The 55,809-nt window shown below is 72.2% G+C and carries 53 protein-coding genes (2 of these 53 running past the window's edge); 25 read left to right on the top strand and 28 right to left on the bottom strand.

Annotation, left to right across the window (positions count from 1 at the left end):
* From SY2F82_RS25035 to SY2F82_RS25020, 4 genes are all read right to left on the bottom strand, one after another.
* Window positions 1-17, bottom strand: the 5' portion of a protein-coding gene (locus tag SY2F82_RS25035; RefSeq protein WP_200421416.1) for a serine/threonine-protein kinase. The gene continues 1,591 nt to the left of window position 1, outside the view; the window shows 17 of its 1,608 coding nt (coding positions 1-17); the start codon lies at window positions 15-17; its stop codon lies off the left edge, out of view.
* Between the two features lie 72 nt (window positions 18-89).
* Window positions 90-1,673: a sulfite exporter TauE/SafE family protein gene (locus tag SY2F82_RS25030; RefSeq protein ID WP_200421415.1), complete on the bottom strand. Its 1,584-nt coding sequence runs from the start codon at window positions 1,671-1,673 to the stop codon at window positions 90-92.
* Window positions 1,670-3,586 (bottom strand): lipopolysaccharide assembly protein LapB, encoded by a 1,917-nt coding sequence (locus tag SY2F82_RS25025; protein WP_200421414.1) that lies wholly within the window; start codon window positions 3,584-3,586, stop codon window positions 1,670-1,672. The genes SY2F82_RS25030 and SY2F82_RS25025 overlap by 4 nt, the downstream gene beginning before the upstream one ends.
* 103 nt (window positions 3,587-3,689) lie before the next feature.
* Entirely contained in the window at window positions 3,690-5,213 is a 1,524-nt protein-coding gene (locus SY2F82_RS25020) for a DUF4331 domain-containing protein (protein ID WP_200421413.1), read from the bottom strand.
* A gap of 205 nt (window positions 5,214-5,418) precedes the next feature.
* On the opposite strand from SY2F82_RS25020, the gene SY2F82_RS25015 reads away from it, so the two are divergent.
* From SY2F82_RS25015 to SY2F82_RS25005, 3 genes are all read left to right on the top strand, one after another.
* Window positions 5,419-5,961: a sigma-70 family RNA polymerase sigma factor gene (locus SY2F82_RS25015; RefSeq protein WP_200421508.1), complete on the top strand. Its 543-nt coding sequence runs from the start codon at window positions 5,419-5,421 to the stop codon at window positions 5,959-5,961.
* A complete protein-coding gene (locus SY2F82_RS25010; RefSeq protein ID WP_200421412.1) occupies window positions 5,958-6,782 on the top strand; it encodes an anti-sigma factor domain-containing protein in 825 nt (274 codons plus the stop codon). Before SY2F82_RS25015 ends, SY2F82_RS25010 begins: the two co-directional genes overlap by 4 nt.
* 126 nt (window positions 6,783-6,908) lie before the next feature.
* Window positions 6,909-7,178, top strand: coding sequence for a hypothetical protein (locus SY2F82_RS25005; protein WP_200421411.1), 270 nt, complete (start codon window positions 6,909-6,911; stop codon window positions 7,176-7,178).
* 30 nt (window positions 7,179-7,208) lie between these two features.
* On the opposite strand, the gene SY2F82_RS25000 is transcribed toward SY2F82_RS25005, so the two are convergent.
* The 3 genes from SY2F82_RS25000 to SY2F82_RS24990 are packed head-to-tail and all read right to left on the bottom strand — an operon-like array spanning window position 7,209 to window position 10,170.
* Window positions 7,209-8,405, bottom strand: a complete 1,197-nt coding sequence (locus SY2F82_RS25000; RefSeq protein ID WP_200421410.1) for a CaiB/BaiF CoA-transferase family protein — start codon at window positions 8,403-8,405, stop codon at window positions 7,209-7,211.
* Window positions 8,406-8,449: 44 nt separating this feature from the next.
* Window positions 8,450-9,229, bottom strand: coding sequence for an ABC transporter permease (locus tag SY2F82_RS24995; RefSeq protein WP_200421409.1), 780 nt, complete (start codon window positions 9,227-9,229; stop codon window positions 8,450-8,452).
* On the bottom strand, window positions 9,226-10,170 hold the full coding sequence (locus tag SY2F82_RS24990; RefSeq protein ID WP_200421408.1) for an ATP-binding cassette domain-containing protein: 945 nt from the start codon (window positions 10,168-10,170) through the stop codon (window positions 9,226-9,228). Before SY2F82_RS24990 ends, SY2F82_RS24995 begins: the two co-directional genes overlap by 4 nt.
* A 63-nt stretch (window positions 10,171-10,233) precedes the next feature.
* On the opposite strand from SY2F82_RS24990, the gene SY2F82_RS24985 reads away from it, so the two are divergent.
* Window positions 10,234-10,956, top strand: coding sequence for a TetR/AcrR family transcriptional regulator C-terminal domain-containing protein (locus SY2F82_RS24985; protein ID WP_200421407.1), 723 nt, complete (start codon window positions 10,234-10,236; stop codon window positions 10,954-10,956).
* Window positions 10,957-10,963: 7 nt separating this feature from the next.
* On the opposite strand, the gene SY2F82_RS24980 is transcribed toward SY2F82_RS24985, so the two are convergent.
* Genes SY2F82_RS24980 through hmgA form a run of 3 tightly spaced genes read right to left on the bottom strand, consistent with a single transcriptional unit; the run spans window position 10,964 to window position 14,232 of the window.
* Window positions 10,964-12,124, bottom strand: a complete 1,161-nt coding sequence (locus SY2F82_RS24980) for a type ISP restriction/modification enzyme (RefSeq protein ID WP_200421406.1) — start codon at window positions 12,122-12,124, stop codon at window positions 10,964-10,966.
* Between the two features lie 12 nt (window positions 12,125-12,136).
* On the bottom strand, window positions 12,137-12,886 hold the full coding sequence (locus SY2F82_RS24975) for a GntR family transcriptional regulator (protein ID WP_200421405.1): 750 nt from the start codon (window positions 12,884-12,886) through the stop codon (window positions 12,137-12,139).
* Window positions 12,887-12,912: 26 nt separating this feature from the next.
* Window positions 12,913-14,232 (bottom strand): homogentisate 1,2-dioxygenase, encoded by a 1,320-nt coding sequence (hmgA, locus tag SY2F82_RS24970; RefSeq protein WP_200421404.1) that lies wholly within the window; start codon window positions 14,230-14,232, stop codon window positions 12,913-12,915.
* Between the two features lie 183 nt (window positions 14,233-14,415).
* Here hmgA and SY2F82_RS24965 point away from each other — a divergent pair, with 183 nt between their 5' ends.
* The 7 genes from SY2F82_RS24965 to SY2F82_RS24935 all read left to right on the top strand — a co-directional run bounded on the left by SY2F82_RS24965 (window position 14,416) and on the right by SY2F82_RS24935 (window position 23,542).
* On the top strand, window positions 14,416-14,973 hold the full coding sequence (locus tag SY2F82_RS24965; protein ID WP_200421403.1) for a hypothetical protein: 558 nt from the start codon (window positions 14,416-14,418) through the stop codon (window positions 14,971-14,973).
* 84 nt (window positions 14,974-15,057) lie between these two features.
* On the top strand, window positions 15,058-15,678 hold the full coding sequence (locus tag SY2F82_RS24960) for a TetR/AcrR family transcriptional regulator (RefSeq protein ID WP_200421507.1): 621 nt from the start codon (window positions 15,058-15,060) through the stop codon (window positions 15,676-15,678).
* A 124-nt stretch (window positions 15,679-15,802) separates the two neighbouring features.
* Window positions 15,803-18,043, top strand: coding sequence for a molybdopterin oxidoreductase family protein (locus SY2F82_RS24955; protein WP_200421402.1), 2,241 nt, complete (start codon window positions 15,803-15,805; stop codon window positions 18,041-18,043).
* Window positions 18,044-18,166: 123 nt separating this feature from the next.
* On the top strand, window positions 18,167-19,579 hold the full coding sequence (locus SY2F82_RS24950) for a CitMHS family transporter (RefSeq protein WP_200421401.1): 1,413 nt from the start codon (window positions 18,167-18,169) through the stop codon (window positions 19,577-19,579).
* 113 nt (window positions 19,580-19,692) lie between these two features.
* Window positions 19,693-20,913: an MFS transporter gene (locus tag SY2F82_RS24945; protein WP_200421400.1), complete on the top strand. Its 1,221-nt coding sequence runs from the start codon at window positions 19,693-19,695 to the stop codon at window positions 20,911-20,913.
* Window positions 20,914-21,053: 140 nt separating this feature from the next.
* Window positions 21,054-22,451, top strand: coding sequence for an aldehyde dehydrogenase family protein (locus SY2F82_RS24940; RefSeq protein WP_200421399.1), 1,398 nt, complete (start codon window positions 21,054-21,056; stop codon window positions 22,449-22,451).
* A gap of 5 nt (window positions 22,452-22,456) precedes the next feature.
* Entirely contained in the window at window positions 22,457-23,542 is a 1,086-nt protein-coding gene (locus SY2F82_RS24935; RefSeq protein WP_200421506.1) for a Zn-dependent alcohol dehydrogenase, read from the top strand.
* Window positions 23,543-23,563: 21 nt separating this feature from the next.
* Here the strand turns inward: SY2F82_RS24935 and SY2F82_RS24930 are convergent, their stop codons facing one another.
* From SY2F82_RS24930 to SY2F82_RS24920, 3 genes are all read right to left on the bottom strand, one after another.
* The gene (locus SY2F82_RS24930) at window positions 23,564-24,496 is read right to left on the bottom strand and encodes a DMT family transporter (RefSeq protein ID WP_200421505.1); all 933 of its coding nucleotides are present in this window, start codon (window positions 24,494-24,496) and stop codon (window positions 23,564-23,566) included.
* 62 nt (window positions 24,497-24,558) lie between these two features.
* Entirely contained in the window at window positions 24,559-25,428 is an 870-nt protein-coding gene (locus SY2F82_RS24925; protein ID WP_200421398.1) for a helix-turn-helix transcriptional regulator, read from the bottom strand.
* A gap of 56 nt (window positions 25,429-25,484) precedes the next feature.
* Entirely contained in the window at window positions 25,485-26,126 is a 642-nt protein-coding gene (locus SY2F82_RS24920) for a TetR/AcrR family transcriptional regulator (RefSeq protein ID WP_103839146.1), read from the bottom strand.
* An 87-nt stretch (window positions 26,127-26,213) separates the two neighbouring features.
* Here SY2F82_RS24920 and SY2F82_RS24915 point away from each other — a divergent pair, with 87 nt between their 5' ends.
* The 3 genes from SY2F82_RS24915 to SY2F82_RS24905 all read left to right on the top strand — a co-directional run bounded on the left by SY2F82_RS24915 (window position 26,214) and on the right by SY2F82_RS24905 (window position 28,409).
* Window positions 26,214-27,365 (top strand): acyl-CoA dehydrogenase family protein, encoded by a 1,152-nt coding sequence (locus tag SY2F82_RS24915; protein WP_200421397.1) that lies wholly within the window; start codon window positions 26,214-26,216, stop codon window positions 27,363-27,365.
* 60 nt (window positions 27,366-27,425) lie between these two features.
* On the top strand, window positions 27,426-27,713 hold the full coding sequence (locus tag SY2F82_RS24910; protein ID WP_200421396.1) for a YiaA/YiaB family inner membrane protein: 288 nt from the start codon (window positions 27,426-27,428) through the stop codon (window positions 27,711-27,713).
* Window positions 27,714-27,782: 69 nt separating this feature from the next.
* Window positions 27,783-28,409, top strand: coding sequence for a TetR/AcrR family transcriptional regulator (locus tag SY2F82_RS24905; protein ID WP_200421395.1), 627 nt, complete (start codon window positions 27,783-27,785; stop codon window positions 28,407-28,409).
* Between the two features lie 20 nt (window positions 28,410-28,429).
* Here the strand turns inward: SY2F82_RS24905 and SY2F82_RS24900 are convergent, their stop codons facing one another.
* Window positions 28,430-28,891 carry a MaoC family dehydratase gene (locus SY2F82_RS24900; protein ID WP_200421394.1) on the bottom strand — a complete coding sequence of 154 codons (462 nt, stop codon included), beginning with the start codon at window positions 28,889-28,891 and terminating at the stop codon, window positions 28,430-28,432.
* A gap of 115 nt (window positions 28,892-29,006) precedes the next feature.
* Here SY2F82_RS24900 and soxR point away from each other — a divergent pair, with 115 nt between their 5' ends.
* Window positions 29,007-29,471, top strand: a complete 465-nt coding sequence (soxR, locus tag SY2F82_RS24895; RefSeq protein WP_200421393.1) for a redox-sensitive transcriptional activator SoxR — start codon at window positions 29,007-29,009, stop codon at window positions 29,469-29,471.
* Between the two features lie 270 nt (window positions 29,472-29,741).
* Here the strand turns inward: soxR and SY2F82_RS24890 are convergent, their stop codons facing one another.
* Complete coding sequence (locus SY2F82_RS24890; protein WP_200421392.1) at window positions 29,742-30,344, bottom strand: hypothetical protein; 603 nt, start codon at window positions 30,342-30,344, stop codon at window positions 29,742-29,744.
* A 263-nt stretch (window positions 30,345-30,607) separates the two neighbouring features.
* Between SY2F82_RS24890 and SY2F82_RS24885 the strand changes: the two genes are divergently transcribed.
* On the top strand, window positions 30,608-33,409 hold the full coding sequence (locus tag SY2F82_RS24885) for a penicillin acylase family protein (protein WP_200421391.1): 2,802 nt from the start codon (window positions 30,608-30,610) through the stop codon (window positions 33,407-33,409).
* A 26-nt stretch (window positions 33,410-33,435) separates the two neighbouring features.
* Here SY2F82_RS24885 and SY2F82_RS24880 read toward each other — a convergent pair whose 3' ends face one another.
* Together SY2F82_RS24880 and SY2F82_RS24875 are read right to left on the bottom strand one after the other, a co-directional pair.
* The gene (locus SY2F82_RS24880) at window positions 33,436-34,779 is read right to left on the bottom strand and encodes a serine-threonine protein kinase (RefSeq protein ID WP_200421390.1); all 1,344 of its coding nucleotides are present in this window, start codon (window positions 34,777-34,779) and stop codon (window positions 33,436-33,438) included.
* Between the two features lie 87 nt (window positions 34,780-34,866).
* Entirely contained in the window at window positions 34,867-36,096 is a 1,230-nt protein-coding gene (locus tag SY2F82_RS24875; RefSeq protein ID WP_200421389.1) for an exo-beta-N-acetylmuramidase NamZ domain-containing protein, read from the bottom strand.
* A 149-nt stretch (window positions 36,097-36,245) separates the two neighbouring features.
* Between SY2F82_RS24875 and SY2F82_RS24870 the strand changes: the two genes are divergently transcribed.
* From SY2F82_RS24870 to SY2F82_RS24860, 3 genes are all read left to right on the top strand, one after another.
* Window positions 36,246-37,010 (top strand): SDR family oxidoreductase, encoded by a 765-nt coding sequence (locus SY2F82_RS24870; protein WP_200421388.1) that lies wholly within the window; start codon window positions 36,246-36,248, stop codon window positions 37,008-37,010.
* Window positions 37,007-38,656 (top strand): class I adenylate-forming enzyme family protein, encoded by a 1,650-nt coding sequence (locus SY2F82_RS24865; RefSeq protein WP_200421387.1) that lies wholly within the window; start codon window positions 37,007-37,009, stop codon window positions 38,654-38,656. Before SY2F82_RS24870 ends, SY2F82_RS24865 begins: the two co-directional genes overlap by 4 nt.
* A 62-nt stretch (window positions 38,657-38,718) precedes the next feature.
* On the top strand, window positions 38,719-39,312 hold the full coding sequence (locus SY2F82_RS24860) for a TetR/AcrR family transcriptional regulator (RefSeq protein ID WP_200421386.1): 594 nt from the start codon (window positions 38,719-38,721) through the stop codon (window positions 39,310-39,312).
* A 114-nt stretch (window positions 39,313-39,426) separates the two neighbouring features.
* Here the strand turns inward: SY2F82_RS24860 and SY2F82_RS24855 are convergent, their stop codons facing one another.
* The 7 genes from SY2F82_RS24855 to SY2F82_RS24825 form a co-directional block, all read right to left on the bottom strand.
* Window positions 39,427-40,641: an acyl-CoA dehydrogenase gene (locus SY2F82_RS24855; protein ID WP_200421385.1), complete on the bottom strand. Its 1,215-nt coding sequence runs from the start codon at window positions 40,639-40,641 to the stop codon at window positions 39,427-39,429.
* A 6-nt stretch (window positions 40,642-40,647) separates the two neighbouring features.
* A complete protein-coding gene (locus SY2F82_RS24850) occupies window positions 40,648-41,670 on the bottom strand; it encodes a phosphotransferase family protein (protein WP_200421384.1) in 1,023 nt (340 codons plus the stop codon).
* A 171-nt stretch (window positions 41,671-41,841) separates the two neighbouring features.
* Window positions 41,842-42,753 carry an MBL fold metallo-hydrolase gene (locus SY2F82_RS24845; protein ID WP_200421383.1) on the bottom strand — a complete coding sequence of 304 codons (912 nt, stop codon included), beginning with the start codon at window positions 42,751-42,753 and terminating at the stop codon, window positions 41,842-41,844.
* A gap of 116 nt (window positions 42,754-42,869) precedes the next feature.
* Window positions 42,870-43,193, bottom strand: coding sequence for a DUF202 domain-containing protein (locus SY2F82_RS24840; protein ID WP_200421382.1), 324 nt, complete (start codon window positions 43,191-43,193; stop codon window positions 42,870-42,872).
* Window positions 43,190-43,582, bottom strand: coding sequence for a YidH family protein (locus tag SY2F82_RS24835; protein WP_200421381.1), 393 nt, complete (start codon window positions 43,580-43,582; stop codon window positions 43,190-43,192). Before SY2F82_RS24835 ends, SY2F82_RS24840 begins: the two co-directional genes overlap by 4 nt.
* Before the next feature lie 37 nt (window positions 43,583-43,619).
* Window positions 43,620-44,138 (bottom strand): NUDIX hydrolase, encoded by a 519-nt coding sequence (locus SY2F82_RS24830; RefSeq protein WP_200421380.1) that lies wholly within the window; start codon window positions 44,136-44,138, stop codon window positions 43,620-43,622.
* 77 nt (window positions 44,139-44,215) lie between these two features.
* Window positions 44,216-45,109: a DMT family transporter gene (locus SY2F82_RS24825; protein WP_200421379.1), complete on the bottom strand. Its 894-nt coding sequence runs from the start codon at window positions 45,107-45,109 to the stop codon at window positions 44,216-44,218.
* Between the two features lie 366 nt (window positions 45,110-45,475).
* Here SY2F82_RS24825 and SY2F82_RS24820 point away from each other — a divergent pair, with 366 nt between their 5' ends.
* From SY2F82_RS24820 to SY2F82_RS24800, 5 genes are all read left to right on the top strand, one after another.
* Window positions 45,476-47,131, top strand: a complete 1,656-nt coding sequence (locus SY2F82_RS24820; protein ID WP_200421378.1) for an FAD-binding dehydrogenase — start codon at window positions 45,476-45,478, stop codon at window positions 47,129-47,131.
* Window positions 47,132-47,345: 214 nt separating this feature from the next.
* Entirely contained in the window at window positions 47,346-48,299 is a 954-nt protein-coding gene (locus SY2F82_RS24815; protein ID WP_200421377.1) for a hypothetical protein, read from the top strand.
* A gap of 91 nt (window positions 48,300-48,390) precedes the next feature.
* Window positions 48,391-49,941: an APC family permease gene (locus SY2F82_RS24810; protein ID WP_200421376.1), complete on the top strand. Its 1,551-nt coding sequence runs from the start codon at window positions 48,391-48,393 to the stop codon at window positions 49,939-49,941.
* Between the two features lie 127 nt (window positions 49,942-50,068).
* The gene (locus SY2F82_RS24805; RefSeq protein WP_200421375.1) at window positions 50,069-50,818 is read left to right on the top strand and encodes a molybdopterin-dependent oxidoreductase; all 750 of its coding nucleotides are present in this window, start codon (window positions 50,069-50,071) and stop codon (window positions 50,816-50,818) included.
* On the top strand, window positions 50,802-51,437 hold the full coding sequence (locus SY2F82_RS24800) for a cytochrome b/b6 domain-containing protein (protein ID WP_200421374.1): 636 nt from the start codon (window positions 50,802-50,804) through the stop codon (window positions 51,435-51,437). Before SY2F82_RS24805 ends, SY2F82_RS24800 begins: the two co-directional genes overlap by 17 nt.
* 106 nt (window positions 51,438-51,543) lie before the next feature.
* Here SY2F82_RS24800 and SY2F82_RS24795 read toward each other — a convergent pair whose 3' ends face one another.
* The 4 genes from SY2F82_RS24795 to SY2F82_RS24780 form a co-directional block, all read right to left on the bottom strand.
* Entirely contained in the window at window positions 51,544-52,575 is a 1,032-nt protein-coding gene (locus SY2F82_RS24795) for an L-idonate 5-dehydrogenase (protein WP_200421504.1), read from the bottom strand.
* A 23-nt stretch (window positions 52,576-52,598) separates the two neighbouring features.
* Window positions 52,599-53,360 (bottom strand): SDR family oxidoreductase, encoded by a 762-nt coding sequence (locus SY2F82_RS24790; protein ID WP_200421373.1) that lies wholly within the window; start codon window positions 53,358-53,360, stop codon window positions 52,599-52,601.
* A 13-nt stretch (window positions 53,361-53,373) separates the two neighbouring features.
* Window positions 53,374-54,771, bottom strand: a complete 1,398-nt coding sequence (locus SY2F82_RS24785; RefSeq protein ID WP_200421372.1) for a GntP family permease — start codon at window positions 54,769-54,771, stop codon at window positions 53,374-53,376.
* Window positions 54,772-54,904: 133 nt separating this feature from the next.
* Window positions 54,905-55,444 (bottom strand): gluconokinase, encoded by a 540-nt coding sequence (locus SY2F82_RS24780; RefSeq protein WP_200421371.1) that lies wholly within the window; start codon window positions 55,442-55,444, stop codon window positions 54,905-54,907.
* 130 nt (window positions 55,445-55,574) lie between these two features.
* On the opposite strand from SY2F82_RS24780, the gene SY2F82_RS24775 reads away from it, so the two are divergent.
* Window positions 55,575-55,809, top strand: the start of a protein-coding gene (locus tag SY2F82_RS24775; RefSeq protein ID WP_200421370.1) for a FadR/GntR family transcriptional regulator. Its footprint extends 467 nt past the window's final position; 235 of the gene's 702 nt are visible here — the first part of the coding sequence; its start codon is at window positions 55,575-55,577; the stop codon falls past the right edge of the window.

Raw genomic sequence — 55,809 nt, 5'->3', positions numbered from 1 at the left:
CCCGGCTCTTCGGACACGGGCCGTCCCCCATTCGCATCCGCGCGATGTATCCACGTATCCACTCCGCGTGATTTCTCCCCAAAAGTAGCTCAACCGAGTGCGGATGCCGCCCCCTTGAACACCAGTCCGGCGCCCAGCGCGAGGACCACGAAGGCGGATCCGAGAGGTGCGGTCCTGCGCACCAGGGCGGCCGCCGGGTTCTGGGTCCAGCGCGGGCGCCGGTCCAGGAGGCGGTTCATCCCGCTGCCCAGCTTGACCACGGCGAACCCTGCCGCGGTCAAGGTCAGGGCGAGCCCGACGCCGTACGCGACGACGAGCAGCAGCCCGAACCAGGCCTGGCCGAGCGCGGCTGCACCGACGAGGACGACGACGGCGGAGGGACTGGGGACCAGCCCGCCGGCGAAGCCGAGGAGGATCGTGCCGCGGAGGGTGGGGGCGGTGGGGTGGGTGTGGGGGATACCGCCGTGGGAGTGGGTGTGGCTGTGTCCGTGACCGTGGGCATGACCGTGGGCGTGATGTTCCTGCTCGTGGTCGTGCTCATCGGGGTGCCCGTCGCCGTGTGCGTGTGCGTGGTCGTGCGCATGCCCGTGTCCGTGGTCGTGCGCATGCCCGTGTCCGTGTCCGTGGTCGTGCCCGTGGCCCCGGTTGCGCCAGGCCCGGCGTACGAGGGACGCGCCCGCCAGGGTGACAAGCGCGCCGCTGGCCATCCCCAGCCAGGCGATCACCGACGGCGCCGCCGCCGAACCGGCCGTGACCAGCAGACCGAGGGCGACCACGCCCAGGGTGTGGGTGACCGTCACCGACGCGGCCAGCGGAAGCACGTCCCGGAGCCCGGCCCGCCCCCCGCGGGCGGCCGCCGTCGCCGCCATCAGGGTCTTGCCGTGGCCCGGCGCGAGTGCGTGCATCGCGCCGAGGCCGACGGCGACGAGCAGGGCGAGCGCGGCGAAACCGAGCGTGAGGTGGTGGCGGGCGACCAGGTTGTCCAGCGCGCGCGTCCAGCGGTCCGCGCCGCGCGGAAGGATCGAGGCGGCGGGCGCGTCCCGCTGGTCGTCGGCCAGGGCGGGGCCTCCCGGGCGCACCCGGAGCGAGGCCTTGACGGTGTCGGCCGGTGAGGAGAGCAACTCCTTCGGATAGCTGGTCAGCTCGCGGGACACGGATGCCTTCGGCACGTCGGACGCGGTCAGCGTCATACGGTCGCCGCGCGCGGTGATCTCGCTCCAGCCGGGTCCGGTGGTGGCGCCGGCGCTGTGGAAGCCGACGGCGAGGGTGTCGCCCTCGGGCAGCGCTGCGGTCAGCCGGCACTCCACACGCAGGGTGTGGAGCCCCGCCTGCCCCGGCCGCAGTTGGGCGCTGCTGGTACGGACGCTCAGCGGGGCCGGGTGTCCGCCGACGGTGAGCGTGCTGCCCTCGGCTGCCTGCGCGCACCGCTGCCGGGCCCATGCGGTCAGGCCGAGCCTGGTGATGTCGGGGCTGGCCTGGGTGGCGGGTATCTCGGCGAGGTCCTCGACGTGGTCGACGCGCATCTGCCCGGGCGCGGCGACCAGGCCGTCGTAGCGGTTGACGGTGAAGTTGCCGAGCGGGTGGGCGCTCGCGGCGGAGGCGGGGCCGAGGACGAGCGCGCACAGGGCCGTGAGGAGGGCCGCGCCACAGGCGGCGATACGACGGGAGTTCACCGCATCGCCTCCAGGACCTCACGGGCCTGGCGCGCACCCAGCGGGGAGAAGCCGGGGTTCAGCTTCAGGGCGGCGGTGAGGGAGGCGCGGGCCTGGTCGGTGTCGCCGGCGGCGTGCTCGATCATGCCGCGGTGGTAGAGGAAGGCCGCGTTGCGGTAGCCGGTGGCCGTGGCCTGACGGGCGTAGGGAAGGGCCTCCCGGTCACGGCCGTTGACGTGCAGGGCCCAGGCGAGGGCGTCGGCGGTGTGCACGGTGTGGCGGCGTGCCCACTCGGCACGGGCGGCCTTCAACGCGGCCGCGCGGTCGCCGTGGTCGGCGGCGGCGAGAGCGGTGTCGAGGTCCGCGTCCACCCCGTTGGCCCGGGCCAGTGAGACCCAGGCGTCGACGAGGGCGTACTGGTCGCGGGCCTTGTCCGGGTCGCCGGACGCGCCGCGCGCCTCGTACAGCTCTCCCAGCTCCACGAGGGGCTGGGGCAGCGGATACCGCTCCACGACCTGCTCCATGCCGCGGACCGCGTCGGCGGTGTCGCCCTGGGCGGCCTGGGCTCGGGCGCGGCCCTCGAGGGCGGGGAGGTAGGTGTCGTCGGCGGCGAGGGCGCGGGCGTAGAAGTCGAGGGCGGTCCTGTACTGGCCCTGGTTCCAGGCGAGCTGACCGAGCGCGGTGGCGACGTACGCGATGTCGCCGCGGGAGGTGGCCGTGGCCAGGGCCTGCTCCAGGACGCGACGGGCGGTGCCCACGTCGCCGCGCAGTTCGTGGACGTAGGCGTAGCGGGTGAAGACGGGGACGCCCGGGTGGCGGGCGTCGGCCAGGTCGGCGGCCTTCGAGGCGTCGGCGTAGCGGCCGAGTTCGACGAGGGCGTCGATACGGGAGCACAGGGCGCGCTCGCTGTACGGGTTCTGCCGCAGGGCCTGGTCCGCGTGGTCCAGGGCGCCGGTGAAGTCGTGCCGGGCGGCGGCGAGGGCGGCGCGGCCGGCGAGCGCGGCGTCGTTGTCCGGCCGGACCCGCAGCGAACGCTCCAGCGCGGCCTGGGCCTGCGGATAGCGGGAGGGGTCGCCCTTGGTCCGGGCCTGCTCGACGTAGGCGAGGCCGAGGGTGGCCCAGCTGCCGTAGTCGCGGGGCTGGGCGCGGAGGTGAGCCTGCAGCGCCCGGATGCCGCTGTCGAGATCGCCGCCGGCGAGGAGCTCGGGCGACACCCCGCCGGGCGTCGAGGCGACAGCGCTCGTACCGCTGTCCCGCACGGCCCCGACGACCACGGCCCCGGCGGTGAGCGCGACGGCCAGGGAAGCGGCACAGACCACGAGCTGCACACCCCGCCACCGCCGTCCGGCGGCGGAGAACCGCCGCACGGCGGCGACCCGCTCGTCGGCTGCGCCGGGGGACTTTGCTGCCGGGGCGGCCTGGGCCTCGGGGGTCTCGGTGGCCTCGGTGGCCTCGGTGGTCTCGGGGGCCTCGGCGACGCCGTGCCCGGTGCCGTCACCGCCCAGCCCGCCGCCCGCCAGGCCCTGGTCCGTGGCCTCGGTCGCCTCGGCAACCTCCGTGGCCTCGGTGTCGTCGGCCGGCGGCGAAGATGCCGTCTGTCCGCCGCCCTGCGTGTCGGCCGATGCCTGCCTCTCGGGCGTCGGGTCCGTCGTACGGGCCCCGCTGGCCGCCTCCTCGGCCTTCGGCGCGGCCGACTCGGTGACCGGAGCGCCGTCCCGGGCGGAGTCGGCCGTCGGGGTCGGAGCCGGGCCCGTGTCGTCGGCTCGTCCGTCCGGCGCGTCGGTGCCCCCGGCGCCGAAGGCGCGCTCCCAGGCCTCCCTGACGGCCTTCTCGGGCCCGGTCTCCGCGGGCCGGAGCGTCGGCCTCCCGGGGGCGGCCTGCTCGTGGCCGCCGTGGCCGGTCTCCGGCGCGTTGTCGTTCCTACGCGGGGACATGCCCTCTCCTCGATCTGCTGGGCGGAAAACGGGGCGGCGCGGCCCGCGCCGTGGGGGACGGGGAAGTGCGGGCCGCGCCGGTTCGGGGGACGGCGACCGGCCGTCAGTACGCGCGGTAGCGGGTGCGGCGGCGCCACCACATCAGGGCGGTGCCGATCAACAGGGCTCCCACGACGCCACCGGCGGCGGACGTCGCGATCAGCGTGGTGTTCGTGCCGGCACCCGTCGCCTGCAGTCCGTCACCCAGCTGGTTGCGCACGCTGTTGCCGGTGCCCTTCGCCAGCGGGCCGCGCGACCCGGACGTCGGCTGGGCGAGGTACGGGAAGGAGTGCCCGAACTTCTGGTCGTTCTCGTCGACACCGTCGCCCAGGTCGTTCTTGGAGCCGACCAGCTCGCCCTCCACGACCTGCAGCGCCTCGTCGATCACGTCGTCCGTGAGCCGGCGCCCGTTCGGGAAGCCCGCATTGTCGCCGTCCAGCACGCCCAGCCGCTTCGGGTGCATGCTGGGCTTGATCGAGGTGTTGAGCCGCAGCTCCTCCGCCGGCCGCACGTACGGCGGCTGGTTGAGGCCCTTCACGCCCTTGAGGAACACGTCCACGAGGTCGTTGCGCGGCTCCGACGGCGCCTTGATCTTGTAGATCGCCTCGATGAGCTTCGGCAGCTCGGGGTTCGTCACGTTCTTCAGGAACTGGGCGTCGTCGTACGGCGAGGACGCGTTGAACTTGTCCTTGTCCTTCTGCGGGTTGACCACCTCGTTGACCAGTGGGTTGCCCAGCCGCGAGACCTGCGACCAGTGCCCGCGCGCGTCCTTGCGCTGGACCGTCCCCCAGATGCCCACGACCGGCTGGTACGACGACTCGCGGATCAGGTCGTTCGGCACCTGGAGGGCCAGGGAGTTGACGTTGTAGCCCTTCAGGGTGTCGTTTCCGACCTCCGAGAGGTTCCCGCCGTACAGCAGGTCGAAGACCCGCAGATCCGCGAAGAACGGGTCGTCGGCCTGCCCGGCGAAGGTCGTCGCCCCACCCGCGAGCTTGTACACCGCCTCGTCGCGCAGTTTGCCGTAGTCCGGCATCGACGCCTTGCCGACGTTCGACGGGGCGACCGGCACGTTGTCCGCGATCCTCGTCTTCGCCATCACCTTCTGCTTGTGCAGCTTGATGAGGTCGATGTCGTAGGTCTGAGTGACGTTCAGGTCGGGGTCCTTGAGGCTGTCGACCGGACCCGTGTTGTAGAGGAAGGTGTTCTTGTTCTTGACGTGCGTCTTGAACGTGTAGCGGAAGATCAGCTCGCTCTGCGCGTCACCGTTGTTGTCGACGTGGAGGTCGTACTGCGCGTCCTCCGCGAACGTGTAGAAGTTCGGACCGCCCGCCGGCTCCTCGAACGGGACGAAGTTCGCGATGATCGTCGTCGTGTCCGGCTTGTCCGGGCTGACGAACGCGTACAGGTCGGTGTTGTCGTACTGCGGCTGCCCCGAGATCAGCGGGGCCTCCCGGTGGGAGGAGGCGGAGGCCGCCCCCGGTTCCAGCGCGGTCACGCCGGCGGCTGCGAGCCCGCCCGCGGCCAGCGCACCACAGATGAGGGTCGCGATACCCCTACGACCCACGCCGCTCCTGGAGATAGGTGTCATGCCGTCCGTCCTCAGTGCCAACTTGCCTGACGCACAGGGATACGGAGCGATCGCCCGAACGGCTTGGTCGGATCCCAAAAAACTTTTCCTGCCTGCGCCACCCGCGTTTCGGGCCCGCTGATCCGTATCTCTTCCGAATGGGAGTCAGCAGCGAACGCCCAGTGGAGCGAGCATGCCGTGCACGGCGTCGGTGAGGGGGGTACGAGTGGAGGCGGACGAACTTCTGGTGCTCGTGGCCGGAGGCGACCAGAAGGCCTTCGAGGAGCTGTACGGACTGGTGTCAGGGCCGGTGTTCGGCCTGGTCCGCCGGATCCTGCGGGATCCGGCGCAGTCGGAGGAGGTGGCCCAGGAGGTGCTGCTCGAACTGTGGCGCTCCGCCCCCAAGTTCGACCCCCGTCGCGGCAGCGCCCTGTCGTGGATCCTCACCCTCACCCACCGCCGCGCCGTCGACCGGGTGCGCAGCGCCCGCGCGGCCGGCGAACGCGAGCAGCGCGAGGCCCGGCGCGCCCACCACACCGCCTTCGACCAGGTCGCCGAGGAGGTGGAGGCCGGCCTGGAGCGCGAATGGGTGCGCCGCTGCCTGGACCGCCTGACCGCCCTGCAACGCCAGTCGGTCACGCTCGCCTACTACGACGGTTACACGTACCGTGAGGTGGCCGAGCGGCTCTCACTGCCGCTCGGCACGGTCAAGACGCGGATGCGCGACGGACTCACCCGGCTGCGCCAGTGCCTGGGAGGTGTCGCATGAGCATCCTCGGCCGACTGCTGCGCCGCGAGGACCTGCACTCCCTGGCCGCGCCCTATGCCCTGGACGCCCTCGAGCCCGCCGAACGCGTCCGCTTCGAGAGGCATCTGAAGGGCTGTGACCGCTGCGCCGCCGAGGTGCGGGACCTGTCCGAGGACGCGGTGCGGCTCGCCTGGTCGACCACGGCCCTGGCCCCGCCCGGCCTGCGCGACCGGGTCCTGACCGCCGTACGGAACACGCCGCAGGACCCCGCGCCCGTGCAGGGAGCGTCCCGCGCCCATGAGCCGCACCTGCCGCCGCACGTCTGGGGCACGGCGCCACCGCCGCCGCGCACCCGTGCGCCCCGGCTGCGCCCCCTGTTCGCCCCGCTGGCCACCGCCACGGCCGCGGCGGCCCTCGTCGTCGCCGCGCTCTTCGCCGTGCAGGCCACGCGGACGCAGGACCGACTCGACGCCGAGCGCGCCCAGGCACGTGAGATCGCCCACGTTCTGGCCGCCCCGGACGCCCGTGCGACCAGCGACCGGGATGCCAGGGGCCAAGGAATCGGAGTGATCGCCTCCGCATCCGAGGGGCGCGCCGTCGTCACGCTCCGCGGACTGGGCGCACCGCCCGGCGGCCGTGTGCACCAGCTCTGGCTGATGCGCCCGGGCGTGCCACCGCGCTCCCTCGGGCTCTTCGACGGCGACACGCCCCTGGTCGCGAGCGGTCTGACCAAGTCGGCGACGTCACTCGCCGTGACCGTCGAACCCGACGGGGGGTCACCTCGGCCCACCGGCCAGCCGGTTGTCCAACTCGCCCTGCACTCCGTCGGTTTCGGAGGGTAGTCGTCAACGGTTCGTCAACGCCCTTACGGGGAAGGTGAATCCTGTGCCCGCGATACACGCGTGCCACGAGAGAGCGATAGGGTTACTCTGCCCGGGCCGGGTGGACTCGTACGGGTGGGGAGTGACATGGAACAGATAACAGTGCGCAGCAGGGCCAGGGTCCCTGCGATCACCTGCGGGAGCAGCGCGACCAGTTCGCGTCTCGACCGCCATCTCTCGGTGCTGGCCGGCCCCGCCGTCCCGCAGCGCGAGGCGGCCGAGGCGACCTCGCTGATGCGTGAGCTCACCGCGCGTGACGCCGCGCACGGCCGTAGCGGCAGGGGCGGACGCATGAGCGGTGTCTCGCTCTTCGCACCGCTGCGCCGGCTGCGTCGTTCGCTGTTCGGCGGGCGCTGAGCGTCACCCGCGTTCCCTCAAGGCCCGCGCTCAGGCCGTCACACCGTCCCGGCGCAGCGCTGCGATCTCCTCGTCCGTCATCCCCACGGCATGCAGCAGCGCCTCGGTGTGCTCCCCGAGCGCGGGCACGTCCCCCATCCGCGCCTCCGTACCGCCCGGCAGCGTGATCGGCGGCAGCAGCGCCCGCAGCGGCCCCACCGGTGTCCCCACCTCCCGCCACCGCTCCCGGGCCGCCAGCTGAGGGTGCTCCGCCACCTCGTACAGGTCCCTCAGGCGCGCGCACGCGATGCCCGCGCCCTCCAGCCGGGTCATCGCCTCGTCGGCGTCCAGCGCGCCCAGCGCCTTGCCGACGAGCATGTCCGTGCGGTCCCGGTGGGCGACCCGCGCCGCGTTCGTGGCGTACGCCGGATCGTCCGCCAGCTCGGGCTGCCCGAGCACCTGTTCGGCGAGCCGCCGCCACTCCCGGTCGTTCTGCACGGACAGCAGCACGCGCCCGCCGTCCGCCGTCGGATAGGCGTCGTAGGGCGCGATGACCGCGTGCGCGAGGCCGGTACGCGCCGGGGGAGTGCCGTCGTGCATCGCGTGGTGCAGCGGATGCCCCATCCACTCCGCGAGCGCCTCCAGCATCGAGACCTCCACCGGCCCGCCGCGCCCGGTGGTGCCCCGCCGCACGAGCGCCGCGAGCACCCCCGAGAACGCGTACATGGCCGCCGCGATGTCGGCCGCCGGGATCCCCGCCTTGACCGGCTGCTCCGGCGTGCCGGTCACCGACACCAGTCCCGCCTCGCACTGCACGAGCATGTCGTAGGCCCGCTTGTCCGCGTACGGCCCCGACGCCCCGTATCCCGAGATGTCCACGGCGACCAGTCGTGGATGGGCGGCGCACAGTGCGGCCGCGTCCAGGCCAAGCCGAGCCGCGGCCCCCTGCGCGAGGTTCTGCACGAACACGTCCGCGTCCGCGATCAGCCGCCGCAGGACGGCCAGTCCGCGGGGGTCCTTCAGATCCAGCGCGATCGACTCCTTGCCTCGGTTGCACCACACGAAGTGGGAGGCGAGGCCGCGGGCGGCGGTGTCGTAGCCGCGCGCGAAGTCGCCGCCGTCGACCCGCTCGACCTTGATGACCCGGGCACCGAGATCGGCGAGCTGACGGGTCGCGAAGGGGGCCGAGACGGCCTGTTCGACGGCGACGACGGTGATGCCCTCCAAGGGCAGCGGCAGACGGTCCATGGGCGGGATCATGACCCGCCGGCGGCGTCCTTGTCAGCAGGCGGTCACCGGGGCCGCGCGTAACGGCGGACGGCGAGCGGTGCGAACAGCGCGATCAGCACCGCGCACCAGGCGAGCGCTCCGGCGACGGGATGCGCCACCGGCCAGGCGGCTCCCCGGGGAACGGGCGCGTTCCCGAAGAGGTCCCGCAGGGCGGTGGTGACCGCGCTGATCGGGTTCCACTCGGCGAGGGTGCGCAGCCAGCCGGGCAGGTTGTCCGTGGGGATGTAGGCGTTGGACAGCAGCGGCAGGACGAAGGTCGCGCCGCCGAGCTGCCCGGCGGCCTCCTCGCTCCGGGTGAGCAGCCCGAGGAAGATCCCGATCCAGGTCGACGCGAACCGGAAGAGCAGCAGCAGTCCCACCGCACCCAGTGCCCCGGCCGCCGACCCCTCGACCCGCCAGCCCACGGCGAGCCCCACCAGCAGCAGGGGAACCGTCCCGGCGGCCGTGACGACGAGGTCGGCCACCGCCTGCGCGACCGGCACGGAAGCCCGGGTCACCGGCAGCGTCCGGAAGCGGTCCATCACGCCCCGGTGGGAGTCCTGGGCCGCCTGGAACATCCCGGTCATGACCCCGCCCGCGGCGGTCGCCACCAGCAGCCCCGGCACCAGGAAGCTCCGGTACTGCGCTCCGGGCATCGCCAGGGCGCTGCCGAAGACGTACCCGAAGAACAGCAGCATCGTGATCGGCATGGTCTGGCTGAGGATCGCGAGCCCGGGGTTGTTCCGCACCCTGCGCAGCTGCCTGCCCACCATCGCGGTGCCGTCGTACATCAGCGCGGTCATGCCACCAGCTCCTTGCCGGCCGTGAGACGGAGGAAGACGTCGTCGAGAGTCGGCGGGCGCAGACTCGCGTCGAGCAGCGGCACGCCCGCCGCGTCGAGTTCGCGCACCAGGCGCGGAAGAGTGAGGGTCGGGTCGGTGGTGACGGCGCCGACGGCGCCCCGGTCGTGGTCGAACGACGGCTCCGCGCCGGTGAGGTGGTCGAGGACGCCGGCGGCCTTCGTCAGGTCGTCCCGGTGGGCGACGACGACCTCGGCGTAGGAGCCGATGAGTGCCTTGAGGTGCGAGGGCGAGCCGGTGTGCGCGATCCGGCCCCGGTCCACCAGGGCGATGTCGTCGGCCAGGTGATCGGCCTCCTCAAGGTACTGCGTCGTCAGCAGCACGGTCGTCCCCTGCTCCTTCAGGGCACGCACGGCCTCCCAGATGCGGTTGCGGCCGGCCGGGTCCAGACCGGTGGTGGGCTCGTCGAGGAACAGCACGTCGGGGCGGTGGACCAGGCTCGCGGCCAGGTCGAGACGGCGCCGCATGCCCCCCGAGTAGGTGGACACGGGCCGGTCGGCCGCCTCGGTCAGGCCGAAGCGCTCCAGGAGCTCGCCGGCCCGCTCGGCGGGCCCCCGCACCCGGTGCAGACGGGCGAAGAGCCGCAGGTTCTGACGTCCGGTGAGGTCGCCGTCCAGCGACGCGTACTGCCCGGTGACGGCGATCCGCCGGCGCACGGCGTCCGGCTCCCGCAGCAGATCGTGGCCCGCGACCCGGGCCGACCCGGCGTCCGGGCGCAGCAGGGTGGTCAGCAGCCGGACGGCCGTGGTCTTGCCCGCGCCGTTGGGGCCGAGCAGCCCGCAGACCGTGCCCTGCGCCACCGCGAGATCCAGCCCACGGACGGCATGGACCTCACCGAAGCGTTTCTCCAGCCCCTCACTAAGTACAGCGTACGTAGTAGTCATGGGTCGACCATAGCGCACTACGTACGGTGTACGTAACTAGGATGGTGGTCGAGGTGATGACCGATGGCGGGCCGAGCGGCCGAACCCGAAGTGATCTGGGCGCGCCCCGAGCGAACCGGCCGAGGGCCCAAGCCCGGGTACAGCCGGGCCGACATCGCGGCCGCCGCCGTGCGGATCGCGGACGCCGAGGGGCTGGACGCGGTCTCGATGCGGCGCGTCGCCGCGGAGCTGGGCTGCGGCACGATGTCGCTGTACAACTACGTCCCCCGCAAGGAGGACCTGTACGAGCTGATGATGGACGCCGTCAGTGGCGAGCACGAGCTGTGGGAGCCGTCGGGGGACTGGCGCGCGGACATGCTGAGGGTCGCCCACCAGACCCGTGCGCTGATGCACCGTCATCCCTGGCTGCCGAGCCTGATGTCCCCGGTGTACGGGTTCAGTCCGAACGCCCTGCGCTACCTGGAACACTGCCTGGCCTGCCTGGACCCGGTCGCCGTGCCCTCCGGCACGAAGATGGAGCTGATCGCGATGATCAACGCCGTCGTGACCATGCACGCGGGGACCGAGCTGTCCACCGCGGAACGCACCCGGTCACTGCCGTGGTCGGCGCAGCAGGAGCATGCGGTGCGGACCGCCTACCTCGGGGCGCAGTTGGCGAGCGGCGCCTATCCGCGGATGGCGGCGGCCCTCGCCGGGTATTCCGAACCCGTCGATCTGGAAGCCGCGTTCGAGCGGACGCTGGGGAGGGTTCTCGACGCCTTCGATCCGGCCGGGAGCCGGCACTGAAGCAGCACTAGATCAGCGCGAACTGCCCCTCCGGGCCCTCCTCGTGGTGGTCCAGCACGGAGGCCGGGCGGCGGGCCGCCTCCGGTACCGGCAGCACCCCCGCCTTGCGCAGTTCGGTGGCCGTGAGGGGCGCCGTGACGTTCAACTGCGCCTGCTGCGGCCGTACTTCCGCCAGCAGGGCCAGGATCGTGATCAGTTCCAGCAGCTCCGACGTCCAGTTCTGCGGCCAGGTCCCCGGGCGGATCGCCGTCAGCGCGCCCGGCTCTCCCTCCGCCGTGCGGGCCGCGAACCACTGTTCCAGCACCCGGACACCGGCCACCTCGAAGTCCCAGGACTGAGGCGGTACCGGGGCGATGCGGCCCTCGTCCACGTGCAGGGTCTCCTCGTCACGGTCGTAGTGGAGGGTCAGGGGCCGGGAGGGGAGCGGGGCGCGGACGTAGGGGCGGCGCCCGCCGGGGAGCTTCGGGCGGTCGCCGTCGCGGCGCATCAGCCACAGCATGCGGCGGCCCAGTTCGACGCCCCGGGTCCACAGATCGGGGTCCGCGGTGAGGGGGACGGTGAGACCGGGGCGCACCGTCGCGATGATCCACGCCAGGACGTCCACGGGGGTGGGGGAGTGGCCGAGGCGGGACGCCAGGTGCTCCAGGAGGCCGGGGGCCAGGTTGGGTTCCCCGGCTCCGGGGCGGCGGTAGAGCGGGCGGATGCGGCCGGGGCGGGCCAGCGGCAGGAGCGACGTCGCGAGCAGGAGGGGGCCGCCCGCGTCCGTGGCCGTCTCCACGGCGAAGATCTGGTGCTCGTCCGCCACCCGCCACAGCTCCGGCCGCGCGGTGTCGATCAGGCGGTGGTCGGGGATCAGCCACTGCTCGTCGAAGGGGGCCAGCAGGACGCGTATCGGCTCCGAACAGGGTCCCGACGCGCGCGACAGCTTCTCCGTGCCGCTCGTCTGGCCGGGCAGTCGGCCGACCGCCGAGTGCAGGGTGCGCGAGCGCGTCGGCTCGAACAAGGCCTCCCGGTCGGGGCCGTCGGCCTTCAGGAGGGCGTCCCAGCGGGCCTTGAGGGACGCCGCGTCCGGCGCCGAGGGCCAGGCACGGCCCGGCCGCAGGGGTGCGACGGACCACGGCATGAGGTCCGCGAGCAGCGGAGCGTCGTCGTGCGTCACGCTGGGCATCGTACGACGTGGTCAGGTGGCCTCGAGGGTGACCGTGAAGGAGAAACGGTCCCCCCGGTAGTGGATGACGGCCACGTCCAGCGCGCGCCCGTCGCCGTCATAGGTCACCCCCGTGTAATGCAGGATCGGGCTGAGCAGCGGGACTTGGAGGAGCTGGGCCGTCTCCGGGTCCGCGAGCCGGGCCTCCACGGTGTCCGTGATGCGGCTGATGTCCGCACCCACGACGTCCCGCAGCACCTTGGTCATCGGCCAGCGCACCAGGTCGTCGAGGTCGATGCGCTCGGCCAGTTCGGGACGTACGTAGTTGCGGGCGTGGTTGGTCGGCTCACCCGTCTTCTCGTCGCTGCGCAGCCGGTGGTACGTCGCCACCTCGGCCAGATCCGGGAAGTGCTCGGCGAGTTCGCCCGGCACCGGGCGCCCGCCGTGGTCGAGCAGTTCCGTCGTCATACCGGACTGCTGGGCGACGATCGCGTCCACCGAACCCAGCAGCCGCACCGGGGCGCCCCTTTGCGCGCTGGGCTCGATGAACGTGCCGCGCCGGCGGTGGCGTGTGATGAGGCCCTCGTCCTCCAGTTCCTTCAGCGCCTGCCGCATGGTCAGCACGCTGACCCCGTAGTGCCCCGCCAGCTGCTCCTCGGTGGGCAGGCGCAGCGGATCCCCGGGCGCGCGGCCGAGTATCGAGGCACGCAGCGACTGCGACACCTGGTACCAGAGCGGCAGCTTGCGGTTCAGGACGATCGAGTCGGGGGCGAAGGAGGTCACGGGCCATCCGTACCGGTAGGGAGTCCTCAGTGCAAGGGCGAGCGGAAGTGGCGTTCGAGGCCCTGCCACACGTCGTCGTACCCGTGTTGCAGGTGCTCCGCCCGGGCGGCCTGCGGGGTGAGGGTCACCGGCCAGCGCGTCTCGAACATGAACGCCAGTCCGTCGTCGATCTTCTGCGGCCCGAGCTCGGCCGCGCTCGCCCTCTCGAACGTCTCGCGGTCCGGGCCGTGCGCCGACATCATGTTGTGCAGCGAGCCGCCGCCCGGCACGAAGCCCTCCGCTTTCGCGTCGTAGGCGCCCTCGATCAGGCCCATGTACTCGCTCATCACGTTCCGGTGGAAGTACGGCGGCCGGAACGTGTCCTCGCCCACCAGCCAGCGCGGCGCGAAGACCACGAAGTCGACGCCCGCCAGACCGGGGGTGTCGGACGGGGACGTGAGCACCGTGAAGATGGACGGGTCCGGGTGGTCGTACGAGATGGTCCCCAGCACATTGAAACGGCGCAGGTCGTAGATGTACGGCACATGGTTGCCGTGCCAGGCGACGACGTCGAGCGGCGAGTGGTCGTAGGTGGCCGTCCAGAGGTTGCCGCAGAACTTGTTCACCACCTCCACCGGACCGTCGACGTCCTCGTACGCGGCGACGGGCGCCCGGAAATCGCGGGCGTTCGCCAGGCCGTTGGCGCCGATCGGGCCGAGGTCGGGGAGACGGAAGGGTGCGCCGTAGTTCTCGCAGACGTATCCGCGGGCCGACTCATCAAGCAGCTCCACACGGAAGCGCACCCCGCGCGGGATCAACGCCACATGGGCGGGCTCCATGTGCAGCATCCCGAACTCGGTGTGCAGCAGCAGCCCGCCGCGCTCCGGGACGATCAGCAGTTCGCCGTCGGCGTCGCTGAAGACGCGGTCCATGGAGGCGTTGGCGTGGTACAGGTGCACGGCCATGCCGGAGCGCTGGGTGGCGTCCCCGTTGCCCCCGAGGGTCCACAGGCCGGCCAGGAAGTCGGTTCCCGGCGGCGGCTCGGGCAGCGGGTTCCACCGCAGCCGGTTCGGGTCGGGCACCGACTCGGTGAAGGGTGCCGTACGGATGGCGCCGTTGTCCGTACGGGTGAACGCGGGGTGCGCCGCCGAGGGGCGGATCCGGTACAGCCACGAGCGGCGGTTGTGCGCCCTCGGCTCGGTGAACGCCGTACCGCTCAGCTGTTCCGCGTACAGCCCGAGCGGGGCGCGCTGCGGTGAGTTGCGGCCCTCGGGCAGGGCGCCCGGGACCGCCTCCGAGCTGTGCTCGTTGCCGAACCCGGAGAGATAGGACAGCCCCTCCGCGATCTTCCTCGCGTCCCCGCTCATCACCGCTCCCTCGTCGCTGATTCCTATGCATCACCGTAGGATTCGGCGGACGGGTGCGCAAGGGGGGAGGGGGTGGAGCGGAGGTGGAGAAGCGGGTGGAGGCCGAGTGCGACTGGCGGGGGACATGAGAACCCGACTTCAGGGGGATCCGGTCGTCCGGGAGGGCGCAATAGGCTCTCCGGCATGTCGTGGACGCGCGGAATGCTCGTCGCGCTCGCGGTGGGTGCCCTGCTCGGCGGCTCGGCGGGCTGCGCCTCCAGCGAGGCGCACGAGCGGAAGGGCGAGGTGTCGGCCTCGCCGGTGGGCAAGGTACTGGACGACACGGACGAGGAAGGGCGGCACTACCGTGAGATCGGCAAGAAGGACGCGCCCCGGGTGGCGATCGAGGTGCAGCCGGCCTCGGGTGGCGCCTGGGACGTGCGGCTGACGCTCCGCCGCTTCCGCTTCTCCCCTCCGGGTGTGCGCCCGGTGGCCGTGGCGGGCCGCGGCACGGCCCGGCTCTACCTGGACGGCCACGCCCTGACCCGGCTGCGCACCCCGGACTACCGCCTGCCCGGCCGGCTGGTCCCGCGCGGCACGCACCACGTCACGGCCCGGCTGTACGCGGACGACCAGACGGTCTGGGCCGTGGACGGCAAGCCGGTGGAGAGCACGGCTGACATCACGGTGTCCGCGACGGACGAGACCCCGAGCCCGGCGTCCGGCGCGCAGCAGACGCCGAGCCCCGCGAGTGCGGGATGAACTCCGCGCACGCCCGGTGAGTGCAGAGGCCACCGATTCCCGTACAGAGGAGCGAGGTTCACCTGCACCCGGCGGAAAGGCATGATGAAGCCCGTGCCCCAAGCGACATCGCTGCGCCGCGCGCCCGTCCAGCGCCGTAGCGCCGAACGACTGACCAGAATCCTCGACGCCTGCGCCGACCTGCTCGACGAGGTCGGTTACGACGCCCTCAGCACCCGGGCCGTGGCCCTGCGCGCGGGCGTCCCCATAGGCTCCGTCTACCGCTTCTTCGGCAACAAGCGGGCCATGGTCGACGCCCTGGCCGAACGGAACCTGGAGCGCTACACCGAGCGCGTCGCCCACCGCCTGGCCGAGGCGCAGGGCGAGGGCGGCTGGCGCACCGCCATGGACGCCATGCTCGACGAGTACCTGGACATGAAGCGCACGGCACCGGGGTTCTCCCTCGTCGACTTCGGCAACCAGATCCCGGTCGGCGCCCGCTACGCCGAGCCGAACCACCGCGTCGCCGACCGCCTGACCGAACTGCTGTCGGCGTACCTCGGCCGAGAACCGGACGAGGCCCTGCGCCGCACGCTGCTGATCGCGGTGGAAACCGCGGACACCCTGGTCCACCTGGCCTTCCGGGTGTCCGCGGAGGGCGACGAGAAGATCATCGCGGAGATGCGGGAGCTGCTGCGGGCCTACCTGGCCAGGGCGCTCGACTAGCCGGCCCCGTGGTGCGCTGTGGCGGGAGTCACCGTGCGGTCCGAGGACTCCCCAGCGTGCATACCGGTCGGTATGCTCGCCCTGTTCGTGCGTCATCCTCGTCACCGTCCCACCGGGAGGACCCGTGTCCCGCACCGCCCTGCGCATCTGCCCCCTCTGCGAGGCCACCTGCGGGCTGACGCTCACCATCGAGGACACCCGGGTCACCGGCGCGCGCGGCGACCGGGACGACGTGTTCAGCAAGGGGTTCATCTGCCCGAAGGGTGCCTCGTTCGGGGCCGCCGACTCCGACCCGGACCGGCTGCGCGGGCCCCTCGTGCGCCGGGACGGGGAGTTGCGCGAGGCCACCTGGGAGGAGGCCTTCGACGCCGTCGCCGCCGGGCTGCGACCGGTCGTCGAGCAGTACGGGCCGCACGCCGTCGGCGTCGTCCTGGGCAACCCCAACGTGCACACGATGGCCGGCGGCCTCTACCCGCCCGTCCTGCTCGCCGGTCTCGGCACCCGCAGCGTCTTCACCGCCTCCACGCTGGACCAGATGCCCAAGCACGTCTCCAGCGGGCTGCTCTACGGGGACGCGAACGCCATCCCCGTGCCCGACCTCGACCGCACGGACCACCTGCTGCTGATCGGCGCCAACCCCCTCGAGTCCAACGGCAGTCTGTGCACCGCTCCCGACTTCCCCGGCCGGCTGAAGGCCCTCAAGGCCCGCGGCGGCACCCTCACCGTGATCGACCCGCGCCGCACCCGCACCGCCCGGCTCGCCGACCGGCACGTGGCGATCCGCCCCGGCACCGACGCGCTGCTGCTCGCGGCGATGGCGCAGGTCCTGTTCGAGGAAGAGCTCGTCGACCTCAAGGACCTCGCCCCGCATGTCCAGGGAGTCGACGAACTGGCCGCGACCCTGCGGGACTTCACCCCCGAAGCCGCCGCGACGGCGTGCGACGTCGACGCCGGCACCATCCGCGCCCTCGCCCGGGAGCTCGCCGCCGCCCCCACGGCCGCCGTCTACGGCCGCATCGGCAGCTGCACCGTCCCGCACGGCACCCTCGCCAGCTGGCTTGTCGACGTCCTCAACGTCCTGACCGGCAACCTCGACCGGCCCGGCGGTGCCCTCTTCCCGCTGTCGGCCACCGACAGGACGCCCCGGCCCGCCGGACCCGGCCGCGGCTTCGCGCTCGGCCGCTGGCACTCGCGGGTGCGCCGGCACCCCGAGGCCAAGGGCGAGCTGCCGATCTCCGCACTCGCCGAGGAGATCGACACCGCCACCGACGAGGGCAGCCCGATCCGCGCCGTCATAGCGGTCGCCGCCAACCCCGTGCTCTCCGCCCCGGACGGCGACCGCCTCGACAAGGCGCTCGGCTCACTCGACTTCATGGTCAGCGTCGACCCGTATCTGAACGAGACCTCGCGCCACGCGCACGTCGTGCTGCCGCCGCCCCCGCCCTCCCAGGCACCGCACTTCGACTTCGCCTTCAACACGCTCGCCGTGCGCAACCAGGTCCGCTACACCCGCGCCGCCGTCCCGCTGGAGCCCGGCCGCATGGCGGAGACCGAGATCCTCGCGCGGCTGGTGCTCGCCGCGACGGGCATGCATGGCGCCGACCCTTCCGCCGTCGACGACCTCGTCATCGGACAGACCCTCGGCAAGGCCGTCACCGAGGCCCACTCGCCCGTCCACGGCCGCGACCCGAAGGAGCTTGCCGCGCAGCTCAGCGGCGACAGCGGCCCCGAACGGCGGCTCGACATGATGCTGCGCCTCGGCCCGTACGGCGAGGGGTTCGGCGCCCGGCCCGACGGGCTCACCCTCGAGAAGCTGCTCGCCCACCCGCACGGCATCGACCTCGGCCCCCTCGAGCCCCGGCTGCCGCAGCCGCTGAAGACCGTCAGCGGCAAGGTCGAGCTGCTGCCGGGGCCCATCGCGGACGACCTGCCGCGCCTGAAGCAGGCACTGAGCGAACGCGCCGACGGGCTCGTGCTCGTGGGGCGGCGCCATCTGCGGTCCAACAACAGCTGGTTGCACAACGTGCCCGCCCTCACCGGCGGCTCCAACCGCTGCACCCTGCACATCCACCCCGAGGACGCCGAGCGGCTCGGACTCCTCGAAGGCGCTCCCGTACGGGTCAAGGGCGCCGGGGGAGAGGTCACCGCGCCCGTCGAGATCACCGACGGCATCCGGCCCGGTGTCGTCAGCCTTCCGCACGGCTGGGGCCACGACCGGCCCGGCACCCGGATGAGCCACGCCGCCCTCGACCCCGGCGTCAACGTCAACCAGCTCCTCGACGGCAGTCTGCTCGACCCGCTGTCGGGCAACGCGGTGCTCAACGGCGTGCCCGTCGAGCTCGCGCCTCTTCCCGCACCCCGTTGACCTGGAATTTTGCGCTTATTGCTCGCACGTCACCTACTTGTTAACCGTTCTTGACGCGACCTAACGTCAACGCACCCCCGGCCCCCGTGGGGGTGTTCAAGGGCGAACGTTAGGTATCCACTCATGCTGACCATCCTCGGCTTCGCCATGATCGCGACCTTCCTGGTCCTGATCATGATGAAGAAGATGTCGCCGATCGCGGCGCTCGTGCTGATCCCCGCGCTGTTCTGCGTGTTCGTCGGCAAGGGCGCCAAGCTCGGTGACTACGTCATCGACGGCGTCACCGGCCTCGCGCCCACCGCGGCGATGCTCATGTTCGCGATCGTCTACTTCGGTGTGATGATCGACGTCGGTCTCTTCGACCCGATCGTGCGGAGCATCCTGCGCTTCTGCAAGGCCGACCCGCTCCGCATCGTCGTCGGCACGGCGGTCCTCGCCGCGATCGTCTCCCTCGACGGCGACGGCTCCACCACCTTCATGATCACGGTCTCGGCGATGTACCCGCTGTACAAGCGCCTGAAGATGAGCCTGGTCGTGATGACCGGTGTCGCCGCCATGGCCAACGGCGTGATGAACACCCTGCCGTGGGGCGGTCCCACCGCCCGCGCCGCGACCGCGCTGAAGCTGGACGCCAGCGACATCTTCGTGCCGATGATCCCCGCCCTCGCCGTCGGCCTGCTGGGCGTCTTCGCCCTCGCGTACGTCCTCGGCCGCCGCGAGCGCAAGCGGCTCGGCACGCTGACACTGGACGAGGTCCTGGAGCCGCAGGAGGCCGAGACGGTGCTCGTCGGGGCGGGCGGCTCCGGCGGCGCTACAGGCAAGGGACGCACGGCCACCGGCGCCTCCGGCTCCGGCACGGACGCCGACGCTCCCGAGTCCGCCGCCGAGGACGGCTTCCAGGGCCTCGACCCCAACCGGTCCACCCTGCGCCCCAAGCTGTACTGGTTCAACGCGCTGCTCACGGTCGCCCTGCTCACCGCCATGATCATGGAGTGGCTGCCGATCCCGGTCCTTTTCCTGCTCGGCGCCGCACTCGCGCTCACCGTCAACTTCCCGCACATGCCCGACCAGAAGGCCCGCCTCGCCGCGCACGCCGAGAACGTCCTCAACGTCTCCGGCATGGTCTTCGCCGCCGCCGTCTTCACCGGCGTCCTGCAGGGCACCGGCATGGTCGAGCACATGGCCGAGTGGCTGGTGGACAACGTCCCGGACGGCATGGGCCCGCACATGGCCCTCGTCACCGGCGTGCTGAGCATCCCGCTCACGTACTTCATGTCCAACGACGGGTTCTACTTCGGCATCCTGCCGGTGCTCGCCGAGGCGGGCCAGGCGCACGGTGTCTCCAGCCTGGAGATCGCCCGCGCATCGCTGATCGGCCAGCCGCTGCACATGTCCAGCCCGCTGGTGCCCGCCGTCTACGTCCTCGTCGGCATGGCCAAGGTGGAGTTCGGCGACCACACGCGGTTCGTGGTCAAGTGGGCCGCGCTGACATCGCTGGTGGTCCTCGGGGCGGGAATCCTGTTCGGCATCATCTGAATCGCTCGTTGTCCGATCGCTCGTTGTCCGATCGCTCGTTGTCCGATCACGCGTAGTCCGATCACGCGTAGTCCGATCGCTCGTTGTCCCGTCATTCGTTGGAGGACGTCCTCATGGGGCCCGGTGGGAACCGCGGCTGGCTGCTCCGCCTCGTCATCGCCTTCGGCTTCGCGCAGGGGGCGGTGTCGATGGCCCGGCCCGCCGTCTCCTACCGGGCCCTCGCCCTGGGCGCGGACGACCGCGCGGTCGGAGTCATCGCCGGTGTGTACGCGCTGCTGCCGCTGTTCGCCGCCGTACCGCTGGGCCGCCGTACGGACCACGGCCGGTGCATGCCGCTGCTGGTGACCGGTGTGGTCCTGATCTCCGGCGGCTGCGCGCTCAGCGGGGCCGCGGGCTCCCTCGCGGCGATGGCCGCGTGGAGCGGCGTGATGGGCCTCGGCCACCTGTGCTTCGTCATCGGCGCCCAGTCGATCGTGGCCCGCCGGTCGGAGCCCCACGAACAGGACCGCAACTTCGGCCACTTCACCATCGGCGCCTCCCTCGGACAGCTCGTCGGCCCGATCGCCGCCGGCGCCCTGATCCACGGCCCGGACCGGGCGGCCACCAGCGCGCTCGCCCTGCTGGTGGCGGGTGCGGGCGCCGCGGTCGCGTTCACCTCCCTGTGGCGCATCGAGCGCCGTACGGCCACGACGGCCCGTACCGCGCGCGGCGACCGCGTCCCCGTGCACCGCATCCTGCGCGCCCGCGGTGTACCGGCCGGCATCCTGATCAGCCTCGCCGTGCTGTCCGCCACGGACATCCTCACCGCGTACCTGCCCGTCGTCGGCGACCACCGCGGCATCGCCCCGGCGGTCGTCGGCCTGCTGCTGAGCCTGCGCGCGGCGGCCACCATCGCCTGCCGTCTCGTCCTCACGCCGCTGCTGCGGCTGCTCGGCCGGGCCGTCCTGCTCGCCCTGACCTGCCTGGTGGCGGCGCTGCTGTGTGCCGGGATCGCGCTGCCGGTGCCGGTGTGGGCGCTCGGCGCGATGCTCACCGTGCTCGGGTTCTGCCTGGGTGTCGGGCAGCCGCTGTCCATGACGACCGTCGTGCAGGCCGCACCCGACGACGCCCGCTCCACCGCCCTCGCCCTGCGGCTGACCGGCAACCGCCTCGGCCAGGTCGCCGCGCCCGCCGCGGCGGGACTGGTGGCCGGAGTGGCGGGCGTGGCCGCGCCGTTCGCGATGCTGGGCGCGCTGCTGCTGGTCTCCTCCGGGATCGCGCTGCGTTCGCCCGCGAGGGAGCCACACGGGGCGGACTCGTCCGCGCGGCGGGACGCGGCGGCGGGCCGGACCTGAAGCCGCCTTTGGACCGTCCCTCACGGCCGACCCGATCCGGAGGGCAGGCCCTACGCTGACCTCCCGGAGCCCCCTGGCGCCACAAAACTACCGGCGCTAGTTTGGGGCGCGGACGACGCTGCCCGCCCAGGAGGAAGACCATGAAGGCACATGACGGCATGTACATCGACGGCGCCTGGCGCCCCGCCGTCGGCGCGGACACCATCGAGGTCGTGAACCCGGCCGACGAGCAGGTCATCGGCCGGGTCCCGGCGGGCACCGCCGAGGACGTCGACGCCGCCGTACGCGCCGCCCGTGCCGCCTTCCCCGGCTGGGCCGCCACCGCCCCGGCCGAGCGGGCCGCCCGGCTCGCAGCCCTGCGCGACGTGCTCGTCGCCCGGAAGGACGAGATCGCCGAAACGGTGACGGCGGAGCTGGGCTCCCCGCTCCCGTTCTCGCAGAACGTGCAGGTCGGCCTGCCGATCGCGGTCGCGGGATCGTACGCCGAACTGGCCGCCACGTACTCCTTCGAGGAGAAGGTCGGCAACTCCACGGTCTACCAGGAGCCGGTCGGGGTCGTCGGCGCCATCACCCCCTGGAACTACCCCCTCCACCAGATCGTCGCCAAGGTCGCCCCGGCGCTGGCGGCGGGCTGCACGGTCGTCCTCAAACCGGCCGAGGACACCCCGCTGACCGCCCAGCTCTTCGCGGAGGCCGCCCACGAGGCGGGCGTGCCGGCCGGGGTCTTCAACCTGGTCACCGGCCTCGGCCCGGTCGCGGGCCAGGCGCTCGCCGAGCACCCGGGTGTCGACCTGGTCTCCTTCACCGGCTCCACGGTCGTCGGCCGGCGGATCGGCGCCACGGCGGGAGCGGCCGTGAAGAAGGTGGCCCTGGAACTGGGCGGCAAGTCCGCGAACGTCATCCTGCCGAGTGCGGACCTCGCCAAGGCGGTCAACGTGGGCGTCGCGAACGTCATGTCCAACTCCGGCCAGACGTGCAGCGCGTGGACGCGGATGCTGGTGCACCGGGAGCGGTACGAGGAGGCGGTCGAGCTCGCTGCGACGGCCGCGGCGAAGTACGGGGACCGCATCGGCCCGGTGGTGAACGCCGGGCAGCAGGCGCGGGTGCGCGGTTACATCGAGAAGGGCCTCGCGGAGGGCGCCCGCCTGGTCGCGGGCGGCCCCGAATCCCCCCGGGAGCGCGGCTACTTCGTGCAGCCCACCGTCTTCGCCGACGTCACCCCCGAGATGACGATCGCGCAGGAGGAGATCTTCGGCCCCGTACTGGCGATCCTCCCCTACGAGGACGAGCAGGACGCCCTGCGGATCGCCAACGGCACGGTGTACGGGCTGGCCGGCGCGGTATGGGCCGGGGACGACGCGGAGGCGGTCGCGTTCGCGCGACGCATGGAGACCGGGCAGGTCGACATCAACGGCGGACGCTTCAACCCCCTCGCCCCCTTCGGCGGTTACAAGCAGTCCGGGGTCGGCCGCGAACTGGGCGCACACGGCCTCGCCGAGTACCTGCAGACCAAGTCCCTCCAGTTCCAGGAGCGTTGAGCCAGATGGTCGTCCGTGCCGCTGTACTGCCCGCCGTCGGTGCCCCGCTGGAGGTCACCGGGATCGAGCTGCCCGAGCCCGGCCCCGGCCAGGTCCGGGTCCGGCTCGCCGCCGCCGGGGTCTGCCACTCCGACCTGTCCCTGTCCAACGGCACCATGCGGGTGCCGGTGCCCGCCGTCCTCGGCCACGAGGGCGCGGGCACGGTGGTGTCGGTGGGGGAGGGCGTCACCCATGTCGCCCCCGGTGACGGAGTGGTCCTCAACTGGGCGCCGTCCTGCGGGAGCTGCCACGCCTGCGCACGGGGCGAGGTGTGGCTGTGCGCCGACGCGCTCACCGGCGCCGGTGCCGTCCACGCCCGCCGCGCGGACGACGGCACGGATCTGCACCCCGGTCTGAACGTGGCCGCGTTCGCGGAGGAGACCGTGGTCGCGGCGTCCTGCGTGCTCCCGGCCCCGGACGGGGTGCCGCTGACCGACGCGGCCCTGCTGGGCTGCGCCGTCCTCACCGGATACGGCGCCGTGCACCACGCGGCGATGGTACGGCCGGGGGAGACGGTCGCGGTGTTCGGCGTCGGCGGGGTGGGCCTCGCGGCCCTCCAGGCGGCGCGGATCGCGGGCGCCGAGAGGATCGTCGCGGTGGACGTGTCCCCCGCGAAGGAGGAGTTGGCGCGAGGGGCGGGCGCGACGGACTTCCTGCTCGCCTCCGACACCACGCCCCGCGAGATCCGCGGCCTCACCGGCAAGCAGGGCGTCGACGTGGCGGTCGAGTGCGTGGGCCGGGCGGCCACCATCCGCGCCGCCTGGGACTCCACCCGCCGCGGCGGCCGTACGACGGTCGTCGGCATCGGCGGCAAGGACCAGCAGGTCACCTTCAACGCCCTGGAGATCTTCCACTGGGGCCGCACGCTGACGGGCTGTGTCTACGGCAACTCCAACCCGGCCGAGGACCTGCCGGTCCTGGCCGAGCACGTCCGGGCGGGCCGCCTGGACCTGGGCGCGCTGGTGACGGAACGGATCGCGCTGGAGGGCATCCCGGCCGCCTTCGAGAACATGCTGGCGGGCAAGGGCGGCCGGGCGCTGGTGGTGTTCTGAAGCCCGGGTTCGTCCTGTGCCCTAGGACTCGGCGGCCGGTACCTGCTCGGGCGTGGCGTGCGGTTCCGGGGCCGGAGGCGGTGTGCGGGGACGCGACCGTGACACCGACACTCCGGCCAGGCACAGCGCGCCACCCGCGAGCGTGACCGGACCCGGGACCTCCTGGAGGAAGAGCCAGGACATCAGGACCACCAGCGCGGGCACCGTGTACGTCGTCGCGCCCATGCGGCTCGCGGTCGTACGGGCCAGGGCGTACGCCCAGGTGGTGAAGGCGAGCGCGGTCGGAAAGACGCCCAGGTAGACCATGTTGAGCGTGGCGGACACCGGCGCGTGGGCCGCGTCGTGCACCAGCTGTCCGGCGAACGGCAGACAGGCCACCGCGCCCACCAGACACCCGAACGTCGTCGCCTGAAGCGCGCTCGCCGCACCCAGCGCGGGCTTCTGCGCGACGACACCGGCCGCGTAGGCGCCCGCGGCGAGCAGACACAGCACCACCCCGAGCACCGAGGAGCCACCGTCACCCGACATCGACAGGCCCACGGTCACGGCACCGGCGAAGGACACCGCCATGCCCGCGAGCAGCCGCGGCGGCATGGCGTCCCCCAGCAGCCGCGCACCGAGCAGCGCGATCAGGATCGGCCCGATGTTCACCACCAGCGCGGCGGTCCCGGCGTCGACCTGCTGCTCGCCCCAGTTGAGCACGACCATGTAGAAGCCGAACCACAGCAGCCCGGATATCGCGATCCCGCGCCACGCCGCACGCGGCGGCAACCCCTCCCGCCGCAGGAGACAGATCACCCCCAGCGCCAGTGCCCCGGCCAGCAGCCGACCGAGGGCCAGCGCGCCCGGCGCGTACGCGGCGCCCGCGCTGCGGATCGAGACGAAGGCGGAGGCCCACAGCAGCACGGTGACGGTGGCCGCGCCGGCGGCCAGACGCGAGGGGGAGGCGTTCATCATTCTCCAGAGGCTAGGAGGGCAGGGGCGGGAATGCTCGCGGATTTCGGACCTCACGGGGCTCAGCGCAGCGCCGCCGCCTCGATCCCGAGCAGCCGCGACAGCGCGTGCTCGCCCTCGGCCGTGACCTTCACGGCCCGCTCGGAGCCGATGCGGACGCACCAGCCCGCGTCCAGGGCGTGCCGGCACAGCGCGGCGCCCGCGGCACCCGCGAGATGGGGGCGACGCTCGGTCCAGTCGAGGCAGGCGCGGGCCAGGGGCCTGCGGCCCTTGCGGTGGAGGCGGATTCCGGCGGTGTCGAACCAGGCCAGGCCCGCGTCGGTCAGCGCGAACCCGCTGTCTTGGCTCGTCCGCCTCTGGGGCGCTCCAGCCGGTGTCGAGAGCCCGACCGTGCTCGACCCTTCGGGGCTCCGCGCTCCCCCACGCCCGGCTTCGCTCACGCGGGGGGACCCCCATGGGCTCTCGGCACCGTCGGGCCCCTCCGGCTCCCTCGTGGCACGCAGCAGTCCCCGCGCGGTCAGCGCATCCGTCACGGCGATGCCGAGCCGCCCCGCGAGGTGGTCGTAGCAGGTGCGCCCGCGGGCCATCGCGGACCCGGCGCTCGCCTCCCGCAGCGTGCGCGGACGCCCGGCCCCGCCGTCCGGCGCCACCTGCGCGGCGAGGTCCTCGACGATCTGGGCGACCCGCGCGTCGGCGAGCCGTACATACCGGTGCCGTCCCTGCCGCTCCTCCGCGAGCAGCCCGCCCGCGACGAGCTTGCCCAGGTGCTCGCTCAGCGTCGAGGCGGCGACCCCGGCGTGCCGCGCCAGCTCACCGGCGGTCCACGCACGTCCGTCGAGCAGTGCCAGCAGACAGGCGGCCCGCGTCTCGTCGGCGATCAGCCCCGCGAGCCCGGCGAGGCGGGCCGCCGTACCGTCCTTCCGCTTCGTCATGCGTCCAGCATCGACCACGGACACTTCGGCGCCCGCCGAAGTATGCCCCGCCTGCGCTACACGGGGCGCTTCACCTGCTCGTACTGCCGCTCCAGTCCGTCGAGCAGTGCCGCCAGCCCCGTCTCGAAGGCCCGTTCGTCGATCTTCTCCTGCTGCTCGGCGAGGAGGTGGGCCTGCCCGAGGTGGGGATAGTCGGCCGGGTCGTACGCCGCCGCGTCGTCGACGAAACCGCCCGCGAACGAGCCGAGAGCCGAGCCCATCACGAAGTAGCGCATCAGCGCGCCGATGGAGGTGGCCTGCGCGGGCGGCCAGCCCGCGTCGACCATCGCCCCGTAGACCGCGTCCGCGAGGCGCAGCGCGGCCGGGCGACGGCCGGGCCCGCGGGCCAGGACGGGCACGATGTTCGGGTGGTCACGCAGCGCGGCCCGGTAGGAGACCGCCCAGTCGTGCAGCGCGGTCCGCCAGGGCCGGCCGTCCTCGAACATCGACAGATCGACCTGCGCGCTCACCGAGTCGGCGACCGCCTCCAGGATCTCGTCCTTGGTGCGGAAGTGGTTGTACAGCGACGGGCCGCTGACCCCGAGTTCGGCGGCGAGCCGGCGCGTGGAGACGGCCGCGAGGCCTTCCGCGTCCACCAGCGCCCGCGCCGTGGCGACGATGCGGTCGGTGCTGAGGAGGGGCTTGCGCGGTCGGGCCATGGCGCACATAGTAGGGCTGCGCTGGAAAACTAGCAGCGCTAATTTAAATGTGCCGCATTCAATGATCTGCCCGAGGGGTGACGTGTCGTGAACCTGGAGCTGAGCGAGGAGCAGGTGGCCGTGCGACGGCTGGCCGAGGACTTCGTGACCCGCGAGATCGCCCCGCACGTCGTCGCCTGGGACCGGGCGGAGGAAGTGGACCGCTCGATCGTCAAGAAGCTCGGCGAGGTCGGCTTCCTCGGGCTCACGATCGACGAGGAGTACGGCGGCTCGGGCGGCGACCACCTCGCGTACTGCCTGGTGACCGAGGAACTGGGGCGCGGCGACTCGTCCGTGCGCGGAATCGTGTCCGTCTCGCTCGGCCTGGTCGCCAAGACGATCGCCGCCTGGGGGAGCGAGGAGCAGAAGCGCCGCTGGCTGCCGGGGCTGACGTCCGGGGAGTACGTCGGCTGCTTCGGGCTCACCGAACCGGGCACCGGATCCGACGCGGGCAACCTCGCCACCAGGGCGGTACGCGACGGCGACCACTACGTGATCAACGGCACCAAGATGTTCATCACCAACGGCACCTGGGCCGACGTCGTCCTCCTCTTCGCCCGCTCCACCGACGCCCCCGGTCACCGGGGCGTCTCCGCCTTCCTCGTCCCCACCGACACCCCCGGCCTGACCCGCCGCGCCGTCCACGGCAAGCTCGGCCTGCGCGGCCAGGCGACCGCCGAACTGGTCCTTGAGGACGTCCGCGTCCCCGCCTCCGCGATGCTGGCCCCGGAGGGCAAGGGTTTCTCCGTCGCCATGTCCGCGCTCGCCAAGGGCCGGATGTCGGTGGCGGCGGGCTGCGTCGGCATAGCCCGGGCCGCGCTGGAGGCGGCGGTGACGTACGCAGGCGAACGGGAGCAGTTCGGGAGGACCATCGCCCACCACCAGCTCGTCCAGGAACTCCTCAGCGACATCGCCGTCGACGTGGACGCCGCACGGCTGCTGACCTGGCGCGTCGCCGACCTGATCGACCGCGGACTGCCCTTCGCCGTCGAGTCCTCCAAGGCCAAGCTGTTCGCCTCCGAGGCAGCCGTCCGCGCCGCGAACAACGCCCTGCAGGTCTTCGGCGGCTACGGCTACATCGACGAGTACCCGGTGGGCAAACTGCTGCGCGACGCCCGGGTGATGACCCTCTACGAGGGCACCAGCCAGATCCAGAAACTGGTCATCGGGCGGGCGCTGACGGGGGTTTCGGCGTTCTGAGTACCGCTTTGAGTACGCGTGCGGATGTGCCGGCGCCGCCGTCCGCCGACCCTGGTCCCCATGAGTGAGACTCCGGTCAGACAGCAGAACACGGCCGCCTTCTACGGGCAGGCCGTGGCGTCCTTCGCCATCGCCCTGGTGGCCACCGCCGTCGGGATCTTCCGACTGCACGCGGACGCCTGGGTGCGGGCCTTCCTCGGGATCGCCGTCCTGTACCTGGTGACCTCCGCCTTCACCCTCGCCAAGGTGATCCGGGACCGCCAGGAGGCCGGGCAGATCGTCAGCCGGGTCGACCAGGCCAGGCTGGAGAAGCTGCTCGCCGAGCACGACCCCTTCGAAAAGCTCTGAGCGGGCACGCTAAGCGCCCGCTCACCGTCGGAGGTATGGTGTTCGTCCTGCCAGTGGAAGGGGCGAACGATGAGTACGGCGGAGGAGACACCCGGCGGCGAGGTGGAGCCGTGGACCGAGGTGACCCCGGATGCGGCCCGGCGGCTGCTGATCGCCGCGGTCGAGGCCTTCGCCGAACGCGGCTACCACGCCACGACGACCCGTGACATCGCGGGACGCGCCGGTATGAGCCCGGCCGCGCTCTACATCCACTACAAGACCAAGGAAGAGCTGCTTCACCGCATCAGCCGCATCGGCCACGACAAGGCCCTGGAGATCCTGCGCACGGCGGCCCGGCGCGAGGGCAGCGCGACCGAGCGGCTCGCCGACGCCGTGAGCTCCTTCGTCCGCTGGCACGCCGGGCGGCGCACCACCGCGCGGGTGGTGCAGTACGAACTGGACGCGCTCGGCCCGGACGCCCGCGCCGAGATCCTGGCACTGCGCCGCCAGGTGGACGCCGAGGTGCGCGGGATCGTCGAGGACGGCGTGGCCGCGGGCGAGTTCGAGGTGCTGGACGTGAAGGGGACGACGCTGGCCATCCTCTCCCTGTGCATCGACGTCGCCCGCTGGTTCAACGTCGAAGGGTCCCGGACCCCCGAGGAGGTCGGCGCGCTCTACGCCGACCTCGTGCTGCGGATGGTGGGGGCGCGGAAGTAGCACCCCCACCCGGTCCGGGGTCAGAGGTAGTAGCGCGCGACCGACTCGGCGACGCACACCGGCTTGTCGCCGCCCTCGCGCTCCACGGTGAAGGCGACGGCCACCTGCACGCCGCCCTGCACCTCCTCGACGCCGGAGATCGTCGCGGTGGCGCGCACCCGGGAGCCGACCGGCACCGGGGCGGGGAAACGGACCTTGTTGGTGCCGTAGTTGACGCCCATCTTCACGCCTTCCACCTTGATCAGCTGCGGCCCGAACAACGGGAGCAGCGACAGGGTGAGGTAGCCGTGCGCGATGGTGGTCCCGAAGGGGCCCTGGGCCGCCTTCTCCGGATCCACATGGATCCACTGGTGGTCGCCGGTCGCCTCCGCGAACAGGTCGATCCGCTTCTGGTCGATCTCCAGCCAGTCGGTGTACCCCAGTTGCTCGCCCACCGCCGCCTTCAGCTCGTCGGCGGACGTGAAGGTCCTCGGCTCTGCCATGTTCCCGGCCTCTCGCGTCACGAAATCACGATGTCTAAGCAACTGCTTAGCATGGTCGGGTGCGGCACCGGTGTCAACGGACGACGCCTGTGCCGCGGTGGGTAGGCTCTGGAAGGTGCCCCAGATCCCGGAGAAGATCCACGAGCTGACCGTCGGCCAGTTGTCCGCCCGCAGCGGCGCCGCCGTCTCCGCCCTGCACTTCTACGAGTCCAAGGGTCTGATCAGCAGTCGCCGCACCGCGGGCAACCAGCGCCGCTACTCCCGGGACGCACTGCGCAGGGTCGCCTTCGTACGGGCGGCGCAACGGGTGGGCATCCCGCTGGCCACGATCCGCGACGCGCTGGGGCAGCTACCGGAGGAGCGCACACCCACCCGCGAGGACTGGGCCCGCCTCTCCGCGGCCTGGCGCTCCGAACTGGACGAACGCATCAAGCAGCTGAGCCGCCTGCGGGACCACCTGACCGACTGCATCGGCTGCGGGTGCCTCTCTCTGGAGACGTGCGTGCTGTCCAACCCGGACGATGTGTTCGGCGAACGGCAGTCAGGCTCCCGCCTGCTGGTGGAACGCCGCAAGCGGTAGCCCCCCGCCGCCCTGCGGGCAGTCGTGTCTCCCCCAGAGCCCTGACGGCCTGGGGGACCCCAGGGCTGCACGGGTGGGCGCCGGGGCCACGCCCTGTTCGACGAGCTGGGGGAGGCGCCCCGCAGACGCCGGGCTGCGCACGTCCTCCCGGCTCACCCCGGCACAGGGCACCCGTCGGCCCGCGGCTCACCTCTGCGCCCTGTCCCGGTGGGTCAGGAGCCGCTGACAACGGGGGTGCGGCATCCCCGGCGCACCCCCACGATCCGGTCCCTAGGCCGACACGAGCAGCCGCGCGCGCCTGGTCCGTGCCAGGGTCCCGGGTGTCAGCACGTGAGACGGCACCAGGATGCCGCAGTCCGTGCAGACCGGGCCCGACGACGGCTCATGGGCCAGGTCGTATCTCCACGTGAGGCGCTCACCGGCGCACACCGGACACGACGAGCCCGGCTCGCGCTCCAGTGCGGCGATGAGCCGGCGCAGCACCTCCGCCAGCGGTTCATGAGGGTGGACCCGCGGGTCGTCGCACCACGCGACCCCGAAACCGCCCCACGTCAGCCGGTGCCAGTCGTCCACACTCCCCGGCCGGCGCAGCCCGTCGTGCTTCTCCTTCCTGCGGCGCTCCGTGAACTCGGCCTCGTAGGCGAGCCACACGGACCGGGCCTCCTCCAGTTCCTCCAGTGCGGCCACGAGCCGCGCCGGATCGGGGGAGCGGTCCTCGGGCCCGAACCCGGCCCGGGAGCACAGGTGGTCCCAGGTCGCCCTGTGCCCGTAGGGGGCGAACTTCTCCAGGCACTTGCGCAGTGAGTAGCGCCGTAGTGCCAGATCGCACCTCGGATCACGGACCTGTCTCGCCAGACTCCGGAAACCGGCCATCGCCCTGCACCTCCGTCACAACTGCACCTGTACTTCGGTCACTTCGGCGTCGTCCTGGGGACGTCGCCGAATAGACGTATCGACACGCGATTCGGCTCCATCGGATTTCCGATGACCTCCAAAAGCACTTGCCGGACGGTTGAAAAACTGACGCATGTTCATCTTCAATCGCGGGGATACCGGCGGTAACGTCCGCCCGCCCACTCCCCCGAGCTCTCGGCTTCGCTCGAGCAGGGGGACCCCCATCGTCGGGAGGAGCTGCCATGCCACGGCGCACCCCACGCACCGCCCTCGACAGACTGAGAACTCCTCGCAGAACCCCCAAGTTCCTCAAGACCGCGTCGATATGCGTGCTCATCGCGGGCCTTTTGTCCCCGGCCGCCGCGGCCACCGCCCAGGCGGCCACGGGCGCCGCGGAGGCGGCCGCCTCGAACGACTACTGCGGCGGCCGGTGTTCGGACATCCTCCCGCCCGGCGAGAACGGCAACGCCACCCTCGCCCAGATCCTGCTCAACCAGGCCTTCGGCACCCAACCCGCCCACGCCGAGGACCAGCTCGGCCCCTACGCCAACCTGGCCACCGGCTACTCCACCCTCACCGACGCGAAGATCAACAACTTCTTCAACGACGCCTCGTTCGGCGTCCCGTCCGACCAAGTCGCCTCCACCGAGAAGCCCGCCGGCCGCGGTGACGTGACGATCGTCCGCGACAAGAAGACGGGTGTCCCGCACATCACCGGTACCACCAGGTACGGCACGGAGTTCGGCGCCGGGTATGCCGCGGCTGAGGACCGGCTGTGGCTGATGGACGTCTTCCGGCACGTGGGCCGCGGACAGCTCACCTCCTTCGCGGGCGGCGCCGCCGCCAACCAGGGCCTCGAGCAGGAGTTCTGGCGCAACGCGCCCTACACGGAGGCCGATCTGCAGGCCCAGATCGACAACGCGGTGGCAGCCGCCGGCGACCGCGGAAAGCAGGCCCTCGCCGACGTGAACGCCTACCTGGCCGGCGTCAACGCCTACATCGACGCCTCCGACTCCGGCCGCTACTTCCCCGGCGAGTACGTCCTGACCGGCCACAAGGACTCCATCACCAACGCCGGCACCATCGAGCACTTCAAGGTCACCGACCTGGTGGCGCTCGCCTCCGTCATCGGCGCGCTGTTCGGCTCCGGCGGGGGCGGCGAGGTCAACAACGCGATCTCGCTGCTGGCCGCCCAGTCCAAGTACGGCGTGGAGGAGGGCACCAAGGTCTGGGAGTCCTTCCGCGAGCGCAACGACCCCGAGGCCGTCCTCACCGTCCACGACGGCGAGAGCTTCCCCTACGCGACCAGGCCGTCGAGCCCCCAGGGCGAGGCGCTGCCCGAGACGGGCTCGGTGACCCAGGAACCGCTCGTCTACGACCGCACCGGCAGCGCGGCGACCTCGAGCGCGACCAGCGCCTCGAAGACCGCGGCCACCACCGCCCTCACCTCCGCCAAACGCGGCATGTCCAACGCCCTCGTCGTGAGCGGCAGGTACACCGCGAGCGGCCACCCCATCGCCGTCTTCGGCCCGCAGACCGGCTACTTCGCGCCCCAGCTCCTCATGCTCCAGGAGATCCAGGGGCCCGGCATCAGCGCCCGCGGCGCATCCTTCGCGGGCCTGAGCATGTACGTCGAGCTCGGCCGCGGCCAGGACTACTCGTGGAGCGCGACCACCTCCGGCCAGGACATCATCGACACCTACGCGGTCGAGCTGTGCCAGGACGACTACCACTACCTGTACCACGGCACCTGCACCGCCATGGACAAGGTCGAGCAGAAGAACTCCTGGTCACCCACGACCGCCGACTCGACCCCGGCCGGCTCCTACACCATGCGCGTGTGGCGCACCAAGTACGGGCCCGTGGAGTACCGCGCCACGGTCGGCGGCAAGAAGGTCGCCTACACCACCCTGCGCTCGTCCTACCTGCACGAGGCCGACTCGATCATCGGCTTCCAGATGCTGAACGATCCCGACTACGTCAAGGGCCCGAAGGACTTCCAGAGCGCGGTCCAGCACATCAACTACACCTTCAACTGGTTCTACGCCGACTCCCAGCACACCGCGTACTACAACAGCGGCGACAACCCGGTGCGGGCGAGCGGTGTCGACGCCGAGTTCCCCGTATGGGCGCAGGCGGCGTACGAGTGGCGCAACTGGGACCCGGCGACCAACACGGCCGACTACACCCTGCCGTCCCAGCACCCCAACTCCGTCGACCAGGACTACTACATCTCCTGGAACAACAAGCAGGCCAGGGACTACACGGCCGCTCCCTGGGGTGAGGGCTCGGTCCACCGCGGCAACCTGCTCGAGGACCGGGTGAGGAAGCTGATCGCGGCCGGCGGGGTGACCAGGTCGTCGCTGGCGAAGGCGATGGCGGACGCGGCTCTCGCGGATCTGCGCGCCGAGGACGTGCTGCCGAAGCTGCTGAAGGTCGTCAACAGCAGTACGGTGACGGACCCCACGGCCGCGGCGGCGGTCAGCAAGCTGCAGGCCTGGGTGACGGCGGGCGCCAAGCGCACGGAGACCTCGGCGGGCTCCAAGACGTACGCCGACGCCGACGCCATCCGCATCCTGGACGCCTGGTGGCCGCTGCTGGTGAAGGCCGAGTTCCAGCCGGGTCTCGGCAGCGACCTGTACACCGCCTTCGGCGACAACCTGCCGATCGACGAGTCCCCGTCGGCCGCGCACGGCCCGACCGGCTCGCACGCCGGAAGCTCCTTCCAGTACGGCTGGTGGAGCTATGTCGACAAGGACATCCGGGCGGTCCTCGGGGAATCGGTGCAGGGCCCGCTCGCGCAGAAGTACTGCGGCGGCGGCAGCCTGAGCGCCTGCCGGGACACCTTGATCAGCACGCTGAAGCAGGCGGCGGGCATGACCGCGTCCCAGGTCTACCCGGGCGACGACCAGTGCTCCGCCGGTGACCAGTGGTGCGCCGACTCGATCGTCCAGCGCACCCTGGGCGGCATCAAGCACGGCAGGATCAGCTGGCAGAACCGGCCGACGTTCCAGCAGGTGGTCGAATACACCTCGCACCGGTAGGCCGGGAGGTGACGTGCGGCGGCGGGTCAGCCCACCCGGCCCGCCGCCAGCACCACCCGGGCCAGCTCCGGATGCACGATGTCGCTGTGCGCGCCCGACGGCGGACCGCCGTGGCAGACCACCGCGCAGGCGTCGACGTTGACGCAGCCGGACGCCGGCAGTCCGCCGCCGAGCGCGTCGGCGAGCGTCAGGCTGCGCGTGCCGTCCACCGCCTGGATCCCGTCGTGCCCCATCGCGCCCCACCGGGGGCCGAGGAGCCGGCCGATGTCGAAGTCCGCCGTGAAGTCCCCGGTCAGCGACCGGTCGTCGTCCGCCATGCGGGACGCCAGCGGGTAGAGCGTGCCGAGCGCCGAGTCGAAGTGGGAGTAGCAGCACACCAGGGGACCGTCGACCCGGTTCTGCTGCCCGTCCAGCACCCCGCTCGTATGCGGGTCCTCCGGCAGCCGGGCCGCGAAGGCGTAGTGCGAGAAGGCCCCCTGCAACAGCGTCACCGACTTCACCGTGCGCACGCCCTCCGGCAGCCCGCGCAGCGCGAACGACACCAGCCGCCCTCCGAAACTGTGCCCGACCAGGTGCACCCGCACCCCCGGCGCCGCCTGCGCCAGCTGCCCGACCACCTGCCCGAGCCCCCGCTCGCCGACCGTCCCCGCGCGCCGCTTCATCGCGTAGTACGTGGCCTGTCTGAGCAACTCGCGCGCCCCGTCCCACACCCCCTTCGGCGTGAACGAGAACCCTTCCGGGGACTGCCCGCCGGCCGACTGGACCTGCTCCAGCGCCCGCGCGAAGCTCCGGCACACCTCGGCCGTGTCCCCGGTCAGCATCCCGGGCCCGTCCTCGGGCGCCCCCTGCGCCAGGGTGTCCGCGGCGAACGCGGCCTGCGGCCCCTGCGGCCGCACCTCCACCAGCAGTCGTACCAGCCGCCCGAACTCCTCCAGCGAGGCACCGTCGTCCGGGTGCTGCTCCAGCAGCCGTGAGAGCTGCTCCACCACGGTCGCACGGCCGGGGAACACCTCGTGCAGCGCGTGGCGGCTGTCCTTGTCCAGCAGCGGAGCGGCCGGCACCTCGGCCGCGACCGACGGCGGGAAATGGGGGATCGGCTCGTCCGCGAACATCATCGACGGCCAGATCACGCCCACGTACCCGAGGCGGGCCCTGGGCGCGATCAAGGGCACCGGCGCGAAGAAGCTGCTGTAGAGCCGGGTGGCGCCGGAGCGCTGGTTGTTCCAGCCGTGCGCGCAGACCAGCAGGTCGCGTACTCCCCGCCGCGTCACCTCCGCGAGCAGCCGGTTCCGTTCCGGCCCGTCGACGTCGCCGTCCGCGTCGAAGGTCAGCTCCCAGTAGGGACTCACACTCACTGCCGGTACCGCCATGACGAGCCCCCTTGCCCCGAGGTCGAGCGCGCTGCGCGCAGTGCGCGCATCGTCCTGCGGGCGGGCGCGATTGGCCATACGTCACGCTCATCCGTACAGCAGGTACTCCCTCCGGATCCGCCGGAAGGCGGCCAGCTCGTCCTGCCACGCGGCCACCACCTCGTCGGCCGTGGCGCCGGCGTCGATCATCGTGCGCACCCGCGCGGAGCCCGTGAGCTTGTCGATCCAGTCGTCGGAGCGCCAGGCGAAACCGCTCCACACCTTCTTGGCGGTCACGAGCAGCGCGATCCCGGTGCGGACGGGGTCGTAGGCGGCCCGGTCGTACACATGGATCTGCACTCCACCGATCGTCTTCCCCTGGAACTTGGAGAAGGCGGGCGCGAAGTACGCCTCCCTGAAGTGCACGCCCGGCAGTCCCAGTCGCTCCGCTTCCGCTGCCCACCGGCCGTCGACGCCCTCCGCGCCGAGGAGTTCGAAGGGGCGGGTGGTGCCGCGTCCCTCGGACAGGTTCGTGCCTTCGAACAGGCACGTCCCCGAGTAGACCAGCGCCGTGTCGGGTGTCGGCATGTTGGGGCTCGGCGGCACCCAGGGCAGCCCGGAGGCGTCGTAGAAGTCGGACCGCCTCCAGCCGGTCATCGGCACGGTGTCGAGCGGGACGGGCGTGGTCAGGAACTCCCCGTTGAACAGCCGCGCCAGCTCCGCGACCGTCATCCCGTGCGCCTGTGCGATCGGCTGCCGGCCGACGAAGGTCGCGAACTCCCTGTGCAGCACCGGGCCGAGGGCGGCGCGTCCGGTCACCGGGTTCGGCCGGTCGAGGACCATGAACCGCTTGCCGGCGAGCGCGGCGGCCTCCATGCAGTCGTAAAGCGTCCAGATGTAGGTGTAGAAGCGGGCGCCCACGTCCTGGATGTCGAAGACGACGGTGTCCACACCGGACGCGGTGAAGATGTCGGCGAGCGGCCGGCCGCTCTTCAGGTACGTGTCGTATACGGGGAGCCCGGTCGCCGGGTCGTCGTGGCGGCCCTCCGATCCGCCGGCCTGGGCGGTGCCGCGGAAGCCGTGCTCGGGGCCGAAGACCGCGGCCAGGTCCACCCGGGGGTCGGCGTGCATCACGTCCACGATGTGGCGCACGTCCCTCGTCACACCCGTGGGATTGGTCACGATGCCGACCCGGCGGCCCGCCAGCGGCGCGTAGCCGTCCGCCGCCAGCCGTTCGAAACCGGTGCGCAGCCGCCTGCCGCCGGCCCGGGACGCTGCGGGGAACGGCACGGTCGCCGCCGTGGTGGCGGCGAGCAGCCCTCGTCTGGACAGCCTCATGCGATGACCTCCCTGCTCGATGGAACTGTCATGCCCGCGTAATGGCTGGCGAAGCAGCCTCTTCCCTCGTTACATACCGACTGGTTAGTCTGGCCGCCGTGCAGAGCCGACGGCAGCAGAGCCGGTGCGTGTCGCGTCGAAGGAGACCGATGGTGGAAGCCGTACAGGGTGCGGGAGTGGTCGTCACCGGGGCGGGAGGAGGCATCGGGGCCGCGCTGGCCCGCCGCTTCGCCGCAGAGGGGGCCCGGGTCGTCGTCAACGACCTGGACGCCGAGAAGGCCAAGGCCGTGGCCGACGGGATCGGCGGCATCGCCGTCCCGGGCGACGCGTCCGCGATCGTGTCCGAGGCGCGGGACGCCCTCGGCGGCACCATCGACGTCTACTGCGCCAACGCGGGCCTCGCCTCCGGCGGCACCGAGGCCGCCGACGAGGAGGTCTGGGCGCGGGCCTGGGACGTGAACGTGATGGCCCACGTCCGCGCCGCCCGAGAACTCCTGCCGGCCTGGCTGGAGCGCGGCGCCGGCCGGTTCGTCTCGACGGTCTCCGCCGCCGGACTGCTCACCATGATCGGCGCCGCCCCCTACAGCGTCACCAAGCACGGCGCGTACGCCTTCGCCGAGTGGCTGTCCCTGACGTACCGCCACCGCGGCCTGAAGGTCCACGCGATCTGCCCCCAGGGCGTCCGCACCGACATGCTGACCGCCTCCGGCAGCGCAGGCGACCTGGTGCTGGCACCGACCGCGATCGACCCCGAGGACGTCGCCGACGCCCTGTTCAAGGGCATCGAGGAGGACCGGTTCCTGATCCTGCCGCACCCCGAGGCCGCCGCCTACTACCAGGCGCGCGCCACCGACCCGGACCGCTGGCTGACGAGCATGAACCACATCCAGCAGAAGTGGGAGGCCGGCCGGTGACCGCCTCCCGCTACGCCGCCAAGCCCTGGCTGGCCCTGCTCGACGATGCCCAGCGCGCCCCGATCAGCCCCGCCGACTCGCTCCCGCACGCCCTGCGCCAGGTGCCCGCGGACCGAACCGCCCTGGCCTACTTCGACGGCCGGATCAGCTACGCCGAACTGGACGCGCTGACCGACTCCGTCGCCGGGTTCCTCGCCTCGCGCGGTGTGGAGCGCGGCGACCGGGTCGCGATCCTGCTGCAGAACTCCCCGCACTTCGTGCTGGCCCTGCTCGGCGCCTGGAAGGCCGGCGCCACCGTCGTGCCCGTCAACCCCATGTACAAGTCGGGGGAGGTCACGCACGTCCTGAAGGACGCCGAGGTGACCGCCCTGGTGTGCACCGACCGCGCCTGGGAGTCGTACCTGCGGGACACGGCCGCCGCATCGCCCGTGCGGATCGTGCTGACCGCCTGCGAGCGGGACCTCCAGACCCGTGACGACGCACGTGTGCTCACCTTCGAGCGGCTGGAGCAGGCCGCCGACGCCGACGACCTGGTCACCGTCGCCCGGCAGGGCCACAAGGCTCCCGAGGGCCGCGACGTGGGCCCGTCCGACATCGCGCTGATCAGCTACACCTCCGGCACCAGCGGCACCCCCAAGGGCGCCACCAACACGCACGGCAACATCATGTACAACGCCGAGCGGCAGCGCACGGGCCTCGGCCTGCCCGAGGCGCCCGTCTACTTCGCGCTGGCACCGCTGTTCCACATCACCGGGATGGTGTGCGAGCTGGTGGCCTGTCTCACCAGCGGCGGCACACTCGTCCTCGCCTACCGGTTCGAGCCCGGCGTCGTCCTCGACGCGTTCGCCGAGCACCGCCCGCACTACACCGTCGGCCCCTCCACCGCCTTCATGGCGCTCGCCGCCCACCCCTCCGTCACCCCGGACCACTTCTCCTCCTTCCGGGTCATCTCCTCCGGTGGCGCGCCGCTGCCGCCGGCCCTGGTGGAGAAGTTCCGGGCCGGCTTCGGGCCGTACATCCGCAACGGCTACGGCCTGACCGAGTGCACCGCACCCTGCGCCTCGGTCCCGCCCGGTCAGGAAGCCCCCGTGGACCCGGTCTCCGGGACCCTGGCGGTCGGCGTGCCCGGACCGGACACGGTCGTCCGCATCGTCGACGAGAGGGGCGAGGAGGTGCCGTTCGGCGAACAGGGCGAGATCGTCGTCCGTGGCCCCCAGGTCGTGCCCGGCTACTGGCGGCGCCCCGAGGCCACCGCCGAGACCTTCCCGGACGGCGAGCTGCGCACCGGCGACATCGGGTTCATGGACGAGCGGGGCTGGCTGTACGTCGTGGACCGCAAGAAGGACATGATCAACGCTTCCGGCTTCAAGGTGTGGCCGCGCGAGGTGGAGGACGTCCTCTACACGCACCCGGCGGTGCGCGAGGCGGCCGTCGTGGGGGTGCCGGACGGGTACCGCGGCGAGACCGTCAAGGCGTACATCAGCCTGCGCCCGGGCGCCGAGACGGACCCCGACGCGCTCGCGGCGTACTGCAAGGAGAGACTGGCCGCCTACAAGTACCCACGCCAGGTGGAGATCCTGCCCGAGCTGCCGAAGACGGCGAGTGGCAAGATCCTGCGTCGGGAACTGCGTTCCCGCCGGGAGTGAACGACCCGAGAAAAGGCGAAGACGCCCCAGTGGTTTCATCATCGGAAAGGCAGGTGGCGGCAGTGCCCAGAACGACGGACGGGGACGGGACGCCGGTCCCGCAGCGGCTTCTGGCCGCCGCCACGCGGCTCTTCGCCGAGCAGGGCTACGACCGCACGTCCGTGCAGGAGATCGTCGAGGCGGCAGGCGTCACCAAGGGTGCGCTCTACCACTACTTCGGCTCGAAGGACGATCTGCTGCACGAGGTGTACGCACGCGTGCTGCGTGTCCAGCAGGAGCGGCTGGACGCCTTCGCGGAGGCCGACGAGCCGGTGGAGAAGCGACTGAGGGACGCGGCAGCCGACGTCGTCGTCACCACGATCGAGAACCTCGACGACGCGATGATCTTCTTCCGGTCCATGCACCACCTCAGCCCGGAGAAGAACAAGCAGGTCCGCGCGGAGCGGCGCCGCTACCACGAGCGGTTCCGCGCGCTGATCGAGGAGGGTCAGAAGGAGGGGGTGTTCTCCACCGCCACCCCGGCCGACCTGGTCGTCGACTACCACTTCGGCTCGGTGCACCACCTGTCGACCTGGTACCGCCCCGACGGCCCGCTCAGCCCCCGGGAGGTCGCCGACCACCTGGCGGACCTGCTGCTGAGGGCGCTGCGGCCGTAGCCCGTCGACGCACATGGGGTGATCGACGCACATGGGGTGATCGACGCGCACATGGGGTGATCGACGCACATGGGTGAGGGGCGGACGCCACGGCGTCCGCCCCTCACCCACGTCTCACAGGTACTTCTTCAGCTCCCGCCGCGCCAGCGACCGCTGGTGGACCTCGTCCGGTCCGTCCGCGAGCCGCAGGGTGCGGGCCGCCGCCCAGAGTTCGGCCAGCGGGAAGTCCTGGCTCACCCCGCCCGCGCCGTGCAGCTGGACCGCCTTGTCGATGATGTCGACGACCGTGCGCGGAGTGGCGATCTTGATGGCCTGGATCTCGGTGTGCGCGCCCTTGTTGCCCACCGTGTCCATCATCCACGCCGTCTTCAGCACCAGCAGCCGCAACTGCTCCACGGCCACGCGCGCGTCGGCGATCCAGTTGTGCACCACGCCCTGCTGGGCGAGTGCCTTGCCGAACGCCGTACGGGACACCGCCCGCCTGCACATGAGCTCGATCGCCCGCTCCGCCATGCCGATCAGCCGCATGCAGTGGTGGATACGGCCCGGGCCCAGCCGCGCCTGGGCGATGGCGAAGCCGCCGCCCTCCTCACCGATCAGGTTGGCGACCGGCACGCGCGCGTGGTCGAAGACGACCTCGGCGTGGCCACCGTGGTAGTGGTCCTCGTAGCCGTACACCTGCATTGCGCGCTTGACCGTGACACCCGGCGTGTCGCGGGGGACCAGCACCATGGACTGCTGGCGGCGGATGTCCGGTCCGTCCGGGTCCGTCTTGCCCATCACGATGAGGATCCGGCAGTCGGGGTTCATCGCCCCGGAGATGTACCACTTGCGGCCGGTGATGACGTACTCGTCGCCGTCCCGCTCGATGCGCGTGGTGATGTTCGTGGCGTCCGAGGAGGCCACCTCCGGCTCGGTCATCGCGAACGCCGAGCGGATCTCCCCGGCCAGCAGCGGCTCCAGCCACTGCTTCTTCTGCTGCTCGTCGCCGAACTGCGCGAGGACCTCCATGTTGCCGGTGTCGGGCGCCGCACAGTTCGTCACGGTGGGCGCCAGCTGCGGGGAGCGGCCGGTGATCTCGGCGAGCGGGGCGTACTGGAGGTTGGTGAGCCCCGCGCCGTACTCGGCGTCCGGCAGGAAGAGGTTCCACAGCCCCTGCCGGCGCGCCTCGGCCTTCAGCTCCTCGACGACCGGCGGGGTGTCCCACGGCGAGGCGAGCCGCGCGCGCTGCTCGTGGGCGACGGCCTCCGCCGGATAGACGTACTCGTCCATGAAGGCGAGCAGCTTGGCACGCAGCTCCTCGGTGCGCGCGTCGAACGCGAAGTCCATGACGGATCAGCCTTCCTGCAGGGTGGTCAGGCCGTGCTCGATGAAGACGGGCACCAGCTCGCCGATGCGGTCGAAGCCCCGCCCGACCGTCTGGCCGAGCGTGTAGCGGTAGTGGATGCCCTCGAGGATCACGGCGAGCTTGAACCAGGCGAACGCCGTGTACCAGGAGACGGCGGAGACGTCGCGCCCCGAGCGGGCCGCGTACCGCTCGATCAGCTCGGCCGGATCGGGGTGACCCGGGGCCTCGGCGGTCGTGGAGACGGGGGAGTCGGGCGTCCCGAGCGGCACGCTGTACATCACCAGCAGACCCAGGTCGGTCAGCGGGTCGCCGAGCGTGGACATCTCCCAGTCCAGGATGGCGGTGATCCTGTCGTCGTCACCGAGGAGAACGTTGTCCAGGCGGTAGTCGCCGTGGATCACGGCCGGCGCGGGGGAGTCGGGCAGTGCGCGGCCGAGCGCCGCGTGCAGCTCGTCGATGCCGGGCAGTTCCCGGTTGCGGGAGGCGTCCAACTGCTTGCCCCAGCGGCGCAGTTGGCGGTCCAGGAAGCCCTCCGGGCGGCCGAAGTCCGCAAGACCCACCGCCTCGGGGTCCACCGCGTGCAGCTCGACCAGCGTGTCCACCAGGCCGAGGATCGCGTTCCGGGTGCGCTCCGGGCCGAGCGGCGCGAGCTGCTCGGCGGTGCGGTAGGGGGTGCCCTCGACGAAGTCCATCACGTAGAAGGGGGCGCCGAGGACGGACTCGTCCTCGCACAGCAGCACCGGACGCGGCACCGGCACCGGCGTGGCGTGCAGGGCGCTGATCACCCGGTGCTCGCGCCGCATGTCGTGCGCGGTGGCCAGGACGTGGCCGAGCGGGGGACGGCGTACGACCCACCGCGCCGTGCCGTCCGAGACGGCGTAGGTGAGGTTGGACCGCCCGCCCTCGATCAGCCGCCCGGTCAGGGGGCCGTTCACCAGGCCGGGCCGCTCGGCGTCGAGCAGGCCGCGCAGCCGGCCGAGATCGAGACCCGGCGGGTGGTCTGGGCTCATCATTGCTCCTCACGTGCGACGTGCGCGGAAAACAGGACCTGCCTCATGATGCCGACCGGTCGGTATGTAGTCCAGTGGGCGGGGCGAACGTGATCGGCGCCACGGTGCCATCGTGGCGCCGGCGGTCATGGGTGTCACGGCGGCGGGGCGCCGCCGTGACCCGACGCGGCCTCACGCGTGGCTGGCCATCATCTCCCCGCCGTTCATGACCGCCATGTCCCGGAACGCGGGCAGCGGATCCACCGGCGCCCCCTCGGCCAGGCCGTCCAGCTCGGCGTAGGCACGGTGCAGGTTGGCCACCAGCCGCTCGCTCTCCCGCCACTCGGCGAACTCCCCGAGATCCGTGGACCGCGCCGCCTCGAGCGGCGTACGGCCCGCCGCGTGGTGCTGCTGCGCGACCTCGGCGACGAACCGCAGATAGCGCTCCGTACGGTCGAACGCCGACGGATCGGTCACCGGCCCGTGCCCGGGCACCACCGTCTCGGCGCCGAGCGCGCGCAGCCGTTCCAGCGCGCGCAGGGAGCCGCTGAGCGAGCCCATCAGGAAGAACGGCGTGCCGCCCTCGAAGACCAGGTCGCCGGTGAACAGCACGCGCCGGTGCGGCAGCCAGACCACCGAGTCGCCGACGGTGTGCCCCACGCCGGGGTGGATCACCTCGGCGTCCACCGCGCCCGCGTGCACCGTCGTGTGGTCCCGGTACGTCAGGTCGGCACCCTGTATGCGGACGTCCCCGTAGTCGATCGTGGGCCAGATCAAGGGCAGGTTGTGCCCGGCGGCGAGCGCTTCCCGGCGGCAGTCGGCGTGCGAGACGATCATCGCGGCCGGGGCGAAGAAGGCGTTGCCGTAGGTGTGGTCGCCGTGGTGGTGGGTGTTGACCACGACCCGCGGCGCCGGGGCGCCGGTCGCAGCGATCGCCGCGCCCAGGGCACGGGTGCGGCGCTCGGTCGCGGTGGTGTCCACCAGCAGGGTGGCCGTCCCGTCGCTCACGAACCCGGCGTTGTTCAGGCACCAGCCGCCGTCCGGCTGGACATAGGCGTGTACGTCGTCGGCCAGTGCGACCGTGTACGGCTCAGCCGCGGCCATGGAACCCCCTGTCGTGTTGCCAACTGGTGCGGGACAGCCTGCCAGTCGCCAACGAGCCTCCCCTGCCGGGGGTTCCTCTTGCGTCCTCGATCTCTTGCGGTCCTCGGTCGGTGCCTTCAGAACACCAGGGCCGCCGCGCACACCGCGAGCGCGGCCGTGCACAGGGTCGCGGCCGCGGCGTGGCGGGGCGTGAGCCGCGGGGGGCGGCCGGGCTCAGCGGTCGCCAGGGCGTGGATGCGGCGCCCGGCCAGAGCCAGGAAACCGAGCCAGAGCAGGCAGCACAGCGCGACGGCGACGAAGCCGCCCGTCGTCCTGCCGTGCAGTGCCGTCTTCGCGGCCAGGACGGCGGCCACCGTGCAGGACAAGGTGGTACGGCGCCATGCGAGCCGGGTGCGCTCCGGCTGGAGCCCCGGGTCGCGCTGACCGGCCGGGGCGCTCATCCGGCCCAGCCGACGAGCACGACCACCACCATGGCGACGGCCACCACGGCGATGGCGAGGCTGAGCACCGCCGGGAAGCGGGAGGCGGGAAGGTCCTCGCCGCGCCGCATCGCCCGCTCGCAGCGCACCCAGTGGTTGACGGCCCGCAGCGAGCACAGCACCCCCGAGCCGAGCAGCGCGAGGGCGAGGCCCACGCGCCAGGCCCAGCGCAGGCCGGGCAGGAACTGGTCGACGGCGAAGCCGCCGCCGATCAGCGCGAGCGCGGTGCGCAACCAGGCCAGGAACGTGCGCTCGTTGGCCAGGGAGAAGCGGTAGTCGGGCGTACGGCCTTCCTCACGGACCTCCTGGGGCGCGAACCACAGCCGGACGTTCCGTACGAATTCGATCACGGAAGGACCCTACCGGGGGTGCCGTGCCACGCCACGTTCAGTCGGTGGACCGGCGGTACTCCTTGAGCCGCCGGTACGCGGCGAGCCCGTCCGGGACCCACTCCCACTGCGACAGCCGCCGTTCCACCTCGTCCTCGGGCAGGAAGGCGTGCCAGGCGACCTCTTCCGCCTGGGGGTTCACCGGAAGGTCGCAGCGGACCTGGTAGACCGAGGACCACCAGGTCCGTCCGGCGCCGTCGTCGTACAGGAACTTGAACAGCGGCTCGGGCCGGGGGAGCCCGCTGACGCCGAGTTCCTCCTCCGCCTCGCGCAGGGCGGCGTCGTCGTAGGTCTCTCCCGCGCCCACGACGCCGCCGACGAACATGTCGTAGAGGGAGGGGAACACGAGTTTGGTCGGGGTGCGGCGGTGCACGAAGACCCGCCCGTCGCCATCGCGCGCCAGCACGAACACGCACCGGTGCCGCAGCCCCCGTGCGTAGGCCTCGCCGCGCGGCGACCGCCCGACGACCCGGTCGTCCTCGTCCACGATGTCAAGAAGCTCATCAGCGGCACTCATACGGCCATCCAACCAGGCGCTCCCGCGCGCGGGCCGCCGAGGACGGCGCTCTTCCCCCGCCGCAAGGGGCCGCGGCCTCACCCCGGCTGCAGGTCCTTCTCCCGTTCGACCTCGCCCAGCCCCGGCGGCATCGCCGGGTGCAACCCGAGCAGCACGATGCCCAGCACGATCGCCGCGAGACCGGCCGCCTCCCAGGCGAGCGCTCCCGTGTCGGTGCGCAGGCGGTCGCCGAGGAAGCCTACCCCGCAGGCGATCCCGGCCAGCGGCTGGGCCGCGGTCAGCGCCGGCAGGGACATCCGCAGCGGAGCCGTCTCGAACGCGCTCTGCACCAGCACCAGTCCGGTCACCCCCAGCACCAGCACCACGTACGGCTGCCAGCCGGTGATGAACTCCGTCCATCCGCCCGTCGTCAGACGCTGCCCGCTGACCCGGGTGAGCGCGTCCTGCACGCCGTACAGCAGACCGGCCGCCAGCGCCAGCAGCAACGGTCCGATGATCATCCGGGACTTCTTCGCATACGTCGTCAGCGCCAGCGCTGCGCCGACCATCGCCCCGATGATCAACCAGTGCCGTACCGGATCGGTGACCGCGTCGCCCGCTCTGGGCCGGCCCGCCACGATGAACGCCGTGACACCCCCGGCCAGCAGCACCAGACCGGCCCAGCCCTGACGGCCCAGCGGCTGCTTGGTCTGCCAGCGGGAGAGGGCGAGCGCGAACAGCAGGTTCGTGGCGACCAGCGGCTCGACCAGCGAGATCTCGCCCTGGGACAGCGCGACCGCGCTGAGGATCATGCCCGCCACCATCAGTCCGATACCGCCGAGCCAGCGCGGCACCCTCATCAGGTCCAGCAGCAGCCGGGGGGAGAGGAAGTCGCTGAGCGGTGCCTGCTGGGCGGCGTTCTGCTGCAGGACGAACCCGGTGCCCAGACAGAAGGCCGCGCTCACGGCGAGAGCCAGAACCAGTACCGACACGCTGCGTACCTCAATGATTCAGCGGGGTCACGGGATGCGTATCACGCTGACTGTAGCGCTCCCGGCTGTGACCTGTCCGTGCTTGACAACTTCTCGGCACGCTCCCGCCCGTACGACACGCCGGGTGTCCCGCACCCCCGCCCGGCGCCGGGAAGGCCCCAACAACGCTGCCGGGGCCTCCTTTTCGCCCCAGGTGAGCATCCGCTGCCGCACGGCGGCGCACGCGTCCGCGCGGCGGACGACGTGAGTTTGCCGACAGCGGCGAGTACCCGGAAACACCCGGTTGACGCCGTCACTCCTGTGCCGAAGGATCTGACCCGTCAGTAACAAGGAACGGACTGGTCGTCACCGCGAGAGGACGGGCGCATGGCCTACGACGCTGATGTCATCGTGATCGGGGCAGGCCTCGCCGGGCTCACCGCGACCGCCGAACTGGTGGACGCCGGCCGGAAGGTCATCCTGCTCGACCAGGAACCCGAGCAGTCGATGGGCGGCCAGGCGTTCTGGTCCTTCGGGGGCCTCTTCTTCGTGGACTCCCCGGAACAGCGCCGCCTCAGGATCCGCGACAGTCACGCGCTCGCCCTCCAGGACTGGATGGGCACGGCCGCCTTCGACCGTCCCGAGGACCACTGGCCGCGCAAGTGGGCCGAGGCGTACGTCGACTTCGCGGCGGGCGAGAAGCGGGCCTGGCTGCACGGGCAGGGCGTGCGCTTCTTCCCGGTGGTCGGCTGGGCCGAACGCGGCGGCTACGACGCCACCGGGCACGGCAACTCCGTCCCCCGCTTCCACATCACCTGGGGGACCGGGCCCGGGGTGATCGCCCCGTTCGTGCGGCGGGTGCGGGCCGGCGTCGCGCGCGGCCTCGTCGAACTGAAGTTCCGTCACCGCGTCACCGGTCTCACGCGCAGCGCGGGCACCGTCGACACCGTCACCGGCGAGATCCTGGAGCCCTCGGACGCGCCGCGAGGCAAGGCCAGCAGCCGCACGGTCACCGGCGCCTTCGAACTCCGGGCCCAGGCGGTGATCGTCACCTCGGGCGGTATCGGCGGCAACCACGACCTGGTCCGCGCCAACTGGCCGAAGCGCCTCGGCAACCCGCCGGAGCGCATGGTCTCCGGCGTGCCCGCGCACGTCGACGGCAGGATGCTCGGCATCGCCGAGGAGGCGGGCGCCCGCCTGATCAACCGCGACCGCATGTGGCACTACACCGAGGGCCTGCACAACTGGAACCCCGTCTGGGACAACCACGGCATCCGCATCCTGCCCGGTCCGTCCTCCCTCTGGCTGGACGCCCGCGGCCGGCGGCTGCCCGTCCCGCTCTTCCCCGGCTTCGACACCCTCGGCACGCTCGAGCACATCATGAAGACCGGGTACGACCATACGTGGTTCGTCCTCGACCAGAAGATCATCGGCAAGGAGTTCGCGCTCTCCGGCTCGGAGCAGAACCCCGACCTCACCGGCAAGTCGGTCCGGGACGTGATCGTGCGGGCGCGCGCCGACGTGCCCGGGCCGGTGAAGGCGTTCATGGACCACGGCATCGACTTCGTCGTCGAGAAGGACCTCGGCGCGCTGGTGCGCGGCATGAACGCGCTCACCAAGGAACCGCTCATCGACGAGGCCGAGTTGCGCCGCGAGATCGTCGCGCGCGACCGGGAGATCCTCAACCCCTTCACCAAGGACCTCCAGGTGACCGCGATACGCGGAGCCCGCCGCTTCCTCGGCGACCGGCTGATCCGTACGGCGGCACCGCACCGCATCCTCGACCCCAAGGCGGGCCCGCTGATCGCGGTGCGCCTCAACATCCTCACCCGCAAGACGCTCGGCGGCCTGGAGACCGACCTGTCCTCCCGGGTGCTGACCGAGGGCGGCGACCCGCTGCCGGGCGTGTACGCGGCCGGGGAGGCGGCGGGCTTCGGCGGCGGCGGGGTGCACGGCTACCGCTCCCTGGAGGGCACGTTCCTCGGCGGCTGCCTGTTCTCGGGACGCACCGCCGGACGTGCGGCGGCCAAGGCGGTCGGCTGAGCGGGGCGGTGGGCCGAGTGCACGCGGGGCGGGAGCGGTGGCACCCCGACCTCCGCCCCGCGCGCTCGCCCAAGGTGCGTCTTCAACACCCTTGTGCGGAAGCACCGTTGACACGTGTAGGAGATGCGGTACGCCCTTGACGCACACCGCAGGCGGACGGTTTGCTGTGCGGGACCGCACTCTGACGAGCCGCGTTCGGTAAGGAATCACCGCGGTGCCACCCCCACCCCCACCGGCGTTCGGCCGTGCCCGCAAGCGCGCGGACCGGCTCTTCGACGCCGCGCTCGACGACACCGAACTCATCGCTGCCCGGGCTTCGCTCGCCCGTGGACGATGGGCGACCGTGCGCGCCCTGCTCGCATCGACCCACGACGACTGGGACCGCCGCGGCCACCGCGTCACCGTCCTCGCCCAGGAGCCCACGGCGCTCGCCTGGGCGCGCGACTGGCAGCTCGCCGAACCGGAGTCGCCCTGCGCCGCCGTCCTCGTCGCCCACGCCGTCGTCCACCGCGCACTGAACGGCAAGGAGAGCCCGGACGCGGCGCGTGAGGCCTGCCGGGCGGCCGCCGCGCTCGCCCCCGAGGACCCCACACCGTGGCTCGGCCTGCTGATCCTGGAGCGGTCGCTCGGCACCGAGGAGGACGTGGTCCGCCTCTTCGACGAGGTGCGCGCCCGCTACCCGGACCACCACCACGCGCACCACCTGGTGGTCGCCCGGCTCGCCGAGCGCCGCGCCGACGCCGGCCAGGACCCGCTGCACGAGGTCTACGACTTCGCCAACTGGGCCGCCGAACAGGCACCCGCCGACTCGCCGCTCGCCATCCTCCCGGTCGTCGCGCACGCCGAGCGCTACCGCGTGCTGGCCGCCACGGGCAGCGAGCCACCCGACCCCATGGCCTCCGGGCACTGGGTGGGGCGGCGCGCCCGGCAGGTGATGAAGGCGGCGTTCGACTGGTGGCTGGAGTGGGAGCGCGACGACCACCCGCGCCGCCATGTCGACCTCAACTTCCTGGCCCACGCCAAGTACTGCGAGGGGCGGGGCGCCGAGGCCGCCGCCCTGTTCCACCGCATCGGGTCGTACGCGACCCCGGCGCCGTGGTCGTACCCCGACCGTGACCCCTACACGGCGTTCCGTACGGCGCGCGACACGGCGTTGGGTACGGCGTGACGACACCGACGGTCCCGAAAGTCCGGAAAGTCCCTGAAGTCCCGACAGTCCCGACAGTCCCGTCCAAGGAATCCGAAAGGACAACCGCGCGATGACGACCGGCAGTTCGAGCACGAGCAGACCGGCCGCCGCCGACGGCGGCGCCATCCCCACCTTCAAGGGGCAGGAACGCGCTCTGCGCGCCGACCGGCTCGGCACGGCGGGCCTGCTGCTGTCCGTGCTGGCGGCGACCGCCCCACTCATGGTCGTCGCAGGTGTCATGCCCACCACATTCGGGGTGATGGGCATCGTCGGCCAACCGCTGCTCTTCGTCGTCCTCGGTGTGGTGCTGGTCCTGTTCTCCTTCGGATACGCGGAGATGAGCCGCCACGTCCACAACGCGGGCGCGTTCTACGCGTACATCTCCCGAGGGCTCGGCGGCACGGCGGGCGCGGCCGCGGCGGCGGTGGCCCTCGTCGCCTACAGCGCGCTGCAGTTCGGGATCTACGGCATCTTCGGCTTCGAGGTCTCGGGACTGTTCGCCACCTATCTGGACGTCCAGGTGGCCTGGTGGATCCCGGCACTGGCGGCCGTCCTCGTCGTCGGCACGCTCGGCTGGCTGAAGATCGACGTCAACGCGCGTGTGCTCGGCGTCCTGCTGCTGATCGAGGTCGCGCTCGTGGTGATCTTCGACGTGGCGGCTGTCGCCGATCCCTCCAAGGAGGGCCTGTCCCTGCACGCCTTCAACCCGGACACCCTCACCGGGGCGGGCGTCGGCACCGCGCTGTGCTTCTGCATCGCCGCCTTCACCGGCTTCGAACAGGCGCCGGTGTACGCGGAGGAGACCAGCCGTCCGCACGTCCTGGTGCCCCGTGTCATGTTCCTCGCGATCGGCTTCGTCGCCGCCCTCTTCGCGATCAGCTCCTGGGCGCTGACGGTCGCCGCCGGGCCCTCCCAGATCGTCCCGGCGGCACAGAAACAGAGCGCAGGGCTGCTGTTCTGGCTGACCGAGTCCCTCCTCGGGCACACCTTCACGGACGTACTGCACGTACTGTTCGTGACCGGCATGTTCGCGGCGCTCCTCAGCTTCCACAACGTGGTCGCCCGGTACGCGTTCGCCATGGGCCGCGAGGGACTGCTGCCGGCCGCCTTCGGGCGGACGACCGGCGCGAGCGGGGCCCCCGGCACCGGCTCGCTGCTGCAGAGCGCGGTGTCCGCGGTGATCGTGATCGCGTTCGCAGTGGCCGACGACAAGCCGAACGGCGACCCGACCGCGCCGGTGCTGCACCTGTTCACCTGGTTCGGCAGCGTCGGAGCCCTCGGCGTCACCGTGCTGATGGTGGCCGCCTCCGTCTCCGTGATCGTCTTCTTCGCCCGCCGTGGCTCCGCCCGCGCCCAGGCCTGGCGGCTGGCCACCTCCGCGGTGGCAGGACTCGCCCTGCTGGGGATCGCCGCCTACACGGTCAAGGACTTCGACGTCCTGGTCGGCACGGGCCCGGACTCGGAACTCGGATGGCTGCTCCCCGCGATCATCGGCGTCGCTCTGCTGCTCGGCCTGGTCCAGGGCCTGCTGCTGCGCTCCCGCAAGCCCCAGGCGCACGCCCGCATCGGCCTGGGCAACGAGGCGTTCCGGCTGGAGAAGGCGGCGGAGTCGACGGCGTGACCGGCGCACATCGCTGATCCACCTCGTGGTCCGGCTTCCTGAGAACCCGGTGAGAAGTGGTGACGGAATCCTGACGGGCACCCGGTTCCCCTGGCATCGAGGGGGTGCCGGGTGCTCGAATCGTTGTGTGAACCCTGAACGACCGCAAGAGCCGGACGCACCGGAGCCCCCGGCGACCGGTACCCCGATCGGCCGCCGGGTGCTGCTGGGCACCCTGGGACTCGGCGCGCTCGGCGTGATCGCGGCGCCCACCCTCCAGCGCGGCCTGGAGTCCTTGCTCGGCGGTGTCGCCGGCAAGGACCCGACGGGACTGACCGGACTGCTGCCCAACGGCGGCGGCTTCCGCTACTACTCGGTGACCGCGTCCGTCCCGCACCTGGGCGAGACGAGCTACCGGCTCACCGTGAACGGCCTGGTCGACCGCCCGAAGACGTACACCCTGGCCGACCTGCGGGCCCTGCCCCAGACCCGGCTCGTGCACGACGTCCAGTGCGTCACGGGCTGGCGGGTGCCGAAGACGCCGTTCGAAGGGGTACGGTTGTCCGCTCTGCTGGACGCCGCGGGCGTGCAGTCCTCCGCCGGCGCCGTCCGCTTCACCTGCTTCGACGGGGCGTACACCGAGAGCCTCACCCTCGACCAGGCCCGCCGCGACGACGTCCTGGTCGCCCTGAAGATGCAGGACAAGCCGGTGACCCACGACCACGGCGGCCCGGTCAGGCTCTACGTCGCCCCCATGTACTTCTACAAGTCCGCGAAATGGCTCTCCGGCATCACCGTCACCCGGGACGTGCGCCCCGGGTACTGGGAGGAGCGCGGATACGACGTCGACGCCTGGGTCGGCCGGTCGAACGGACGCGACGATGCCCCCACGAGTTGACGCCACCCAGCCCCCCGTCTCCGCCCCGGCCCGGGTACGCCGCTTCACCCCCGCGGAGCGCTGGGTCCACCGCACGACGGCCGCCCTGATGGGCGTGTGCGTGGTGACGGCGGCCTGCCTCTACATCCCCGCGTTCGCGGAACTGGTGGGACGCCGCGAACTGGTGGTCAGGGTCCATGAGGTGGCGGGCGTGCTGCTGCCGGTCCCGGTCCTGCTCGGCCTCGCCTCCCGGGCCTTCCGCGCGGACCTCGGCCACCTCAACCGCTGGGGGCCGCACGACCGGGTCTGGCTGCGCGCGGCCCTGCGGCGCGACCACCGCCGCGCCTCCCGCCCGGCGGGGAAGTTCAACGCGGGGCAGAAGACGTACGCGGCGTGGATCGCGGGCGCCACACTGGTGATGCTCGGCACGGGACTGCTGATGTGGTTCACCCACCTCACGCCGCTGATGTGGCGCACCTCGGCGACGTTCGTCCACGACTGGCTCGCCCTGACGATCGGCGTGGTCCTGGCCGGCCACATCGGTATGGCCCTCGGCGACCCGGAGTCCCGCCGGGGCCTGCGCACGGGCCTGGTCGGCCGCGACTGGGCGGAACGGGAACACCCGCTGTGGCGCCCGTAGGAAGACCGGCGGGGGAACGGGCGCGGATCACGGCGGCGATCGACGATCCGACCGCCGCCGGCGCCCTCCTGGCTCGCTGGTGGGCCGCCCCGTTCAGCCACCCCGATCAGCCACTCCGGCCGAAGTCCAGCAGCACCTTGCACGACCGGCTCCGGTCCGCCGCCAGGGCGAACGCCGACTCCGCCTGCCGTACCGGGACCACCTCGCTGATCAAGGCGTCGAACGCCGGGTCGGAGGCGAGCAGGCCGAGCGCGTCGTCGAACTCCGTGTCGAAGCGGAACGCGCCGCGCAGGTCGATCTCCCGGCTCACCAGCAGATTGCCCGGGAAGGGGCTCTGACCCGGGGGCAGCATGCCGAGCTGGACCACGACACCGCCCCGGCGGACCAGCCGCAGACAGGTGTCCAGCCCGGCGGCGACCCCCGACGCCTCGACCGCCACGTCCGCCTCGGCGGGCCACCCCGCATCGTCCGGGTCGTCCGCCCGTACGAGGGTGTCGGCGCCCGCCGCCGCGGCGAACTCCAGCGCCCGAGGCAGCAGGTCCGTGACGGTGACCCGCGCCGCGCCAGCCGCCTTCGCGGCCGCCACCACCAGGCAGCCGATCGGGCCCGCACCGGTCACCAGGACGTGCCGGCCGGCCACCTCACCGGCCCGCCGCACCGCGTGCAGCGCCACCGACAACGGCTCGGCGAGCGCGGCCCGGCGCAGTTCCAGACCGGCCGGCAGCGGCCTCAGCTGCTCGGCCGGGACGGCCGTCCGCGCCGCGAAGCCACCCTGCACATGCGGGAAACGGGCCGCGCTGCCCAGGTAGCGGGTGTCCCGGCACACGTTGCGCCGCCCGCCCGCGCACTCCGGGCAGACCCCGCACGGAGTGGCCGGGTGCACCGCGACCGCCGTCCCGACCGAGGGGCCTGACGCGCCGTCGCCGTACGCGACCACCGTCCCCACGACCTCGTGCCCCAGCACCATCGGCTCCCTGAGCCGGAAGTCCCCGACCCCGCCGTGCCGCCAGTAGTGCAGATCCGAGCCGCACACCCCGCCGTAGCGGACGGCGACCAGTGCCTGCCCCGGGCCCGGCTCCGGGACCGGCAGTTCGTCGACCCGCAGGTCGCCCCGGCCGTGGACGACGCAACCCGGCATCGTGGACATCTCGATGGCCCCCTTCACAGCACGCTGGTCATTCCGCCGTCGACGTACAGCACCTGTCCGCTGACGAAGTCCGCCGCGGGGGAGGCGAGGAACAGCACCCCGCCCACCAGGTCCTCCGTACGCCCCCAGCGCCCGGCCGGAGTGCGCCTGCGCACCCAGGCGCTGAACTCCTCGTCCTCCACGAGCGGCCGGGTCAGCTCCGTCTCGATGTAGCCGGGGCCGAGCCCGTTGACCTGCACGCCGTGCGGACCCCAGTCCGCGCACATGCCCTTGGTGAGCATCTTCAGCGCGCCCTTGGTCGCCGCGTACGGTGCGATTCCGGGGCGGACCACCTCGCTCTGCAGCGAGCAGATGTTGATGATCTTCCCGTGGCCGCGCTCGGTCATGTGCCGGGCCGCCTCGCGGCCGACCAGGAACGCGCTGGTCAGGTTGGTGTTCAGGATCCGGTGCCAGTCGGCGTCGGTGAACTCCAGCAGGGGCGCGCGCAGTTGCATGCCGGCGTTGTTGACCAGGATGTCGAGCGGGCCCACCCGCTCCTCGACATCAGCGATCCCGGCGGCGACGGAGGCGCCGTCGGTCACGTCGAACACGGCCGTGTGCACGTCGCCCGGCAGTTCCGCCGCCGCCTTCGTGAGCCGGTCGGCGTCGCGCCCGTTGAGGACCACCGTGCAGCCGGCCTCCGCCAGCCCGCGGGCGAGCGCGAGCCCGATGCCCCGGCTGGAGCCGGTCACCAGTGCCGTACGGCCGCCGATGTCGAAGAGGGGGTGAGCCGTCATCGCCGTACCACTCCTAGATCACGAGGGAGAGCAGCAGGACCAGTCCGCCGGCGACCACGGAGATGATGCACTCCATGACCGACCAGGTCTTCAGGTTCTGGCCGACGCTGAGCCCGAAGTACTCCTTCACCAGCCAGAACCCGGCGTCGTTGACATGGCTCAGGAAGAGCGAGCCGGCGCCGATGGCCAGCACCAGCAGGGCCGTGTGCGTGGTCGACATGTCGGCCGCGAGCGGCGCGACCAGACCGGCGGCCGAGACGGTCGCCACGGTCGCGGAACCGGTCGCGAGCCGGATCGCCACCGCGATCAGCCAGGCCAGCAGCAGCGCGGGGATCGACCAGTCCTTCGATATGTCGAGGACCATCTGGCCCACGCCGCAGTCGATCAGCGTCTGCTTGAAACCGCCGCCCGCGCCCACGATCAGCAGGATGCCCGCGATGGGTGCGAGGCCCTTCTCGACGAGCTGGGAGATGCGCTCCTTGCTGAAGCCGGCCGGGCGGCCCAGCGTGAAGATGCCCACGATCACGGCCGCGAGCAGTGCGATCAGCGGCGAGCCGATCACGTCGAAGACGCGCTGCACCATCTTGGCCGGGTCGTCGACGACGATGTCCACCAGCGCCTTCGCCAGCATCAGCACGACCGGCAGCAGCACGGTGGCCAGCGCGGGGCCGAACCCGGGGCGCCGCTGAAGCTCTTCGGAGGCGCGAGGAGGAATCATGCGGTCGGGGACCGGGGCGTCCACCCAGCGGGCCGCGACCTTCGAGAACAGCGGGCCCGCGATGATCACCGTCGGGACGGCGACCAGGACGCCGAGCGCCAGCGTCACACCGAGGTTCGCCTTGACCGCGTCGATCGCGACCAGCGGACCGGGGTGCGGCGGGACCAGACCGTGCATCACGGACAGGCCCGCGAGCGCCGGGATGCCGATCCGCATCAGCGAGTAGTTGCCGCGCTTGGCGACCATCAGCACGACCGGGATCAGCAGCACGATGCCGACCTCGAAGAACAGCGGCAGCCCGATCACGGAGGCGATCAGCACCATCGCCCAGGGCATCGCACGGCCCCGCGCCTTGGCGAGGATCGTGTCGACGATCTGGTCCGCGCCGCCGGAGTCGGCGAGCAGCTTGCCGAGGACCGCGCCGAGCGCGATCAGGACGCCCACACCGGCCACGGTCGAGCCGAGCCCGGTGGTGAAACTGGTGATCGCCTTGTCGAGCGGCGCCCCGGCGAACGCGCCCAGCGCGAGCGAGCCGATGGTCAGGGCCAGGAAGGCGTGGAGCTTGAACTTGGTGATGAGCAGCACGATGACGGCGATGCCCGCCACCGCCGCGATGCCCAGTTGAGCGTGGCCCGCCGATGTGATCGGCTCGACGGGGGCCGCTGCCAGCATCTCGACGCTGAGTCTGGTCACGGGTGTTCCCTAGGAGTGAGGAGAGGAACTCTCGGTTTCGGGTGGGGAAGGCCCTCCGCGGCCGTCGCCCCTGGGGAGAGGGCGTGCCGAGGCCGCGCGGCCCCTGGGGGAGGGCTCGCGCCGAGGGCGGGGGTTACTGCGAGGGCCGGGCGGAGAACCGCTCGAGGTCGCGCAGGGCGTTCACGGCGCGGGCGGTGATCTCCTCGGGGCTGCCCGAGACGTCCACCGCGACCCCCCGCTCGTCAGGCTCCAGCGGCTGGAGCGTGGCGAACTGGGAGTCCAGCAACGCCGTGGGCATGAAGTGCCCCTGGCGGTGTGCCATCCGTTCCTCGATGAGGTCCCGGTCGCCCGTCAGATGCACGAAGACGACGCCGGGAGCCGCGGCCCGCAGCCGGTCGCGGTACGCCCGCTTCAGCGCCGAGCTGCTGACCACCCCGCCGAGCCCCGCCCGCTCGTGCGCCCAGGCGCCGATGGCGTCCAGCCAGGGCCACCGGTCCGCGTCGTCGAGCGGGATCCCGGCCGACATCTTGGCGATGTTGGCCGGGGGGTGGAAGTCGTCGCCCTCGGCGTACGGGACGCCGAGCCGGGCCGCAAGCAGGGGACCGATGGTGGTCTTGCCGGTGCCTGCCACGCCCATGACCACGACGACGTGGGGGGTACGCGGATGCTGCATCGTGCTCTCGCTGTCTTCGTCGACATCTGGTGTCGACGTCACTGAAACCGATTAGGTACGACGAATTCAAGACCCTGTGACATATAAGTCTGACTTTTTCTTGTCGTGACCTTCCTCGTACGCTGAGCGCATGAGCACACCGGGCCGGGGGCTGCACGGCCATGTACTGGACACCCTCGGCCCCGCGATCACCGCGGGCGAGTACCCGCCGGGCAGTGTCCTGCGCACCGACGAACTCGCCCAGCACTTCGAGGTGTCCCGGTCCGTGATGCGCGAGGCGGTGCGCGTCCTGGAATCCATGCACCTGGTGGAATCGCGCCGCCGGGTGGGCGTGACGGTCCTGCCCTCCTCCGAGTGGAACGTCT

It is taken from the genome of Streptomyces sp. Y2F8-2, from assembly GCF_014905555.1.
Lineage (GTDB): Bacteria > Actinomycetota > Actinomycetes > Streptomycetales > Streptomycetaceae > Streptomyces > Streptomyces cynarae.
This window is presented reverse-complemented; position numbering and strand designations above follow the sequence as displayed.

Coding starts and splice junctions, on each gene's coding strand:
- SY2F82_RS25025 (WP_200421414.1), bottom strand. CDS start 3,586: ATGTCCCCGCGTAGGAACGACAACGCGCCGGAGACCGGCCACGGCGGC.
- SY2F82_RS25020 (WP_200421413.1), bottom strand. CDS start 5,213: ATGACACCTATCTCCAGGAGCGGCGTGGGTCGTAGGGGTATCGCGACC.
- SY2F82_RS25010 (WP_200421412.1), top strand. CDS start 5,958: ATGAGCATCCTCGGCCGACTGCTGCGCCGCGAGGACCTGCACTCCCTG.
- SY2F82_RS25005 (WP_200421411.1), top strand. CDS start 6,909: ATGGAACAGATAACAGTGCGCAGCAGGGCCAGGGTCCCTGCGATCACC.
- SY2F82_RS25000 (WP_200421410.1), bottom strand. CDS start 8,405: ATGGACCGTCTGCCGCTGCCCTTGGAGGGCATCACCGTCGTCGCCGTC.
- SY2F82_RS24995 (WP_200421409.1), bottom strand. CDS start 9,229: ATGACCGCGCTGATGTACGACGGCACCGCGATGGTGGGCAGGCAGCTG.
- SY2F82_RS24990 (WP_200421408.1), bottom strand. CDS start 10,170: ATGACTACTACGTACGCTGTACTTAGTGAGGGGCTGGAGAAACGCTTC.
- SY2F82_RS24985 (WP_200421407.1), top strand. CDS start 10,234: ATGGCGGGCCGAGCGGCCGAACCCGAAGTGATCTGGGCGCGCCCCGAG.
- SY2F82_RS24980 (WP_200421406.1), bottom strand. CDS start 12,124: ATGCCCAGCGTGACGCACGACGACGCTCCGCTGCTCGCGGACCTCATG.
- hmgA (WP_200421404.1), bottom strand. CDS start 14,232: ATGAGCGGGGACGCGAGGAAGATCGCGGAGGGGCTGTCCTATCTCTCC.
- SY2F82_RS24965 (WP_200421403.1), top strand. CDS start 14,416: ATGTCGTGGACGCGCGGAATGCTCGTCGCGCTCGCGGTGGGTGCCCTG.
- SY2F82_RS24960 (WP_200421507.1), top strand. CDS start 15,058: ATGAAGCCCGTGCCCCAAGCGACATCGCTGCGCCGCGCGCCCGTCCAG.
- SY2F82_RS24950 (WP_200421401.1), top strand. CDS start 18,167: ATGCTGACCATCCTCGGCTTCGCCATGATCGCGACCTTCCTGGTCCTG.
- SY2F82_RS24945 (WP_200421400.1), top strand. CDS start 19,693: ATGGGGCCCGGTGGGAACCGCGGCTGGCTGCTCCGCCTCGTCATCGCC.
- SY2F82_RS24940 (WP_200421399.1), top strand. CDS start 21,054: ATGAAGGCACATGACGGCATGTACATCGACGGCGCCTGGCGCCCCGCC.
- SY2F82_RS24935 (WP_200421506.1), top strand. CDS start 22,457: ATGGTCGTCCGTGCCGCTGTACTGCCCGCCGTCGGTGCCCCGCTGGAG.
- SY2F82_RS24930 (WP_200421505.1), bottom strand. CDS start 24,496: ATGAACGCCTCCCCCTCGCGTCTGGCCGCCGGCGCGGCCACCGTCACC.
- SY2F82_RS24925 (WP_200421398.1), bottom strand. CDS start 25,428: ATGACGAAGCGGAAGGACGGTACGGCGGCCCGCCTCGCCGGGCTCGCG.
- SY2F82_RS24920 (WP_103839146.1), bottom strand. CDS start 26,126: ATGGCCCGACCGCGCAAGCCCCTCCTCAGCACCGACCGCATCGTCGCC.
- SY2F82_RS24910 (WP_200421396.1), top strand. CDS start 27,426: ATGAGTGAGACTCCGGTCAGACAGCAGAACACGGCCGCCTTCTACGGG.
- SY2F82_RS24905 (WP_200421395.1), top strand. CDS start 27,783: ATGAGTACGGCGGAGGAGACACCCGGCGGCGAGGTGGAGCCGTGGACC.
- SY2F82_RS24900 (WP_200421394.1), bottom strand. CDS start 28,891: ATGGCAGAGCCGAGGACCTTCACGTCCGCCGACGAGCTGAAGGCGGCG.
- SY2F82_RS24890 (WP_200421392.1), bottom strand. CDS start 30,344: ATGGCCGGTTTCCGGAGTCTGGCGAGACAGGTCCGTGATCCGAGGTGC.
- SY2F82_RS24885 (WP_200421391.1), top strand. CDS start 30,608: ATGCCACGGCGCACCCCACGCACCGCCCTCGACAGACTGAGAACTCCT.
- SY2F82_RS24880 (WP_200421390.1), bottom strand. CDS start 34,779: ATGGCGGTACCGGCAGTGAGTGTGAGTCCCTACTGGGAGCTGACCTTC.
- SY2F82_RS24875 (WP_200421389.1), bottom strand. CDS start 36,096: ATGAGGCTGTCCAGACGAGGGCTGCTCGCCGCCACCACGGCGGCGACC.
- SY2F82_RS24870 (WP_200421388.1), top strand. CDS start 36,246: ATGGTGGAAGCCGTACAGGGTGCGGGAGTGGTCGTCACCGGGGCGGGA.
- SY2F82_RS24855 (WP_200421385.1), bottom strand. CDS start 40,641: ATGGACTTCGCGTTCGACGCGCGCACCGAGGAGCTGCGTGCCAAGCTG.
- SY2F82_RS24850 (WP_200421384.1), bottom strand. CDS start 41,670: ATGAGCCCAGACCACCCGCCGGGTCTCGATCTCGGCCGGCTGCGCGGC.
- SY2F82_RS24845 (WP_200421383.1), bottom strand. CDS start 42,753: ATGGCCGCGGCTGAGCCGTACACGGTCGCACTGGCCGACGACGTACAC.
- SY2F82_RS24840 (WP_200421382.1), bottom strand. CDS start 43,193: ATGAGCGCCCCGGCCGGTCAGCGCGACCCGGGGCTCCAGCCGGAGCGC.
- SY2F82_RS24830 (WP_200421380.1), bottom strand. CDS start 44,138: ATGAGTGCCGCTGATGAGCTTCTTGACATCGTGGACGAGGACGACCGG.
- SY2F82_RS24820 (WP_200421378.1), top strand. CDS start 45,476: ATGGCCTACGACGCTGATGTCATCGTGATCGGGGCAGGCCTCGCCGGG.
- SY2F82_RS24810 (WP_200421376.1), top strand. CDS start 48,391: ATGACGACCGGCAGTTCGAGCACGAGCAGACCGGCCGCCGCCGACGGC.
- SY2F82_RS24800 (WP_200421374.1), top strand. CDS start 50,802: ATGCCCCCACGAGTTGACGCCACCCAGCCCCCCGTCTCCGCCCCGGCC.
- SY2F82_RS24795 (WP_200421504.1), bottom strand. CDS start 52,575: ATGCCGGGTTGCGTCGTCCACGGCCGGGGCGACCTGCGGGTCGACGAA.
- SY2F82_RS24790 (WP_200421373.1), bottom strand. CDS start 53,360: ATGACGGCTCACCCCCTCTTCGACATCGGCGGCCGTACGGCACTGGTG.
- SY2F82_RS24780 (WP_200421371.1), bottom strand. CDS start 55,444: ATGCAGCATCCGCGTACCCCCCACGTCGTCGTGGTCATGGGCGTGGCA.